The sequence below is a fragment of the Pseudoalteromonas sp. SWN29 genome (assembly GCF_015864465.1).
GTDB lineage: Bacteria > Pseudomonadota > Gammaproteobacteria > Enterobacterales > Alteromonadaceae > Pseudoalteromonas.
Genome location: NZ_JADYXE010000035.1, coordinates 1 through 52744 on the forward strand (window position 1 = coordinate 1; position 52744 = coordinate 52744).

43 protein-coding genes and 2 pseudogenes are annotated in these 52744 nt (G+C 38.9%); 25 read left to right on the plus strand and 20 right to left on the minus strand.

What is annotated here, in order from left to right; all coding sequences use genetic code 11:
* Positions 1–147 precede the first annotated feature (147 nt).
* Positions 148–228, plus strand: a pseudogene (locus tag I6F53_RS20855) (transcriptional regulator); the annotation flags it as partial.
* A 148-nt stretch (positions 229–376) separates the two neighbouring features.
* Here the strand turns inward: I6F53_RS20855 and I6F53_RS13730 are convergent.
* The 5 genes and pseudogenes from I6F53_RS13730 to I6F53_RS13745 all read right to left on the minus strand — a co-directional run bounded on the left by I6F53_RS13730 (position 377) and on the right by I6F53_RS13745 (position 4060).
* The gene (locus tag I6F53_RS13730) at positions 377–1195 is read right to left on the minus strand and encodes a DUF2971 domain-containing protein (protein ID WP_197239917.1); all 819 of its coding nucleotides are present in this window, start codon (positions 1193–1195) and stop codon (positions 377–379) included.
* A gap of 221 nt (positions 1196–1416) precedes the next feature.
* Positions 1417–1533 (minus strand): annotated as a pseudogene (locus I6F53_RS20640) (endonuclease/exonuclease/phosphatase family protein); the annotation flags it as partial.
* A 197-nt stretch (positions 1534–1730) separates the two neighbouring features.
* Entirely contained in the window at positions 1731–2918 is a 1188-nt protein-coding gene (locus I6F53_RS13735; protein ID WP_197239918.1) for a vWA domain-containing protein, read from the minus strand.
* A 1-nt stretch (position 2919) separates the two neighbouring features.
* Entirely contained in the window at positions 2920–3768 is an 849-nt protein-coding gene (locus tag I6F53_RS13740; RefSeq protein ID WP_197239919.1) for an AAA family ATPase, read from the minus strand.
* Positions 3769–3820: 52 nt separating this feature from the next.
* A complete protein-coding gene (locus I6F53_RS13745; RefSeq protein ID WP_165728443.1) occupies positions 3821–4060 on the minus strand; it encodes a DUF1653 domain-containing protein in 240 nt (79 codons plus the stop codon).
* A gap of 60 nt (positions 4061–4120) precedes the next feature.
* On the opposite strand from I6F53_RS13745, the gene I6F53_RS13750 reads away from it, so the two are divergent.
* From I6F53_RS13750 to rpoS, 11 genes are all read left to right on the plus strand, one after another.
* Positions 4121–4600, plus strand: coding sequence for a DUF2947 domain-containing protein (locus I6F53_RS13750; RefSeq protein ID WP_165740820.1), 480 nt, complete (start codon positions 4121–4123; stop codon positions 4598–4600).
* 74 nt (positions 4601–4674) lie between these two features.
* On the plus strand, positions 4675–5316 hold the full coding sequence (locus I6F53_RS13755) for a hypothetical protein (protein WP_197239920.1): 642 nt from the start codon (positions 4675–4677) through the stop codon (positions 5314–5316).
* Between the two features lie 31 nt (positions 5317–5347).
* On the plus strand, positions 5348–5635 hold the full coding sequence (gene ftsB, locus I6F53_RS13760; protein ID WP_007584772.1) for a cell division protein FtsB: 288 nt from the start codon (positions 5348–5350) through the stop codon (positions 5633–5635).
* On the plus strand, positions 5625–6326 hold the full coding sequence (gene ispD, locus I6F53_RS13765) for a 2-C-methyl-D-erythritol 4-phosphate cytidylyltransferase (RefSeq protein ID WP_197239921.1): 702 nt from the start codon (positions 5625–5627) through the stop codon (positions 6324–6326). Before ftsB ends, ispD begins: the two co-directional genes overlap by 11 nt.
* Positions 6323–6820 carry a 2-C-methyl-D-erythritol 2,4-cyclodiphosphate synthase gene (ispF, locus tag I6F53_RS13770; protein WP_197239922.1) on the plus strand — a complete coding sequence of 166 codons (498 nt, stop codon included), beginning with the start codon at positions 6323–6325 and terminating at the stop codon, positions 6818–6820. Before ispD ends, ispF begins: the two co-directional genes overlap by 4 nt.
* The gene (gene truD / locus I6F53_RS13775; RefSeq protein WP_165728449.1) at positions 6817–7869 is read left to right on the plus strand and encodes a tRNA pseudouridine(13) synthase TruD; all 1053 of its coding nucleotides are present in this window, start codon (positions 6817–6819) and stop codon (positions 7867–7869) included. Before ispF ends, truD begins: the two co-directional genes overlap by 4 nt.
* Entirely contained in the window at positions 7850–8614 is a 765-nt protein-coding gene (gene surE, locus I6F53_RS13780) for a 5'/3'-nucleotidase SurE (RefSeq protein ID WP_165728450.1), read from the plus strand. Before truD ends, surE begins: the two co-directional genes overlap by 20 nt.
* A complete protein-coding gene (locus tag I6F53_RS13785) occupies positions 8604–9242 on the plus strand; it encodes a protein-L-isoaspartate(D-aspartate) O-methyltransferase (RefSeq protein ID WP_165728451.1) in 639 nt (212 codons plus the stop codon). Before surE ends, I6F53_RS13785 begins: the two co-directional genes overlap by 11 nt.
* Before the next feature lie 9 nt (positions 9243–9251).
* Positions 9252–9830, plus strand: coding sequence for a YqaA family protein (locus tag I6F53_RS13790; protein ID WP_197239923.1), 579 nt, complete (start codon positions 9252–9254; stop codon positions 9828–9830).
* Positions 9831–9871: 41 nt separating this feature from the next.
* The gene (locus tag I6F53_RS13795) at positions 9872–10696 is read left to right on the plus strand and encodes a peptidoglycan DD-metalloendopeptidase family protein (protein WP_197239924.1); all 825 of its coding nucleotides are present in this window, start codon (positions 9872–9874) and stop codon (positions 10694–10696) included.
* 35 nt (positions 10697–10731) lie between these two features.
* Positions 10732–11706, plus strand: a complete 975-nt coding sequence (gene rpoS, locus I6F53_RS13800; RefSeq protein ID WP_166420170.1) for an RNA polymerase sigma factor RpoS — start codon at positions 10732–10734, stop codon at positions 11704–11706.
* 90 nt (positions 11707–11796) lie between these two features.
* Here rpoS and mutS read toward each other — a convergent pair whose 3' ends face one another.
* On the minus strand, positions 11797–14382 hold the full coding sequence (gene mutS, locus I6F53_RS13805; RefSeq protein WP_197239925.1) for a DNA mismatch repair protein MutS: 2586 nt from the start codon (positions 14380–14382) through the stop codon (positions 11797–11799).
* Positions 14383–14403: 21 nt separating this feature from the next.
* Between mutS and I6F53_RS13810 the strand changes: the two genes are divergently transcribed.
* Both I6F53_RS13810 and recA read left to right on the plus strand, forming a co-directional pair.
* On the plus strand, positions 14404–14892 hold the full coding sequence (locus I6F53_RS13810; protein WP_197239926.1) for a CinA family protein: 489 nt from the start codon (positions 14404–14406) through the stop codon (positions 14890–14892).
* Positions 14893–14959: 67 nt separating this feature from the next.
* Positions 14960–16003, plus strand: coding sequence for a recombinase RecA (gene recA / locus I6F53_RS13815; RefSeq protein WP_197239927.1), 1044 nt, complete (start codon positions 14960–14962; stop codon positions 16001–16003).
* Positions 16004–16246: 243 nt separating this feature from the next.
* Here recA and I6F53_RS13820 read toward each other — a convergent pair whose 3' ends face one another.
* Together I6F53_RS13820 and I6F53_RS13825 are read right to left on the minus strand one after the other, a co-directional pair.
* Complete coding sequence (locus I6F53_RS13820) at positions 16247–18355, minus strand: TonB-dependent siderophore receptor (protein ID WP_197239928.1); 2109 nt, start codon at positions 18353–18355, stop codon at positions 16247–16249.
* A 276-nt stretch (positions 18356–18631) separates the two neighbouring features.
* Complete coding sequence (locus I6F53_RS13825) at positions 18632–19798, minus strand: DcaP family trimeric outer membrane transporter (protein WP_197239929.1); 1167 nt, start codon at positions 19796–19798, stop codon at positions 18632–18634.
* Positions 19799–20240: 442 nt separating this feature from the next.
* On the opposite strand from I6F53_RS13825, the gene acs reads away from it, so the two are divergent.
* The gene (gene acs, locus I6F53_RS13830) at positions 20241–22181 is read left to right on the plus strand and encodes an acetate--CoA ligase (RefSeq protein WP_197239930.1); all 1941 of its coding nucleotides are present in this window, start codon (positions 20241–20243) and stop codon (positions 22179–22181) included.
* 104 nt (positions 22182–22285) lie between these two features.
* Positions 22286–22936, plus strand: a complete 651-nt coding sequence (locus tag I6F53_RS13835) for a response regulator transcription factor (RefSeq protein ID WP_166420164.1) — start codon at positions 22286–22288, stop codon at positions 22934–22936.
* Positions 22937–23024: 88 nt separating this feature from the next.
* Here I6F53_RS13835 and purU read toward each other — a convergent pair whose 3' ends face one another.
* The 10 genes from purU to I6F53_RS13885 all read right to left on the minus strand — a co-directional run bounded on the left by purU (position 23025) and on the right by I6F53_RS13885 (position 38327).
* The gene (gene purU, locus I6F53_RS13840; protein WP_197180510.1) at positions 23025–23855 is read right to left on the minus strand and encodes a formyltetrahydrofolate deformylase; all 831 of its coding nucleotides are present in this window, start codon (positions 23853–23855) and stop codon (positions 23025–23027) included.
* A gap of 199 nt (positions 23856–24054) precedes the next feature.
* Positions 24055–25941 carry a hypothetical protein gene (locus I6F53_RS13845; RefSeq protein WP_197239931.1) on the minus strand — a complete coding sequence of 629 codons (1887 nt, stop codon included), beginning with the start codon at positions 25939–25941 and terminating at the stop codon, positions 24055–24057.
* A gap of 304 nt (positions 25942–26245) precedes the next feature.
* The gene (locus I6F53_RS13850; RefSeq protein WP_166420161.1) at positions 26246–26548 is read right to left on the minus strand and encodes a hypothetical protein; all 303 of its coding nucleotides are present in this window, start codon (positions 26546–26548) and stop codon (positions 26246–26248) included.
* 116 nt (positions 26549–26664) lie between these two features.
* Positions 26665–28029 (minus strand): exopolysaccharide Pel transporter PelG, encoded by a 1365-nt coding sequence (gene pelG / locus I6F53_RS13855; protein ID WP_166420160.1) that lies wholly within the window; start codon positions 28027–28029, stop codon positions 26665–26667.
* The gene (gene pelF / locus I6F53_RS13860; RefSeq protein ID WP_197239932.1) at positions 28017–29534 is read right to left on the minus strand and encodes a GT4 family glycosyltransferase PelF; all 1518 of its coding nucleotides are present in this window, start codon (positions 29532–29534) and stop codon (positions 28017–28019) included. The genes pelG and pelF overlap by 13 nt, the downstream gene beginning before the upstream one ends.
* The gene (locus tag I6F53_RS13865; protein ID WP_197239933.1) at positions 29527–30510 is read right to left on the minus strand and encodes a HEAT repeat domain-containing protein; all 984 of its coding nucleotides are present in this window, start codon (positions 30508–30510) and stop codon (positions 29527–29529) included. The genes pelF and I6F53_RS13865 overlap by 8 nt, the downstream gene beginning before the upstream one ends.
* Complete coding sequence (locus I6F53_RS13870) at positions 30507–31805, minus strand: PelD GGDEF domain-containing protein (protein ID WP_197239934.1); 1299 nt, start codon at positions 31803–31805, stop codon at positions 30507–30509. The genes I6F53_RS13865 and I6F53_RS13870 overlap by 4 nt, the downstream gene beginning before the upstream one ends.
* Positions 31802–32317 carry a protein PelC gene (locus tag I6F53_RS13875; RefSeq protein ID WP_197180500.1) on the minus strand — a complete coding sequence of 172 codons (516 nt, stop codon included), beginning with the start codon at positions 32315–32317 and terminating at the stop codon, positions 31802–31804. The genes I6F53_RS13870 and I6F53_RS13875 overlap by 4 nt, the downstream gene beginning before the upstream one ends.
* Before the next feature lie 14 nt (positions 32318–32331).
* Positions 32332–35613: a tetratricopeptide repeat protein gene (locus I6F53_RS13880; protein ID WP_197239935.1), complete on the minus strand. Its 3282-nt coding sequence runs from the start codon at positions 35611–35613 to the stop codon at positions 32332–32334.
* Entirely contained in the window at positions 35613–38327 is a 2715-nt protein-coding gene (locus I6F53_RS13885; RefSeq protein WP_197239936.1) for an endo alpha-1,4 polygalactosaminidase, read from the minus strand. Before I6F53_RS13885 ends, I6F53_RS13880 begins: the two co-directional genes overlap by 1 nt.
* A gap of 486 nt (positions 38328–38813) precedes the next feature.
* Here I6F53_RS13885 and I6F53_RS13890 point away from each other — a divergent pair, with 486 nt between their 5' ends.
* From I6F53_RS13890 to I6F53_RS13910, 5 genes are all read left to right on the plus strand, one after another.
* On the plus strand, positions 38814–40481 hold the full coding sequence (locus tag I6F53_RS13890; protein ID WP_165728466.1) for a methyl-accepting chemotaxis protein: 1668 nt from the start codon (positions 38814–38816) through the stop codon (positions 40479–40481).
* A 120-nt stretch (positions 40482–40601) separates the two neighbouring features.
* A complete protein-coding gene (locus tag I6F53_RS13895; protein WP_231611873.1) occupies positions 40602–41135 on the plus strand; it encodes a MarR family winged helix-turn-helix transcriptional regulator in 534 nt (177 codons plus the stop codon).
* 117 nt (positions 41136–41252) lie between these two features.
* On the plus strand, positions 41253–42002 hold the full coding sequence (locus I6F53_RS13900; RefSeq protein ID WP_165728467.1) for a serine/threonine protein kinase: 750 nt from the start codon (positions 41253–41255) through the stop codon (positions 42000–42002).
* Between the two features lie 314 nt (positions 42003–42316).
* The gene (locus I6F53_RS13905) at positions 42317–43669 is read left to right on the plus strand and encodes a magnesium transporter (protein ID WP_165728468.1); all 1353 of its coding nucleotides are present in this window, start codon (positions 42317–42319) and stop codon (positions 43667–43669) included.
* Positions 43670–43724: 55 nt separating this feature from the next.
* Positions 43725–44786 carry a DUF21 domain-containing protein gene (locus I6F53_RS13910; RefSeq protein ID WP_197239937.1) on the plus strand — a complete coding sequence of 354 codons (1062 nt, stop codon included), beginning with the start codon at positions 43725–43727 and terminating at the stop codon, positions 44784–44786.
* A gap of 34 nt (positions 44787–44820) precedes the next feature.
* On the opposite strand, the gene I6F53_RS13915 is transcribed toward I6F53_RS13910, so the two are convergent.
* Complete coding sequence (locus tag I6F53_RS13915) at positions 44821–45426, minus strand: TIGR04211 family SH3 domain-containing protein (RefSeq protein ID WP_007584830.1); 606 nt, start codon at positions 45424–45426, stop codon at positions 44821–44823.
* Between the two features lie 213 nt (positions 45427–45639).
* Between I6F53_RS13915 and I6F53_RS13920 the strand changes: the two genes are divergently transcribed.
* From I6F53_RS13920 to I6F53_RS13935, 4 genes are all read left to right on the plus strand, one after another.
* Entirely contained in the window at positions 45640–47163 is a 1524-nt protein-coding gene (locus tag I6F53_RS13920; RefSeq protein ID WP_197239938.1) for a CYTH and CHAD domain-containing protein, read from the plus strand.
* Positions 47164–47829, plus strand: a complete 666-nt coding sequence (locus I6F53_RS13925; protein WP_197239942.1) for an START domain-containing protein — start codon at positions 47164–47166, stop codon at positions 47827–47829.
* An 87-nt stretch (positions 47830–47916) separates the two neighbouring features.
* A complete protein-coding gene (locus I6F53_RS13930; protein WP_197239939.1) occupies positions 47917–48726 on the plus strand; it encodes a phosphate/phosphite/phosphonate ABC transporter substrate-binding protein in 810 nt (269 codons plus the stop codon).
* Positions 48713–50944: an ATP-binding protein gene (locus I6F53_RS13935; protein ID WP_197239940.1), complete on the plus strand. Its 2232-nt coding sequence runs from the start codon at positions 48713–48715 to the stop codon at positions 50942–50944. Before I6F53_RS13930 ends, I6F53_RS13935 begins: the two co-directional genes overlap by 14 nt.
* Before the next feature lie 51 nt (positions 50945–50995).
* On the opposite strand, the gene I6F53_RS13940 is transcribed toward I6F53_RS13935, so the two are convergent.
* Positions 50996–52513 (minus strand): S10 family peptidase, encoded by a 1518-nt coding sequence (locus tag I6F53_RS13940; RefSeq protein WP_197239941.1) that lies wholly within the window; start codon positions 52511–52513, stop codon positions 50996–50998.
* Positions 52514–52744: the final 231 nt, after the last annotated feature.

Consider the following 52744-nt stretch of genomic DNA (forward strand, 5'->3'; position numbering starts at 1 on the left):
TATCTCCTAATTGAAATTCAGAAATAGCTTAATCGGTTTGACGAGTTACTGGCAGGTGCACTTTGCTAGACGCTTACGATGAAATAGTGAATATTCCAGAAATATCTAGAATACATAAGCAAGAACGTTCGAAAATTGAGAGCGAGGGCGCCTAATGGGCAAGCAATTACATTACTAAAGCTTGTGCAACGTCATCCTGAGACGCTAAATCATATAGCTAAGTTGTAAGTTCCTTTGGATTATTTATTTTAAAAGACAAAAAGAAAGACGCGATCTATTGCTTTCTTGTGGCGGCTGAGAGCGAGAAGCGGTCATTGAAATTGGCTAAATACGATAGAAAAGTGTGAAAGTAATATCTTAGGTAATCTAGGTCTTTTTATAGCTTTTCAAACTCTATTTCATATTCAGACTTAGATATCGATGCCTTAAATACTGGTATGGAAATATTGTGATATTTAAGAGCATTTAAGATCCTTTCTTCTGTATCTTTGTTTGAGTTACTACCTAAATAAATACTAGATATTGCTTCAATAGGAATATCCGATAGCACAATGTCCATTCCGTAGGCATCTTTTCCATAAGAGCGGCGGTCATCAACATGGTTTAAGAAAATACGCTCTTCTTCTTCATAAGACCACTCTATTGATTTATTACAAAATAATTCAAGACATGTATTATTAGTTTCATTAAAAATTGGACGTTTTGTTGAGTAGATAACAGGCTTGGGCTTTACTATTTCACCTCTTAGATTCCTTTGGTTTAAAAAAGCATGTGAATCATGAAACCCTATAATATACCCCTCATGATTCGATGCATAATGTGACCACATTAATATGTTTGAATTTGTTCTTGATAGCGACAAAATACACAAATATTTCAAATACTCTATTAAACTTAAACCGAATGAATGAGGATTAGTCTTTTTATAGATTTCATTTGCAAAACTATTTTTACTATTTTCAAGTATCTTTTTATTTTCGGGGGTTTTCTCTTCGTCAGGTGCACTTTCCCATATATTATCCATTTCCTTTAAGGTATTAGCTATCATACGATCATAAGTGCCATCTATGTTTTCTTGTGTTTTAATAAGTGGAGAAGACTCAAATGGGTCATTTAAAGACTTAAATGGAGAGAACCTAATTGAAAGTTTTTCAATAACATCTAAACGTTCAATTGGTAGGTATTTGAAAAGCATAAAATCTTAATTTTACATCTAGTTGTGAAAAATTTATCATAAAACACTTATTAGAACAATTGAGATGGATCTAATATATGGCAATTATTTGTTAGTACCACCGTCCGCTTATGGCTGTGAGTTCAGCCAGTCAACAACATAAAATATTGATTATAATTGGCAAGGTATTTTACTGTGTCGGATGGCGCTTCGCTTATCCGACCTACATTGCTTAATAGCTATCACTTCTTCTCAAATCTCGGCACTTTTCGCTTATCTACTTTACTCATAGCTAGCTCTTGGATTTCTTCATGCTTTAGCTCTTCGGGTTTATCTTCTAGTGATTGCTGATTGGCATTTTAGTAAGAAAGCTTAACGTGGTAAGTTGGATTGTTTCTGGTGAATTTATCATTATTATTGTCGGATGGTGTGGCTTCGCCACTTATCCGACCTACGTCAAAAGGTAGGTTGGTTAAGCCGAAGGCGCCACCCAACAGAGTTTCAGATATACGCTTAGAAGGTTCGCTGCAGGAACTGAACTGTCGTTAGTTCGCATCTAACTCAGCTCTTTTATCGCTCTACTTATCCCATCTAAACTCAGCGCATACATGCGGTTGTTCATTAGCTCTTTTATAAAGCCAATTGATTGATAGTACGGCCAGTGTTCAACGGGTTGTGGGTTGAGCCAAGCGACTTTATCAAAGTGGTTGGTGACTCGTGATAACCATACACTGCCAGGCTCTTCGTTGTAGTGCTCTACTGAGCCGCCAGGGTAGGCTATTTCGTATGGACCCATAGTGGCATCGCCGACAAATATTACTTTGTAGTCGCTGGTAAATTTATTAATCAGCGTCATGGTGTCTATTACGTTTGAATGGCGGCGCGCGTTGTCTTGCCAAATGTTCTCGTATAAACAGTTATGAAAGTAGTAAAACTCTAGGTGTTTAAACTCGCTGTGGGCGGCGCTAAATAATTCTTCGCAGGTATGAATGTAGTCATCCATTGAGCCGCCAATATCAAACAGCATCAATACTTTTACGGCATTGTGGCGCTCAGGTGCCATTTTTACATCAAGCATGCCGCCTTGTTTTGCAGTAGCGCGAATAGTCTCGTTTAAATCAAGCGTGTCGCTTGCGCCAGTGCGGGCAAATTTACGTAGTTTTTTAAGGGCGAGTTTAATTGTGCGCGAACCAATTTCTCTGTCGGTGTCGAGGTTTTTGTATTCTCGTTTGTCCCACACTTTTACCGCTTGGCGGTTACGGTTGCCGTCTTGTCCTATACGCACGCCTTCGGGGTTGTAGCCGTATGCTCCAAAAGGTGATGTGCCGCCAGTGCCAACCCATTTATTACCGCCTGCGTGGCGTTTTTGTTGCTCTTCTAAACGATCTTTTAGGGTTTTCATAAGCTCATCGAGTCCGCCCATAGCTTTAAGTTGGGCTTTTTCTTCATCGCTTAAGTTTTTTTCAAACTCTTTACGTAGCCAGTCTTCAGGTAAGTTGTGCTGTTGCTTTAAGCTCTCGAGCAAATCGAGGTCAGCAATACCACTAAAATAGTCGCTAAAGGCTTTGTCGAATCGGTCAAAGTGCGTTTCGTCTTTTACCATTATGGTGCGTGCTAAATGGTAAAAGGCGTCTACGTCGGCAAATATAACGCCTTTTTTTAAGGCGTTTATTAAATCGAGTAGCTCGCGCAGGCTTACCGGTAAACGGTATTTACGCAGCGTGAAAAAAAACTGTACTAACATATTAACGACGGCTCATAAATGCGAGCTTTTCGATTAGGCTGATGTCTTGCTCATTTTTAAGTAATGCGCCAAACATAGGCATTAAGCCACCTTTTTTAGCTTTGTCGTGCAGTGTTTTAGCGTCTATGTCTTCAGCCATTAGTAATTTAAGCCAGTCGAGTAATTCGCTGGTGGATGGCTTCTTTTTAAGGCCGTTTGCGTCACGCAGGTTAAAAAACACTTCGAGTGCTTGGCGTACTAAATCTTGCTTAACCTTAGGGTAGTGCACGTCAATAATTTGCTGCATTTCATCGCTGCTAGGAAAATCAATATAGTGAAAAAAGCAGCGGCGTAAAAATGCGTCTGGCAATTCTTTTTCATTATTAGAAGTGATGATCACAATAGGGCGCTCTTTGGCTACAATGCGCTCATTAGTTTCGTAAACATGAAACTCCATTTTATCAAGCTCAAGTAGTAAATCGTTTGGAAACTCTATGTCGGCTTTATCTATTTCATCAATTAAAAGCACTGGGCGTTTACCGTGTAGTTCTGCATGAGTAAATGCTTGCCAAAGCTTACCTTTAACAATGTAGTTACCAATATTGTGTACACGCTCGTCACCTAATTGACTGTCGCGCAGGCGCGAAACCGCATCGTACTCGTACAAGCCTTGCTGCGCTTTAGTAGTCGATTTTATATGCCACTGAATAAGTACTGTATCTAAGCTTTTAGCTAACTCCTCAGCCAGCATAGTTTTACCTGTGCCGGGTTCGCCTTTAATTAAAAGTGGTTTTTCAAGCATAATGGCCGCATTTACTGCCTGTTTTAGCGAGCTGCTTGCGATGTAATTGTCAGTAGAATTAAATTGCACGGTGTACCCTTGTCTGGTCTGAGGAGTAAGTTATTTTGTTATAATGCCATAGTTAAACGGCAGGTCCAAGGTAGGCAAAACGCGGTATGACCTCTCCATCTTTTTCAATGGTTTCTAAAAACATACTAAGTGGACGTGCCCAGATTCCAAATTCACCATAGAGTGCTTGGTAAATCACAAGTTGTTCCTCGGTTTCGCTATGGGTGGCAACGTGAATAACTTTGTATTGCGGCCCTTTGTAGTGTTGGTACATACCTGGTTTGAGGGAAAGTGGTTTTATTGCTGTAGTCATGTTTTGATCTCTTGTATAATTTGGCTTTGCACTTTTAATGTTAACTAATTTGCCAACACTATGAACTATATTTCGCTAGATGATTACAAAAAGGCGTGGGTTTTTCGCCACAAAGATTTACCTGTATCTGATGAAGACGCAGCAAAAATAAAGCCTATGGGCGATGAGCGTGCAGCCGTACTTTGGACAACCATGGTGAGCCGTGAGTTTGATCACCCAGATTTTTTTGAAGACACCGATTGGTGTGGACAAGAAAAAAGCTTTAGCCAAGAAGTAGATTGGCAAGATGCGTGGGAAAATGGCGATGCGCAACCACCAGAAGCAATCTTAACTTTTTTAGATTGGGAAGCTAATACCACGGTTTATTTTTGTATGGCGCGCGATAATATTATCGAAACGACGTTTGATGTATTTAAACGCAATTGGCAAAACTTTATGTTTTTAGCCGATGGCAGTTTGCTGATTGGTAAAAAGCGTAATACGGTTGTGCAATTTTTAGAATCAGGTAAAGCAAAATTAGGTGAAAAGCCAAGCGCTTAAATAGTGCGCTGCGCTTAAAAAACATTCAATACTGTGTTATAAAACATTTACCTGAATATTTTTGAGTACAGCTATTGGTCGCTAAAAATCAGTCACTTGGTGCTCAGCAGCAAGTTGAAATTTGGCAAACTGATGCACAAAAAGTGTTGTATGCACAATTGTGTAATGCGTTTTATCAGCGTGAGGTTCAGCGATTAGTTGCAGAGCCTAATGCCGAGAAATTGCGCCGCCAGTTAAAAAGCCTACCTTATTATATTGAGCGAGCGGCAACGTTAGTAGCTAATGGCGACACGCCTTTTACGCTTGATGCACAAAACGGGACGTGGCTTGAAAAGCAAAAACCGACTCCACCCGATGTGAATGTTCACGCTAATGAACTTTTTTATCAAACGTATGCCAAAGTGGGGCTTATAGTGCCCGTTATATTACATGGTTACGATCAGGTGCGCCTTAGAATAGACAGCATTGATCAGTTAGGTGAAAATAAGCTGCATTGCAACGAGCTAGGTTGGTTTGATTTTTTAGGAAATGGATTAGAGCAGCAAAATGCTCAGTTAATAAAGCCAAGTAAAGTGAGTTTAACCGCTGCATGTTGCGGGCATCAGTGGCAATTTTCGAAGCGTTGTATGCCACGGGTTTTATCACAACGTGAAATGCTTTTAGCGGGTAGTATTAATTGGCGCAATTTAAAGCGCCCCTTAGCGTATGAAAGTTAAGGTATTTGGAATTTAAAATAAGGAGTGTTAAATGCGTATTTTTCAAGTTGGCTTACTGTGCTTAGCACTGTTTGTACAATACAGATTATGGTTTGGTCATAATGGCTTACAAGACTACACACGGCTAAAAGGTGCTGTAGCATCGCATCAAGAAACCAACGAAAAGCTCATTAAACGAAATAAAGTGCTTAAAGCAGATATTGAAGATTTAAAGCTTGGCCAAGAAGGCATTGAAGAGCGTGCACGCAACGAATTGGGAATGATTAAACCGGACGAAACATTTATTCGTGTTTTACCGGGCAAACAATATGACAAATAAACAGACTATTGCTGCAATTGTTCCTGCAGCGGGTGTTGGCAGTAGAATGCAGCACAATGCGCCTAAGCAATACATACAATTAGCGGGTAAAACTATTTTAGAGCATACCTTAGCTAAACTTTCTCAATTACCCCAATTAAGTTCTATTGTTGTTGCCCTTAGCGACAGCGACCCCTATTTTGACGAACTCCCACTGCTTGATAAGCGCATTGTGCGAACCAGTGGTGGAAAAGAGCGAGCAGATTCAGTACTCAATAGCTTACTTTTTTTAGCACCTAACCCGCCTACGTGGGTGTTAGTACATGATGCTGCGCGCCCATTAGTTAATATTAGTGATATAGAGCGTTTAATTGATGAATGTATACGCGCTGATGAAGGTGGTATTTTAGCTAGCAAAGTAAAAGACACCATAAAACGCGGACACGAGTACAGCGAACAAACTGTACCTCGCGATGATTTATGGCAAGCACTTACCCCGCAGTTTTTTAAATATGACGAGCTTAGAGATGCATTACAAAATGCGTTAGCAAGTGGGGCAACTATTACAGACGAAGCCAGCGCAATTGAATGGGCGGGTAAGCCAGTAAAGCTTGTAGCAGGTCGCAGCGATAATATTAAAATAACCACGCCAGAGGATTTAGATTTGGCTGGGTTTTTACTACATAAACAACAAAACGAGAGTGCATTATGATTCGAATTGGCCATGGTTTTGACGTACATAAATTTGGCGGCGAAGGCCCGTTAACTATTTGTGGTGAAAAAATTGATTATCCACAAGGCTTTTTAGCGCACTCAGATGGTGATGTGGCTATTCATGCATTATGCGATGCTATTTTAGGCTCCCTTGCAATGGGTGATATTGGCAAGCACTTCCCAGATACGGCAAGCGAGTATGAAAATATCGATAGCCGTATTTTACTTCGCCATGTAGTTGGCTTGGCTAAAGAGCAAGGTTATGTACTTGGCAATGGCGATGTAACTATTGTTGCTCAGGCGCCTAAAATGCTGCCACACATTCAAGCTATGCGCGCTAATTTAGCCTGCGATTTAAATTGTGACCTTTCGCAAATTAACGTTAAAGCCACTACTACCGAAAAGCTAGGCTTTGAAGGGCGTAAAGAGGGTATTTCGAGCCATGCAGTGGTTATTATGAGTAAAGAGTTTACGAGTACAAAAAGCGCATGAGCGATTTAAATTATTTATACGGTGCACCGCTTTCTAAGGCAGATTTTAAAACCACTGCCGAAGACTTTATGGTTGATGAAGACCTAGGTATAGAATTTACCGGCAGTGGCGAACACGTGTGTTTGCAGGTGGTTAAAAAAGGCGAAAATACGCAATACGTTGCAAAGCTAATTGCACAACGTGCGGGTGTGTCACCAAGAGACGTAAGTTACGCCGGCATGAAAGATCGTCACGGAGTATGCTCACAGTGGTTTAGTGTAAAAGTACCGATTAAAAAGCCTATCGATTTTAGTGATTTAAATAGCGAGAGTATTTTTATTGTGTCGCAACAGCGCCACGACCGTAAATTACGTACGGGTTGCCACAAAGGTAATAAATTTACTATTACGCTGCGTAATGTAACCAAGCCCCTTGATATTCTATGCCGTATTAATGCCGTGCGCGCAGGTGTGCCAAATTACTTTGGCGAACAACGTTTTGGGCATGGCGGTCATAACTTAGTAATGGCTGAAAAAATGTTTGCCGGTGAGCGTATTCGCGATAAAAAACTGCGCGGTATTATTATTTCAGCAGCGCGCTCACATGTGTTTAATCAGTTAGTAAGCCTGCGTGTTAAAGAGCATGGTTTAGCTAAAACAATGCACCGTGAAGTATTTATGCTTAGCGGCAGTAACGCATTTTTTGAAGATGCAATTAACGACGAAAACATAGAGCGACTAGCCACTGGCGATATTATGATGTCGGCACCTATGGTAGGTAAAAGTGAAAAAGGCTTAACCGAGCAAGAGAAAGTATGGCTCGAACCATATCAAGCATGGTGCGATGGCTTAGGTGAGCTAGGTCTTAAAAATGAGCGCAGAATGCTGCGTTTAATTCCGCAAAACTTAACGGTTGAGACCATAGATGAAACCAGTTTAAAACTGAGTTTTGGTTTGCCTAAAGGGTGTTTTGCAACTGCATTATTACGCGAGCTGGTGGATTACACAGATGCAAGCCCACGAGAGCGCAAAGAAAAGGATAATGGCATAAATGAAGATACTGTTAAGTAACGACGATGGCGTAAATGCTAAAGGTATTGCAGTTTTATATCAGGCGCTTATACAAATTGCAGATGTAACCCTTGTTGCACCTGATCGCAACTGTAGTGGCGCAAGTAATTCTTTAACGTTAATGAACCCGCTGCGAGCTACAACGCTCGAAAATGGTTTTATGTCGGTTAATGGCACGCCTACAGATTGCGTACATTTAGGTGTAAACCAGTTAGCTGATGAAAAACCCGATCTTGTTGTTGCAGGCATTAACCATGGTGCCAATTTAGGCGACGACACGCTTTATTCTGGCACTGTTGCAGCTGCAACTGAAGGTCGCCATTTGGGCTTACCTGCAATTGCAGTATCGCTTTGCTCACATAAGGGCGAGCATTTTGAAACAGCCGCTGCGGTTACCGTAAATATTATTAAAGGCTTGGCTTCGCACCCGCTGCCAAAAGATCAAATAATAAATATTAATGTGCCAGACATTCCATTAAGTGAATTAAAAGGGGTGCAAGTAACACGCCTAGGCGCTCGTCATAAAGCCGAAACCATGACCAAACAAACAGATCCTTGGGGTCGTGATATTTATTGGTATGGATCGCTAGGGACTGAAAGCGATGCAGGAGAAGGGACCGATTTTCACGCTATTAACAATGGCTATGCATCGGTGACGCCATTAAGTGTTGATATGACAGCAAAAGATAGCTTAAAAGCAGTAGGAGACTGGTTAGCCGATTTGGAGATTAATCGTGCTCGCTAACTATACTCGTAGTGCAAAAGCGTTATCTGACTTACTAAAGCGTGAAGGCGTTGAAGATACACAAGTACTCAGTGCAATAGCTGACATTCCTCGCCATATTTTTATAGATGATGTGCTAAAACACAAAGCCTATGAAAATACAGCGTTACCTATTGGGCAAGGGCAAACTATTTCTCAGCCTTATATAGTAGCGCGTATGACTGAGTTGCTCCGCTTAGCTGGTGTACGCGATAAAGTATTGGAGATTGGCACTGGCTCTGGCTATCAAACTGCAATATTAGCTAAAACGTTTACTAAGGTTTACTCGGTAGAACGTATTAAAACACTTCAGTGGCAGGCAAAACGCAGGTTGCAGCAACTCGATTTATATAATGTAACCATGAAGCATGGCGATGGTTGGCAAGGCTGGCAATCACAAGCACCGTTTGATGGTATTATAGTGACTGCAGCGGCCTCTAAAGTACCGCAAGACTTACTTGATCAGTTAGCCGATGGCGGCGTGTTATTAGCCCCAATTGGTGAGAGTGATCAAAAATTAATAATGGTTATCCGCAAAGGCGATAATTATAAAGAGCATGTTATTGCTCCCGTTAGATTTGTGCCGCTAGTACCTGGCGATATTGAATAGGAATTCATTTTGAAGTTGTTTACCAAGTTATACGATATGGCCCTCGTGTGGGCAAAACACCGTCATGCGGAACGTTATTTAGCTGCAATGAGCTTTGCAGAGTCAGTTTTTTTTCCAATACCACCCGATGTAATGCTTGCACCTATGTCGCTTGCGCAACCTAAAAAAGCATGGCGCTTTGCAAGCTTTGCCACAATAGCGTCGGTTTTTGGTGGCATAATTGGCTACTTACTCGGTTTTTGGTTATTCGAACCTGTTGTTGAGCCATTAATTGCACAAATGCACTGGCAAGAAAAGTTTGATATCGCACTCAATTGGTTTAAAGATTACGGTGTTTGGGTTGTGTTTTTAGCTGGTTTTTCGCCGATACCATATAAAGTATTTACGATTGGCGCAGGTGTTTTGCAAATGGCATTTTTGCCATTTTTATTCGCATCAGCTATTGGGCGCGGTGCACGGTTCTTTTTAGTTTCAGCTTTAATGAAGTGGGGCGGGGCTAAAATGGAAGAAAAATTACGTCAGTATATTGAAATACTTGGTTGGGGATTAGTGATATTAATTGCACTAGCGTACATTTTATTGCGTTAAGCGTTAAAAATATCAATTGTCTGATTTGGGAGAAAAATACAATGAATAAACAGTTTTTACTGTATGTGACTATATTTATTAGTATTTTTCTCTTTGGTTGTTCTTCTCGCCATATTCCTGCGCCTGTTAGCAGCCTAAATAATAATGTTAACGATTTAGGTCATACTATTAACATTAATGGAAGTAACTATAAAGTACAAAGAGGAGATACGCTTTATTCTATCGCTTTTAGTGCCGGGCAGGATTTTAGGTTACTAGCAAAAAACAACTCAATTCCATCACCTTACACCATTTTTCCAGGGCAAAACATCTCCTTAATCCCCAAGCCTAAAAAAATTAAAAGGGATGAAAAATATACGAATTCGAGTAAAAAGCCTACAAAAAAAACACAAAAAAATAACATAATATTAAAGAAAGAGCTTGATCCCCCAAAACAACGAGAGTATGTTCAGAAACAAGCCAGTAACAAAGTTAGTAATACTAAACGTTTGTCGAGCAGTAAAGTTAAGTGGTCTTGGCCTGCAAAGGGCAAAATTACCAAACGCTTTTCTAATAAGGAAAACGGTTATAAAGGTTTACAGATTACTAATCGCAAAGGGGCTTCAGTCTTAGCCGCGGCACAAGGAACGGTGGTGTACGCGGGTAGCGCTCTTCGAGGGTACGGTAGTTTAATCATATTGAAACATAATGATGATTATCTAAGTGCTTACGCACATAACTCGAAATTACTTGTTAAAGAAAAGCAGAAGGTTAAGGCAGGACAAAAAATAGCAGAAATTGGTAATTCAGAATCTCCGGTCACCGCGCTTCGTTTTGAAATTCGCTACCGAGGGCAAGCTGTCAATCCTGCTAAATACCTACCCTAATTTTTAGGTATTGATAATTGCTCGGGAGAAGGCTTATGGCTAGCGCAGCAAAACTTGACAAAAATAACACGACTGACGAAAATTTTGATGACACCGCCACAGATGGAAGCACTACTCTACTTGATAAAGTAGAAGACGATGAAATATTTGCAAAAGAAGAAGTCACTAAAAACCTTGATGCAACTCAATTATATTTAGGCGAAATTGGTTTTTCTCCTTTGCTTAGCGCTGAAGAGGAAGTGTTTTTTTCTCGTAAATCACTTAGAGGTTGTGAGGCCTCACGCAAACGTATGATTGAAAGTAACCTACGTTTAGTTGTTAAAATAGCACGCCGTTACAACAATCGCGGCCTGGCTCTACTCGATTTAATTGAAGAAGGTAACTTAGGTTTAATCCGCGCAGTTGAAAAATTTGACCCTGAGCGCGGCTTTAGATTTTCAACTTACGCTACATGGTGGATACGTCAAACAATTGAACGTGCCATTATGAATCAAACTCGCACCATTCGCTTACCTATTCATGTAGTTAAAGAACTTAACGTTTATTTACGTACAGCGCGTGAATTAACTCAAAAGCTTGACCATGAACCAACAGCTGACGAAATTGCAGCTTGCCTAGACAGACCCGTAGAAGACGTAACTAAAATGCTACGTTTAAACGAGAGAATAGCATCGGTTGATATGCCTATTGGTGGTGAAAACGACAGTGTTTTACTTGATATCATCCCAGATGAAAAAAGTGCTGGCCCTGAAGGCGAAGTACAAAACAATGATATTAATAAGCACATTGTAGATTGGTTAGGTGAATTGAACCCTAAACAACGCGAAGTGTTAGCACGTCGATTTGGATTGCTTGGCTACGAGCCATCTACACTTGAAGATGTAGGCCGCGAAATAGGCTTAACACGTGAACGTGTAAGACAAATTCAGGTAGAAGCATTACGTCGTCTAAAAGACATTTTGCAACAAGAAGGTTTAAGTACAGATAGCTTGTTTAATCAGTTTTCGTAACTGCTTAAATAATTTAAAAGACTATGTGTGTTAAAAAGCCGAAGAATTTATTCTTCGGCTTTTTTATGCTTGTAAATCAGATGATATAAATTACAACAATGCTTTTAGTTTATATAATAAATCGTGTGCTTGGCGTGGCGATAAGTTATCAGGGTCAATAGCACTTAACTGCTCTTCTACTTCAGAAGGGGCACTTTGTACTACTTCGTTATTGAAAGTAAATGCTTGTTGCTCTGTATTTGGTGCAGTAACGCTTTGATGATTTTCAAGTAACTTAAGTTTTTGTTTTGCTTGTGCAATAACAACTTTTGGAACTCCCGCAAGGGCAGCTACTTGTAAGCCAAAGCTTTTACTTGCAGCGCCATCAAGTACTGTATGCATAAAGGCGATAGTATCGTTATGCTCTATTGCATCAAGATGCACGTTTACAAGGCCCGTTGTTTGCTCAGCAAGCTCTGTAAGCTCAAAGTAGTGCGTAGCAAACAATGTTTTTGCAGATATTTTTGACGCCAAATGATCGGCTGTAGCATACGCAAGCGATAAACCATCGTAGGTACTTGTACCGCGACCAATTTCATCCATTAACACTAAAGACTGCGCTGTCGCATTATTTAAAATAGTGGCTGTTTCGGTCATTTCCACCATAAAGGTTGAGCGGCCTGATGCTAAATCGTCGCTTGCACCAATACGTGTAAATATCCTATCGATATTGCCAATTTTAGCGCTGTCTGCGGGTACGTAGCTGCCAATGTGAGCCATGAGTACGATAAGTGCTGTTTGGCGCATATAGGTCGATTTACCACCCATGTTTGGACCGGTAATAATGAGCATTTTACGTTGGCTGTTTAACTCTACAGGGTTGGCAATAAACGGTTCTTTCATTACTTGTTCAACAACAGGGTGACGACCTTGTTTAATGCTAATATTGTCGTCATCGCACAGTTCTGGCTTTGCGTAATTAAGTGCAAATGCACGCTCAGCTAAATTGTTTAACACGTCTAAATCAGCCAGTGCTGCTGCCATTATTTGCAGTTGCTCTATATGTGGAGCAATAAATCTAAACAACTCTTCGTATAGTTGTTTTTCAAGCGCTAGGGCTTTTGATTGACTGCCAAGTACTTTATCTTCGTGCTCTTTTAGCTCTGGAATAATATAGCGTTCGTTATTTTTAAGTGTTTGACGACGAATATAGTCGGCGGGTACTAGGTGAGCATTGGCGCGGCTTACTTCTATAAAAAAGCCATGTACGCGGTTATAACCAATTTTAAGTGTGCTTATCCCTGTGCGCTCGCGTTCACGCAGCTCTAGTTGATCAAGTACATCGGTTGCACCTTTACTTAAGTTACGCCATTCATCAAGTTCGCTATTATAACCAGGGGCAATAACGCCACCGTCACGAATAAGTACCGGTGGATTTTCTATAACAGCGCGCTCTAATAACTCCTGTAAATCAGGGAGTTCAGGTGAGTTTTTGATAATACCCGCTATACGAGGATCGTTAGCATCACCTAATAAGGTATGCAGTGGTGCAAGTGCTTGTAATGCACTGCGCAGGCGAGTTAAATCGCGCGGGCGAGCAGTACATAAAGCTAAGCGTGCAATAACACGCTCTACATCACCAATGTCTTTTAATGACTCATGTAATTCACCACAAAGCTGTACATCTAAAATAGCGCTAATTGCATTTAAACGAGAATTTAGCTCATCTTTGTTACGCACCGGAGTATGAATACGGCGCTTAAGTAAGCGAGAACCCATAGGTGTTGCTGTTTTATCAAGTACTTGAGCAAGGGTGTTTTCAAATCCGCCTGATAAATTAACGGTAAGCTCTAAATTTTTACGCGTTGCGGCATCTAAAATAACAGCGTGTTCGTTATGCTCAAGCGTAATAGCACGAATATGTGGCAGTGCAATACGTTGTGTATCTTTTACGTATTGCATTAAACAACCAGCAGCAACAAGTGCGCTGTGGGCTTTATCTACGCCAAACCCCACTAAATCTTTAGTACCAAATTGATCGCATAATAAGTGCTGAGCCGTATCTAAATCAAACTCCCATTCTGGGCGACGACGAGCGCCTTTTATATGCTCAATTAAATGAATGTTCTCAAAGCTTTCGCTATACAAAAGTTCTGCTGGCGATAGGCGTTGAATCGTTGAGCTAAAGGCTTCGTCGGTATTTACTTCAACAATGTTGAAGCGACCCGAGTTAATATCAAGGTACGCAATGCCATATAGGCCTTTTTTACTTTGCCAAACGCTAGTAAGTAAGTTGTCTTGTCGTTCTTGTAAAAGCGCTTCGTCAGAAATTGTACCGGGTGTAACTATACGAACAACTTTTCGATCGACAGGGCCTTTACTGGTTGCGGGATCCCCAACTTGTTCGCAAATAGCGACTGATTCACCCATTTGAACTAGGCGTGCTAAGTAGTTTTCTACGGCATGATAAGGCACGCCCGCCATTGGGATAGGATCGCCGCCGGCTTTACCGCGATGTGTTTGCGAAATATCGAGTAATTGAGCGGCGCGTTTAGCGTCATCAAAAAAGAGTTCGTAAAAATCGCCCATACGATAAAACAATAAAATATCGCGATGCTCTGATTTTATTTTTAGATACTGCTGCATCATAGGGGTTTGTTGTTTTATAGTGTGTGGTGCATAAAGATCAAACGACATGTATTTACCCAAAGGCTGAATATGGAATTACATCAAGAGATTAAAACACTTGCTGCGCAATTAGGCGCTATTTTAACGGATAAATGCTTATGGATCACTAGTGCTGAGTCATGTACTGGTGGCGGAGTGAGTTATGCCCTTACAGATACGCCCGGAAGCTCGGCTTATATTGACCGTGCATTTGTGACTTACAGCAACCAAGCAAAGCAAGATTTGCTAAATGTAAGTGCAAGCACATTAGCAAAGTACGGTGCTGTGAGCGAACAAACAGTGCGTGAAATGGCATTAGGTGCTATTAAAGCAACAAATGCAAATATATCTATAGCTGTATCGGGTATTGCGGGGCCTGGAGGTGCAACCGATGGCAAACCTGTGGGGCTCGTGTGGTTTGGCATACAAATTAATGACAAAGTACTGACCTTTAAACAAGTATTTACTGGTGATAGAGCTCAAGTTAGGTTGCAAGCTATTGTATTTGCATTGAAAAGTGTAATAGATGAGATAAAATGAAAAAATTAGCTTGATACTGTAATTTCATACAGTATACTTGTTCGCATTAGCTGGATTGGAGAAAAAAATGAACGATAACAAACAAAAAGCGTTAGACGCAGCACTATCACAAATTGAACGTCAATTTGGTAAAGGCTCAATTATGAAATTGGGTGATAACAAAGCGTTAAACATTGAATCTGTATCTACAGGCTCATTAGGTATTGATATTGCTTTAGGCATAGGTGGTTTACCTATGGGACGTATTGTTGAAGTGTATGGTCCGGAGTCATCTGGTAAAACAACGCTTACTTTACAAGTTATCGCTTCTGCACAAAAAGAAGGCAAAACATGTGCCTTTATCGATGCTGAGCATGCTCTTGATCCAGTGTACGCACAAAAATTAGGCGTAAACATTGACGAACTTTTTGTTTCTCAACCAGATACCGGTGAACAAGCGCTAGAAATTTGTGACATGTTAGTACGCTCAAGTGCTGTAGACGTAGTTATTATTGACTCGGTTGCTGCACTTACACCAAAAGCGGAAATTGAAGGCGACATGGGCGACTCGCACATGGGCTTACAAGCACGTTTAATGTCACAAGCATTACGTAAGCTTACAGGTAATATTAAACGCTCTAACACCTTGTGTATTTTCATTAACCAAATCCGTATGAAAATTGGTGTTATGTTTGGTAACCCAGAAACAACAACGGGTGGTAACGCACTTAAGTTTTACGCATCGGTACGTATAGATATTCGTCGTATTGGTTCTGTAAAAGAAGGCGATGAAGTTGTTGGTAATGAAACCCGCGTAAAAATTGTTAAAAACAAAGTTGCGCCGCCGTTTAAACAAGCTGAATTTATCATCATGTATGGTGAAGGTATTTCTAAGCAAGGTGAGCTAATTGACTTAGGTGTTAAGCACAAAATTGTTGAAAAAGCAGGTGCTTGGTATAGCTACTGTGGCAACAAAGTTGGCCAAGGTAAATCTAACTCAATTAAGTTTTTGAAAGAAAACCCAGAAATTGCAGATGAGATTGAAGGTAAATTACGCGAAATGCTTTTACTAAAAGCAACTATTGAACCAGAAGACGGTGAAGATAAGTTAGGCGACGAAGCAGACCTTTAAACTACATCAAAATGAGTTATTAAGCTTGATTTGACCCGAGCTTTAAAGAGCGCTAACCAGCAATGGTTAGCGCTTTTTTGTTGTTCAAAACTTAAAGCGGATAAAATAAAAATATACGATTACATAGCGCGTGAGCAGGCACTGCAATAGTAATTACTACACTAAATGAAGAGCAAAGCAATCATACGCTATACATTTTAATCGGGTGAAGAGTTAAGAATGCGACCTAATTAAAATAGAGCTTTAAAAGCGATAAGTTAAGCTAACTTTTCCGCTAATAGGAGAGCCATAAAAACCAACATTGGCTAAGCTAGTAATATGTTTTTCATCTGTGATGTTATCAATGTTAGCTTGAATTGATAAATCTTCTGTCGCATCCCATCGAGCAAACGCGTTCATAAGTAAATAAGAATCCTGCTTAACGTTACTGGCTATATTCGCGGTTTTCGATTGCCATTTACCCGCTAAACCAACCTGAAACTCAGGTAGTTGGGGGAGCGTATAATCCAATGAAAAATTAACAACATTTTCAGGTTCCCATTCGTGAGAGCTATCGCCTGCGTCATCATTAATATCTAGGTATGTATAAGCAAATACAGCGTTAAGATTATCAGTTATATGTCCGGTTAATTCTAATTCAAAGCCCTGCGAATCTTGATCGGCTCCTTTATAGTAAGTAAATCCAGAGGCATTTAGTCCTGCATAAGTTGCAATATTATCTTGTTTGGCACTAAATACTGCAAAGGTTGCAAGTAGGCGATCATCAAGCCATTGAGTTTTCACTCCAACTTCGTAATTAACGCCTTTACTTGGATCTAAAAAGTTACCGTCGTAATCGTATTGCTCTTGTGGTTGATAAATGTCGGAGTAGCTTACATATAAGTTAACATCGTCATTAATTGCATACGTTGTTGCAAGGTAAGGGCTTACCTCACTTTCATCATTATCTATGTCAACGCCTTGGCTAAAGCCTGTGCGCTCATAATCAATAGCGTTAAAGCCCGCAATAACAAATAAGTCACTTGTTAGGTTTAATTTAGTAGAACCAAAAAAACGCTTTAACGTAACATCAATATCTGCATATTTAGTTTGTTCGCCCCAAATAGGTTCAGCAATCGCATCTAATGCGTATGGAAAAGCAGGCGCTAAACCATAAGCTTCAGTTGTTGCTGCATCGTAAGAGTTAGTAAAAGAGTAAGATGTACTTTGTGAAATACTTCCACCAAGCATTAGCTCATGCTCTTGACCAAACAAGCTGTACTCACCTTTAGCTGTTATATCAAATAAATCAGCTGAGAATTCTGTATCATATCGTCCAGGAAGACTGACTAAACCTAAATTAGTTTCACTATCAAACATTCCATAAGCGTCATAAAGATAAAGTAATTTACTTTGATCTTCTGAGTCTTGGTAATTATAAGTTGTTTTGATTTCCCAGTTATTATCGAATACATAAGTATATTCAATAAAAGCTGTGGTATTAAGCGTATCCCATTTAGTCCACTCTTGAGTTGTACTAGTACCTACATCCCACTCTGCTTGCATACCATCGGCATATGAAAGTGGTAATCCTCCCCACATGGTTCCATCTGTATTGGCATCTTGATGTGAAGCACCAAATGAAAGTGTTGAATTACCAGTAAGTTGTCCATCAACTACAGCAGAGAAGTAAGTACGATCGTTTTCTAAACCATCAAGGTATGAATCAGAGCCTTCTGCAGCACCAACAACACGTGCAGCCCAGCTACCAGAATCTGTTAATAAAAATGAATAATCAGCTTGTAAGCGCTTTAAACCATAAGTACCTACAGAAATACCTACTTCACCTTCATTCTCATTTGTCGGACGCTTTCGAACATAGTTAATTGTACCCGCAGCATTACCTACACCTGTTAATTGTCCATTAGCACCACGAATAACTTCTATTTTTTCATAACCATAACTTTCCATAGCACCAGTAACAAGGCCCCAGTTATTAGGCAGTCCAACTCCATCAACTTGTGTGCTTTTAATATCAAAACCACGTGATGTATATCGTGTACGGTTAGTTTCACCTTGTTCTACAGTAATACCCGTTGCCATTTTCATTGCGTCATTAATACTGTTTGCTGCAAAGTTTTGAAGTTGCTCTGCGCCTATTACACTAATAGATTGTGGTGTTTCGTTAAGTTCCATAGTTAAACCAGTAGCACCTTGGCTAACTCGGTCTTGACGTACACCAACTATTAATATTTCTTCCATTGTTTCGTTGTTATTTTCAACTGTATTTTTGGTTGATGTTTCTTGTGCTTGAGCTGAAAAGCCCATGGCTAAAACTAATGAAGAAAGTGCAAAAGTGCGATTGAGTTTCATGTTTTCCCTTAATTAATATTTAATATTATTTGAGTTTATTTGAGTTTATTTAAATAATTGGGACATTCTACTATTTAGAATTAATAAATTCAAATAAAAACTATTATCATTTGCATGCGCGTTAATGCTATTTTAGGGAAAATTACTTAGTCTATAAATAATATTATGATTAGGATAAACGATACGGCTTATAAAAATATGGTTGTTTTTTTAACTTAAATTGAATTATAAAAAAAGCGGCCTAGGCCGCTTTATAAATTAATTAGGTTTTTACTATTAAAAAGAGTATTTAACAGAGAACTGTAAACGGTCTAAATCGCCATCTACGCCACTTTCAGTTTCACGCTCAGCATGTTTTAGTTCAGCACCAAACGTTAAGCGTTTAACGGGTGAGTATAGAATATTTGCACTGTAGCTTTGGCTTGATTCTGTAGGATCGCCAGAAATAGCTAATAAATCAGTGTTGTTATCAGCGCTAAAGAATGAATATAAGAACGTTGAGCGCCATTTGCTTGTCCATTTGTGCTGATAAGCAACAAAACCAGAAGTTGAGTCAATCGCATCTAGTTCATCGCCATTAAGTACTGCACCGTGAGCAACGTTTAAGCCTACGTAACGGCCTAAGCCTTTACCTTGAGTAAGCATAAATTTAAGATTGTCTTCACCAAGGTTTATTTTACCTGAAGCACTTACACCAAAAGATGTTTCATCTGCATCAACACCGCCTACCTTGTAAGTAAGTTGACGTGCAAGTGCTGCAACAACAATGTTACCCCAATCAGCTTTGTGTGTGTAACGAGCTGTAAAATCGGGTAATGATGCATCATCAGTGACTACCATACCGCTAGTCGTAGAAATTGTACTTTCTGGGTTTTCTAATGAGAAAGACCATGCGCCAGTGGTATATTTAATTTGCGATTGACGGACAAACACAGTGCCTTCTGCAGGCCCTACAAAATCAAGCGTTTCAGCAAGCGCGCCTACGTTTTGAAAGTTAGACCATGTTTGACCAAATAACCAACCGTCGTATGTCACAAACGCATGGCGAATACGAGGAGCATAAGAGTTTGATACACGTTCATTGCCGCCAGCAGCTGAGGCTAAAAAATCAATCTCAATTTTAGTATTAACGGTCTTACCGTTATCCATAACAGTGGCTGTGCCAAAGTTAAAGCGTGACTCGCGAGCATGCATATCAAACACAGCATCTGAGCTGTTATCGTCGCCAACTGTTAGCGTACTTGGTACGTAAAAGTCACGACCTACGTTTGAGCCTGCAGGCGCACCCGCTGAATAATCACTCCACATTGAGTCGAGTTTAATGTATCCACCGTAAGTAAATTCGGTATCACCAATTTTTGCAGCAGTTGCCGCGTATGCAGTACTTGATAGTGCACATAGTACAGCGCTTGCTGCCAATGTTTTTAATGGGGTAAATTTCATTGTGGTGTCCTTTATAGGCTACTTGTTTGTTTGTTACTTTTTTTTTCATGTAAGGTTGTATTACTTGCTACGAGTATTACTTACGAATAAAAAAGGGTGTTAATTTAGCTTTTCAATACACATATTGTTTTCATTCGTTAAATAAAGCTTTTAGTAAGTACTACAGTAAATACATATATTACAGTACCGAACACTGTTGAATATGTGCAATATTTACTCAATTACCTATTGGTCTATAAGACTAAGGTTTTAGAGTAGATAAGTTTGTATTTACTAACATTTAACGCGTTGTATTATTTATGTAAAAAAATTGAAAGCAGAAGGATTATAAACTACAAATGAGAAAATTGAAGAGGAATACAACTAAGGTCTAATACTTAATAAGGCACTGCTGAGTAATCCTTGATAAGAGCCTAAGGCAAGTAATTTAATGGAGACGAAGATGTCACAAAGTATCTATCCAGTTCCGGCGCATATTAAAGATGCGACTCTTGTAGATAAAAATAAATATAATACGCTTTATAAGCAATCTATTGATGACCCTGAAGGTTTTTGGGGTGAGCATGGCAAACGCCTCGATTGGTCTACTCCTTACACTAAAGTTAAAAACACATCATTCGACAAAGGTCACATAAATATTAAATGGTATGAAGATGGCTATTTAAATGCTTCGTACAATTGTATTGACCGTCATCTAAAAACCAAAGCCGATAAGGTTGCGCTTATTTGGGAAGGTGATAGTCCATCTCAAAGCGAGAATATTACTTATCAGCAGCTGCATGATGAAGTTGCTAAGTTTGCTAATGGCTTAAAAAAGTTAGGTGTGCAAAAAGGTGATCGCGTAGCGATTTATATGCCTATGACGCCACAGGCTGTGTATGCAATGCAAGCCTGTGCACGTATTGGTGCTATTCATTCTGTTGTATTTGGTGGCTTTTCACCTTCAGCGATTGCCGACCGTATTAGAGATTCGGGTGCTAAGGTTGTTATTACGTCAGATGAAGGGCGCAGAGCGGGTAATTGTGTACCACTAAAAGCAAACGTTGATGAAGCTGTTGCACAAGATACTGTGACTTCAATTGAACACGTTATAGTACATCAATTAACAGGCGGCGAAGTTGATTGGAATGAACATGACATTTGGTGGCATGACCTAGTTGCTGATTTACCAGCAAAGTGTGAACCAGAGCCAATGAACGCTGAAGATCCATTGTTTATTTTATATACGTCAGGATCGACCGGACAGCCAAAAGGTGTTGTGCATACCACCGGTGGTTACTTAGTTTACTCATCAATGACACACGAGTACGTATTTGATTTAAAAGAAGATGATGTGTATTGGTGTAGTGCCGATGTAGGTTGGATCACAGGTCACAGCTACATTGCATACGGACCACTGGTAAACGGTTGTACGCAAGTTTTATTTGAAGGTGTACCTACGTACCCAACAGCTGGGCGTATGGGCGAAATTGTTGATAAACACGGTGTAACTATTTTATATACTGCGCCTACAGCAATTCGTGCATTAATGGCGAAAGGTGATGAGCCAATTGCTTCATCAAACCGTGATAGTTTACGAATTTTAGGTTCGGTTGGTGAGCCAATTAATCCTGAAGCGTGGACTTGGTATTACGAGAGTATTGGTAAATCTAATTGTCCGATTGTTGATACGTGGTGGCAAACAGAAACCGGTGGCATAATGATCACGCCACTACCAGGTGCTACTGATACAAAACCAGGTTCTGCAACACATCCATTTTTTGGTATTGCGCCAGCATTATTTGATGCTGAAGGTAATACACTTGAAGGTGCTGTAGATGGTAACTTAGTTATTTTAGATAGCTGGCCATCGCAAGCGAGAACGGTTTATAACGATCATGAGCGTTTTGAGCAAACTTACTTTAGTGCCTACCCAGGTGTGTATTTTACAGGTGATGGTTGTCGTCGTGATGAAGATGGTTATTACTGGATCACAGGTCGTGTAGATGATGTGCTTAATGTATCTGGTCATCGATTAGGTACTGCAGAGATTGAAAGTGCTCTTGTATCACACCCAGCAGTTGCAGAAGCTGCTGTAGTGGGTTACCCGCATGACATTAAAGGCCAAGGTATTTACGTTTATATTACGCCAAACGAAGGCGTAACAGTCAGTGATGAGTTAACCAAAGAGGTGCGTAATTGGGTTCGTAAAGAGCTTAGCCCAATAGCATCACCAGATATGATTCAATGGTCTCCGGGTTTACCTAAAACGCGTTCAGGCAAGATTATGCGTCGTATTTTACGTAAAATCGCTGCAAATGAGCACCAACAACTTGGCGATACATCAACGCTTGCCGATCCTTCTGTTGTCGATGAACTAATCGAGAACAGATTAAATCGTTAAATGTGCGTTAAAAACTTGATTACAAGTTGATTCTAAACGTAGTATATCGGCTGTCAGTAATGGTTTTATACCTAACTGGCAGCCGAATTCATTAGGAGTGAACCATGAGTCAGTTTTTAATAGCGGACGATCATCCGTTATTTCGTGAAGCACTAAAGGGCGCATTGAGCGCAAAATTTGAAGGTTTAGACGTTTTTGAATCATCCGATTTTGACAGCACGTTGCAAGTGTTAAGCGAGCAAGAGGATCTTGATATATTACTGCTAGACCTTCACATGCCAGGTAATGGTGATTTATATGGTCTTATTCGTATTAGAGAAGAATACCCAAGCTTACCTATTGCAGTAGTTTCAGGTAGTGAAGACGCTAATATAGTTTCAAAAGTAATGGGTTACGGCGCGATGGGTTTTATTCCTAAATCGTCATCGTCTGATGATATTGCCAGCGCAATTAACCAAATACTTGAAGGCGATACATGGCTACCAAAAGAGTTAAAAAACAAAGTAGCTGAAATTGAAGGTGAAGACCGAGAAATAGCAGCGCAAGTTGCCTCATTAACACCCCAGCAATACCGAGTGCTGCAATATCTGCACGAAGGTTTACTTAACAAGCAAATTGCTTATGAGCTACACATATCAGAAGCGACAGTAAAAGCACACATTACAGCCATATTTAGAAAACTCGGCGTGTACAATCGTACCCAAGCCGTTTTAATTGCCGCAAAATTAAAACTAGAACCGATAGAGCAGGCATAATTTATATTTTAAAAGTCACTTGCTTATTTATGAGCAAAAAAATGCCAGCAACAATGCTGGCATATTTTTATGTATAAAATAATTAATGCTAAGAAAACACCACGGTTTTATTACCATTAATAAATAGCTTGTGTTCAGAGGCGAGTTGGAGTGCTTTGCTAAATACGGTTTTTTCTACGTCTTTACCCATTTTTGCCATCATTTCAGCAGTATTCGCATGCGTTACGCTTGTTACGTCTTGAAGAATGATAGGTCCTTCATCCAGCTCATTGTTTACAAAGTGAGCCGTTGCACCAATGATTTTTACACCGCGCTCAAATGCCTGGTGATAAGGCTTTGCACCAATAAATGCAGGTAAAAATGAGTGGTGGATATTAATAATTTTATTATCGAATCGGCCAACAAACTCAGGGCTTAAAATACGCATGTATTTGGCAAGACCAATAATGTCAGGGTTATAGCTGGCAATTAAGTCACCTACTTTTTCATCGTGCTCGCTACGAGTAAGCCCTACGTGCGATACCACATGAAATGGCACATCAAACCCTTTTGCTAATGGCTCTAAGTCAGGGTAGTTAGCAATAACGGCTAATACTTCAATGTTGAGGGCTTGCTCGAACTGTTTGAGTAATACAGTACCTAAACAATGTGCTTCTTTGGTGGCAAGTAAAACCACTTTTGTTTTAGCACCACAGTGCAGTGCAAGTTGAGCACCTTGTGGTAACAATAGTCGTAGTTTATCTAAAAAGTCGCTTTGTGGCTCACCTGTAAGCTCTGTACGCATAAAAAAGCGCTGTGCGTCTTTATCTACAAACTCATTGTTACGCGTAATATTCAAATTGTTTTTATAACAAAGCCCTGTGATTTTAGCTATTAAGCCTACATCATCAGCACATTGGGTGGTTAGTATATAGCTCATTGTCCTCATTCTTACCCTGTGATTAATACTTCATTATTTGTGTTTTGGCACATAAAGCAAGGGCTTTGTAGACTAATGCAATATTAATCATGTTGTTGAGTATAAAAGAGGTAATAAAGTTAAAAGCTATTGAATAGAGGTTAATAAAGGATAAAAAAATGCCACCTAATTTAACAAGGTGGCATTAATAATAAAGGAGTTAGGCTTTAGGTTCAGGAGATAAGTTTTCTTCTTGTCTTAAATAACCTGCTGCTTCTTCGTCATCTTTAGTTATCGCTTGCTGAGTAGGTATAGCACGCGTTTGCTGGTTTAATTGATGTATTTGTGACGCATTACCTAAATCACGCTCACTGGTGATTGAGGCGATAGATTCACGGTCTTTCAAGAACGCGATAACGTCTTTTTTGATTGCTTGTAATTGACCTTCGTCTTTATGCATTTCCATAATATGGCGAGGGTGCTCAAGGTTTTTCATACCCGTTGCTGCAAACGTAGTAGAAATAACACGAGATACAATAATCCAAGGCGTTATGCTACTGCGTACTAACGTATTTTCTGAGCGGGTACTATCATGAATCCCCGTACCAGTTGATATTTTAGACTCAGTAAATGTGCCTTCACATTTAAAATATACCAATAGTGATTCAAACTGCATTTCAGCAAAAAATAAATGAGCTGTGTTTGTTAGCAATTGCGCAAATGCTTTAATGAGTATACCAATTAGTAATAAGTGAAAGCTTGTCATTAATAGCTCACTAAATTGAACAACATGTTGGTTATTAAATGCTTGTTTAAAGCTATTAATATTTGCCGCGTCAACATAATGGTAAATGTTGATAAGCGAATACGCTAAAAATACAGTAAACGCCAACGCTACAATATAAAGTAAGTTACCGCTCACTAAAGAAATTAGCCTTGCTAACGAGAAGTTTTTACCTAAATCCATTGAGTGCAGTTTAGGTTGAATTTCTTGAATCATTTCACCTTTAAAACCGCCTTTTCCTTCAATTTGTTCTTGAAGCTTAGGATCTAATTCTCTATAAACTCGATTTGGTACTTCTTTATAACGACGATTAGCCATTACTAAGTTATCAAGGTTTATAAAGATTTCGTCTGGGTGAACAGATTCTTGCCAGTTTTCACGTAGCTCTGATACTTCAGCTGAAGGTGTCACTGAATTTAAGCGCGCTTTAATCATAATGAAAGCAAGTGCGCAGCTTAGAGTCGCTAATATAATAATTGCAATTAAGTACATTCCAGCATGAAGGCTTGGCAATTGTTCAAGCCAGCTATCTATTTCTTGTTTGCTAATGCGTTGTTCTTTCATTAACCATGACATAGAAAGGCCAATAGCAATGGGTAAAATAAAAGATAAAGAAATAATTTTGGCAAGTGCGCCAGTGCCAAGTGCTTCAATGTTTTTTTCAGCATTTCGAGAGATAGGTTTACCCGTAGAGCGCCATGAAAAAAGCACGTAAAACATTAATATTGCGCTGTAAACAGGAAATGCTAATTCGCCAGCTTCACCGGTAAAACCAGATAAAGATACAAATGCCACAAGGCCATAAGCAATAAGGGCAACAAGTGTACTTACCCATGAGCCAAATAAGCGCTGGGCAACATTACGAATCGGATAAGGTAGGAATAATAACTTAGGAATTAAGCTGTGAAGTAAACGTGATAAAAAACCATTAGGTTCTTTAAACGTACTGTTTTTACGACCAACCAGCATTTCTTCGAGTGATTGTGCGCTGTAGGCTACTTCTTTTTTCTCTTCTTGGGCGGTTGATGCTTGTGATTTGCTGTAGTTATAAGCAAGTGAAGTAGGGTGGTTTCTGCCTACAAAATATTTAAGCGTTGCATAAATACCACTTGAAAGTGAGCGAATGCCGAATGCTAAAATAAGCATGCCAAACACCATTAAAATCCATCCAGCGGTTGTATCTTCTTTTACTGAGCCCGCAGCAATAACAAGTAAACTAATACCCGCTATAGACTCAATGAGTCCTCTTACAGCTGTTACTTTACCTTCAAGTTTGAAGGGGTTTTTTAGTCCAAGATCAATCGATCCATAATCAAAAGCCATTGAATGCTCCTTTTAAACAGCATGCCCAATTAAGGGAGAATATAAGCATAGTTATAATAACCATTATATATATCGTATTTTTTTTGCTCAATTTTTGATTATATATCAATAAAGTCGTTCAGTTTAAGGTTATTTTAAAGTGATACATTCTATGTTTTGAAATATAGATTTGGGGAAGTTAATACAAAGTATTATTAACGATGTTTAGTTTTGAAAATTTGAGCTCAATTAGGTAAAACTAAGCGAAAATAAGGCAAGTATTATTATTTTAGCTTCTCCCCAGACAAGGTTAGTTTTATTACGTTTACTGCGTAAGTCTTTTTTCTTTTAAGCTAAGGCGCTTATGTGAGCTATATACGTATTGTATATCAGTACCATTTACAAGATATGCATCAATTTCTACAGAAATTAGCCCTGATAAAGGCTTTATTTCAAGAATGCCAATATCATCAAGATTTGCAGATAGCAGAGCTTTATTGCTAATAGCAAAAAGTGTTTTATCAAAATCACGCAAGTCACCATTTACATATAACTTAATACCACCAAACCAAAAATTTATTATTTTAATTTTTTTTGATTTGAGCGTGAATTCAAACGATTTTTTCATTAAAAGCTCCTACGATAATAAACATTGAATATTTTATCCTACGTCAATTACAAACGATGCGCTTTTTAAGATAAAGGCTGCAGTTTGCAGCCTTTATCTTGTACTTTTATAACATGCTACTGCAGCATAAACGTTTCGTATTCTAAATCTTCAAATTGTTTTGAAAGCCAAAATAATCCTACTACCGAGGTAATAATAGTTGCTAATGCAAAGCCGTAACCATAAAACTGCGGCCCAAAAGCGATAGATAGTAAAGTTAAAACAACATTTATTACTAAAAACAACCCGGCTAAAAATAGTACTGTTGAGCGTTTATCTAAATAAAATAAAATATTTAAAATAGATAAAAATATAACTTGCACGCCTACACCAACTACATCAATAAATAAAAGCGTTTTATAGTTTGGATCAATGCCTATAAAGGTCAGTATTTGCTCACCCCATAATAATAAGCATGCAACGGTAATACCTTGGATTTTAAATATATCATATAAACCGGCACGTGCAGTTTGGATCATATTGTCTTTCAATATATAGATCTCTTCAAGAGGTGACCCTTTACGGATAGCAGTGTAAAAACGGTCGTACTCTTCTACAAAGTCTGTTTCCATTTTTACTAAAAACACTGCCATACCAGGAATAATAGACAAATAGGCCAAAAATATAGGTAAGTCGTAAATAGGGCTGGCTCTCAACGTGCCAATAATTTGAATTGATGTGCTCGGAGAATACCAAAAAATGATTTTATCAGCCCACACGCCAATATTATAAAATAGACCACAGAAAAACAGGCTGTAATACACTTTTTTATTACTTAAAAAGTCAAAGCTTATGAGTTTTTCACCCGGGTAGCGACGAATAATCATGAATAAAAAGCTAAAAAAGAGTAGGGCTTCACCTGCAAAAAAAGCAAAAAACAAACCGTCTAGTTGCCAGTCTCTCAGTAAATATGCGAGTAACACCATAAAGGCGTAACCACTTAACATGGTAATTAAAATCAGTCGGTATTCTTTCATGCCCGATAGAAAAATAGCACCAAGCCATTGGTTACATAGGCTTACAAAGGCACCTAAAATTATTATCTTAGTGACTACGGGTATAGGAAGCATCGGCCAAACGGCTAAGCCGACTAATAGCGCGGCTATGGTTGTTACAAGTTGTGCCCCGAGTAGGTTAGGGAGTACTTTTGCCTCTTCTTTTTGAAAAAATAAATCGGCAATAAATCGAGTTAGTAATAACTGCAAACCCCCCGTTAAAATAAGTGAGGCGGCCATCATGTAGGTAACGAGTGTTAAAAACTGAATGATAAGTACTTTAGGTAATACAATGCCTAAACTTAAAATACCAATGAGCATGAGCGCTACAATAGAGAGCAACCAAGGGCCCGAGCCTATTAAGCCCGCGTAGCCGTAAGCTTCAAAAACTGAGAGCAGGGTATTTTTTTTGAGAATTTTTCGTATCTCAAAACCTATTCCGGCCATGCCATTGTATCCTTATAAAGTTTATCGTAACGGGCAAACATGTGGCTCTCGTCATAAAATTTTTGTACGCGGTCTAAACCACTTTTTTGATACTCAAGCCAGGCTTGCTCATTGGTTAGCATGTTTGATATTTGTTGTGCTGTTTCACTTGGTGAAGCAATAGAGACAACTTCACCGGCTTTGCCTAATGTTTTATCTTCATCGGTGCCGCCTTCTATTATTTCGCGGCACGAGCCCACATCACTAGCAAGTACAGGAACGCCTGCTGCCATTGCTTCTAAAAGCACTAAAGGTTGCGCTTCGGAAATCGAGGTTAAAGCTACAATCCCGAGTTTTGGCAAAATTTTGGTAATATCTTGCATACCTAAAAACTTAACATTATTTTGTAAATCAAGACTGGCTACAAGCAATTCACATTCTTTGTAATATTGTGGATCTTCTTCAAAGGGGCCGATGATCCAACCTTCTACTTCTGGCAGTACCGACTGCGCTTCTTTAATAGCACGTATGAAAGTTTTAATATCTTTTATAGGCACTACACGTCCAATTAATCCAACAACCGCTGGTATCTGTTTTGGACGCTGCTCAAGCGCTTCAATAAAGCGTACTGTTTTAATGCCGTTAGGAACCACGAATGCTTTTTCTGGTGCGGCACCATCTTTTATTTGGCGTTGCCTATTACCGTCGTATAGCGAAATGATTTTATCTGCTTCTTGATATGTTGTTCGGCCTATTTGCTCAAAAAAGTTAATCCACATACGGCGAATAAAGCCCATTTCTGTATTTAGGTTTTTACCTAGGCTTTGTTCTGATTCTTTGATCCAACTGGCTTGAATAAGATCTATTTTTCTCTCTTTGGTATAAATTCCATGTTCGGTCAACAAAAAGGGTGTGTCGCTTATAACACTGGCACCAGAGCCTAAAATACCAGCATATCCGGTAGATATTGAGTGAATAAGTTTAACTTTTGGAAGCCCGCGTGCAATTTCAGCTATTTTAAATAATGGCTTATATAAATTGCGATACGACCAAAAGAAGTCAATAAAAGAAGATTCATCACAATAAGTTGAATAGTATTTAGTGAGTACTTGCCATGACGATTCACTATACAAAAAGTCGGCTTCGTTAATACCGTCTTTTTTAGCTAAGGTTTCAAATGCAAATTTTAATAACTCAGTGGGTATCGGCTCATTACAATCTCTAAAATAATTTTGTAGTTGCTGCCAAAAATCAAAGAGTTCTTTTTTATATTTAACCCCGTGCTTAGCTTTTATTTCACAAGTGTCATTTTCAACTAAATAATGAACATGCAGTTTTGTAACGTTTTTAGGCAAAGTATATTGAATTTCGCCATAATGCTCTGGCGCACCACCTATAAAAACAAGCTCAAAGTTATAATGAGGTAACCCCTCAATTATTTGATGAACCCAACTAGATACGCCACCACGCACATAAGGGTAAGTACCTTCTAAAAGCAGTAAAATATCTGCATTTTTATTACTCATGCCAATACTCCTGTAAATGACGTAATTCACTGCCCTTTGGTTGTTCTGGGAGTTCTTTTAAGTAGCGTTTACAGTCGTCAAACTTGTTCATACAAAAGGCAACTTCGGCTTTGTAAGGGAGAACATGACGCCTTGCCATACCCGACTCAGTTGCTTTGAGTAAGTACTCATGGGCTATTTCGTATTTGTCTAAGGCTAAAGATATACGGCCTAAAAATATAAAGGTTGCAGGTGTTTTTACGTGCTCAATACTTTGCTGTGCAAGTGCTTCTGCTTTTTCTAAAACGTATTTTTTCAGTGCACCTTGGGCTAAGCCTAAATAACTAAGTTCCCAATACAGTTCGGCTAGCTGTTTTTGTAAATGGCTCAATTTAGGCTGTTTAGTCGTAACGGCTATTTCTTGCTGATACAAACTGATTTTTTCGTTGAGTTTGGTTTCTTTACCATCAAGGGTTGAGTAGGCGAGTAGCCGAATATCATCTTCTAAATCTTTAAGTGCTAGCTTTAAAATAGGAATTGCTTGTGAGTCACTCATGTGACGAGCTGCCATTACTGCACTTAGACGCTTATTAGGCTCACTAGCATGCTTTAAAATAGCTTTTAGCCCGCCAATAGAATAGGTTGGATTTGCAGATATTGCTCTAGCTTCAAAAGGAAGCTCCGGTATTTTATGCTCTTCAATTTCTATATCATCGTTTTTTAGAGGTTTACAAAGAGCAAAAGTAAGCGCTACTACAACGCCAATAATTCCAAGTACAGGTAATGTAAATAATAATAAAAACATGAGCAAAAAAGAGCTATAAGGAGTGGTTTTGTATTTTTTAGGTATAAAAACATAACTAACAATAGCAAAAAAGATGCTAGCAAAAGCGTGTAATAATATAGCTAAAAACCAGTTAGGTGTTTCCAATACTTCTATCAGTGCAAAGTACTGACAAATACACCCTAATATAGCTGCTATAATAATTATAATCATGAAAGTGAAACCAATCTCTTTATGTCATCTGAGCTTATAGGCAGAGCGAGTTGCTGTTCAATAACAATGTCGATTTCAGCTAAGGTGTTACCCGTACGCTCTTTGCACCAAGTGTTCACTCGGGCAATAAATCCTGCTTTTTCAAGTTCATCAGCCAATGGCATTAATAGCAGTAATATTTGATTTTTATCATCATATAAGTAAATGTCCAAACCACGACGAGCTTCACTTAAATAACTCATAAGTTGAGTTGATTTATCCGTAATATTCTCGGCTTTGATTTTCAGTAGCTGCGATGGAATGTTGTATCGTTTGGCTTCTTTATTGGCGCGTTTAACTTGGCGAATAAAGTACGGAGACTCTTCATAGGTCATTACTGGGTTTGTTATTTCATGGCGCAGCAGGTCGCCAATATGCCCAGCCATTACAGCAAGTAATGTAAGAGTCGTATTTTTGAGCGCAAAAAATTGTATTCTTTCAACCAAAATAACGCCGTAAATAGTATTATTTACGTCGATAAGGGGAATTGCTATATGGTATTTGCTTGTACCCGATGCTGCTTTTTCGTCTTTTACCGATACTAATTCTTTTTCTTCAATCATCGCTAATATAAGAGGATCATCTACAGTTACTTGACTCATGTTGCCGAGAGAGGCAAGTGGTGGTTCTAAAACGGTATCGTTTTCAACTTTATATAACCCCGCTCTTTCTAGTGAACCGTACTCAACAAATAAATCGATTATTTTTTGTGCTGCACTATCGAGTCTTCTTTCTTTTAATAGCCCGATAGTGGTTCTTACTGCTTGTAGTGATTCACGCAAGCTTAACGTATGGCCAGCCAGCATTTGCTCAATTCTATCGTGAGATGAATTAATTAAATGATATTGACGAGTAAAGGTTTCAAGGCGGTCGGTTACGTATTCGAGCTGAATACTTTGCTGTTGATTAGTACGCTCCCACACATCTCTAAATTCACCAGTGATCATAATTACAATAATGTAGCCAATCATGGCGTTAATATTAAAGTCGCTTTGCGGTGATAAAATATTTGCTTGAAGTAAAAAAAGTTGGCCAACAAGCAAACATAAAATACTAATAAAGCCTTTTGAAAAGCCATAACGTAGAGAAACTAAAAGTGGGCCAAGTACAGGCCACGAAAACCCTCCCTCAGTCCAAAATGGGTCCTCTGCGTTAAATAATACAGGCAGCCCTAAAGCAAGCGCGGTAAATATAAATACCTCAGCCCATATTTGTAGCTCAGGAACGTCTCTTGGTCTAAGGAAATGTGTTTTCACTCACTAACCTCTATATAAGAAATTAAATCGGCAATCACATCTTGTGCTGTTGCTGCAATGCTATCGCGACCCCAACCACTTTTAGCAATAGTTCCCGTCCAAATTGGCGTTGTTTGCCCGTTAACGGTGAGTGATAAGGTCAGTGCTACAACAGGTTCTCCGTCAAGGCCTGCTTTATAGCGCCACTCTTCAATGCTGCCTGTTAGTACATAGTCAGCTTGTTGAGTGCTTAACCATTGCATAGCATTGTCTAAACGGTATTGATCGTCCAGTGGTGGAAGCTCTTTAGTGTTTACGCGAGGAGCGCGTATAAGAGTTGGCAATTTATTTTGCTGCCAAATACTGGCTAAAATATCTTCAGCACGTTCACCAGCAAGCGGTGTTTGAGCATGGTTAACTAGTGGCATAAGTGCCACTGTTTTTGAAGGGCTAAGCTCTACATCATCAGCGACTCTGCTGGTGGTACAAGCTGATAATAGTAATACCAAACACGGTATAATTAAACGAAACATACTCTCTCCTAACATTAAAAATGTACGTAATAACCTAATTGTAATTGTGTATCTGAGTTACCCACTTTATTACTACTTTGGTAACCCAGCTGTAATTTAAATAAATCATCGCCTAGTACAGACCAACCAGCACCACTTGAAACAGATACATCTACTGTATCGTTAAGTGTTTGATAGCCAGTACTTATATCAAATAACCATGAAGGGCTTGCGCCTAAATAAGGAGGTTCTAAAGAACCAGTTGAAGCAAATGAGGTCCCTAGTGCAAAACGTCTAAATGGTTGAAGGTCAACTCTTAGAGGTCTTGATTCTGTATTTATTAATGCATTTACACGTTCAAAGTCTTGCCACTGTGCACTAAAATAAGCGTTCCAAATTGGGCGGTCTTTTAAAATACTGTATTGGTAACGTGCATTATATTCTTGGCCATTTATTAGTGAGCTGCCATCGCTTCTTCGAGAAAAAGACATCGCTGCTGCTGATAGCTGTACATTTTGTCTACCATCAATATTGTAGTTAACATAGGCCGTGGCTTTATCTAGCTGAGCATAGCTAAGTAGCGCTTCTGATTGGCGGTTTTCAACATTATATTCAAGCTTTAAACCTACCTGAGTACGCGAATCCCATTGATAACGAGAGTCTAAGCTAAGACCTTGGCGGCTAACTAAGCTGCCTTGGTGAGAATCTATTTTTGCATCAAAATACCAACGACCAAATGTCATCTTATCTTCTATCGCAAACAGTAATCCGTTGTTATCAAGATTTTGCTGATTACTTAAACTTAATTTCCATTGCCCATTAGCATAAGGAAAATAAACGTTTACATCGTACTGGCTACTGTTTAAACCAGCCTCTGGCGATAGGTTTATTTCAAGTGCTCTAAAATAGGATGCGCGTACATTTCTGAGTAAACTCAATTGCGATTCATTTGCCTCGCCAGTAAGTTCTTCGTACCAACGTTGCATGGTGGCATAGGGTTGTTTTAAATAGAGTAGGGCGTTTAGCTCATCTAATTTGCTTAGTGAACCTTCAGCTATAAGCTGTTTCGCTTTATTAAACTCGCCGTTGGTCATATAAAGCTGTAGTTTTTGCCAAGGTTCTAACTTTTGTGCAGCTCGACGTGCTAACCACCAGTTTGCTTGAGGCTCACCAATAGTGTCGGGCGCGAGCTCATCCATGGTGTTTAATTGCATTAAATGAGGAACAGCCATTGCACCTGCCCAGCGGTACATTAGGCCTCTGTATGCGTATTTATCTTTAGGTAAATGCTGTAATAAATAGTGATTTAGCTCGGCAGCATTCGCATAATAACCAAGCTGCTTCATTACATCGGCTAAGTTAACCAGTGTTGTTAAGTCACTTGGATCTGCAACAGCTAGTTTTCGTAAATAAAAGTAAGCACTGTTATATGATTTTTCATAAATAGATAGGCTAGCTAATAATTGCGTCCACGCGTAGGTAGGATCGCTGTCCGAATAGCGAGTTAAAATACGGCTGATCATTATAGTGTCGTGCATTTGTAGCGCTAACCAACCTTGTGCGAGTACAACATCGGGGTCGTATTCACTTAATTTAGCGGCGCGGTTTAGAGTTGTATAAGCCGAATTTAAATCACTTTGATTTTGATACCAATTTGAAAGAATAACCCAAGCAGGGTAGAGAGCTTTATTATAACGTTGTTTATCAAGCTCTGTGTGAATACGGGCAACCGATTTAGCATCGTTTACTTGCGTGCTTAATAATGCAATTTGTATCAGTTGGCGGTCTGTAAGTGACTCATTTTCCCATAGATAATCGAGAAGCTCTTGAGGCCGTCCTTCAAAGCGCAGCTGTTGGTAATAAAGCGTGTCGCCAACACTTAGTGTGCTGATTGCTTTTAGTTGCTCAAAAGCATAAAGCTCATCTTTTTTATCTTGAACACGCATTGCCATATCTACTCGTGCAGTCCAAAATTCTCCATTAGTACTTTGTTGCTTGTTTTTTAAAATAGACAATGCTGTTTTAAAGTCATCCTCAAGCCAAAATGCACGAGCTATCCAAAGTAAGTCTTCTTCATTTTTAGGCCCTTTATATTTAGGCCATAAAGCTCTTAGTGCTTTTAAATTTCCGGAATCGTGAAGTACTTTCGCTTTCCAATATTGCGATAATGCACTCTTACCATTTATTTGTTCAAAACGGTCAATATTACTGAGTTCTTGTTTTGTGTTGCCTATAAATTCGTTTGTTTGCATCCACTTAGCAAAGCCATTGCCTTTTAATTGTCGGTTTTGTGCTTTGTATTCATATATATCGTTGGCGTCTTGGTATAAATATAATGCCGCAGCGTCATTAACACTGTCAGTAAGCATCGCTGGGGTTACAGCTCTGTTCGACATTAGCCATTTAAACTCTTTAAGCGCTTCTTTAGGCTTGTTCTGCCAGCGCTTTATTTTCCAATTTAGTAAGCGTAGCTCTTTGTCATTTGGAGTTTGTAGTAATAGCTTGGCGAGTAATTGCTCAGCCCCTTTTGCATTCCCATTTGCTAAACGCAGGTGCATGGCTTTTGTTAAGTACTCGGTGTTATTTGGATCGCTCTTTAATAAGCTTTCAATGGCTTGAGCTGAATCTTCTGTATTGCCAGCTAAGTTAGCTAAATAAAGGGTGCGTTTAACATTAGCTTGGTCGCCATAAGTTTTCCACCAGGCGTAAGCTTGTATCGGATTATTTGCGCCAAGTGCAGTCTCAATCGCTTTAGCTGCAATGTCAGCATTTATATTTGTTTTATAAATAGCGAGAGCTTTGGCTGGTTCGCCAGCGCTCAACCAGTAATCAGCTGCAAGTAGTGGTTGTTTATTTTTTTGATAGTACAGAGCAACTTTTGCGTTTAACCCAACTGCTTTTGCAATAGTTAGTATTTGTTCGTCCCAATGCTTATGAACACCTATTTTTAAAGATAGATCTTCAAAGCGATCGTCAACTTTAGCCCCGCTTGCTAGCCATAATGAGTAAAGCAGCTTTATTTCTAGAGTTGCTTTGCGCTCACCTCTTGGTAGTTTTTCAAGCTCGTTAGTGGCTTGTGAATACTCACTAAGCCCTATATGTAGTTCAACCAATTTTGCGCGTAGCTTTTCGTTGTTAGGCTCAGTGTTGAGCGCTGCATTAAGGTACGATTTTTCAAAGGTATAATCTTGTGAAAGTTCATCATCTTCAAAAAATAAGGTGTGAGGAAATAATGCATAAAGTGCAAAACAACTTACAGCTAATATTGCTAATATTGTTTTTACAGAAATTAACTGAGGGCGCTTTTTAGCATTCATTATCGAGCGACTCCATTGCAGTTAAGATAACCATAAAATTGACCCTTTGGAAGATTAAAGTGCGTCACATTAGCGCGTGTAATACCTTTAAAGTGCTCTCCTAAGCTAGATACAAATTCGCAAGAACGTGCATTAATTAAATCAAGCGAAGCAGGCACCCACGCTTTAAAGCTAACAGGTCCGTTAACTTGCCAGTTATCAATAACAACATTTGCAGACGCTAAATAAGGTTTTTTACTATTTTGACTGTGATCAAAGCTAAGACGAGCTACGTTATTAATAATGTGTATATAGTCACCTTTTTCAGTAACGCCTGACACACCTTCACTTTGGGCAATGTTAGGCATATCAAAATCAGTAGGAATTCGTAAAGTACGAATGTATTTTGAGCTAAATAACCATTCATTATTACTGTTTTTTGCTAGCGCAGAAAAGTAAAAGTCTTTTGCTACTTTTGCGTAATGGCTCAAATGTACCGGTGTATTTGGCCTAGCTAAAACATAATCTATATTGTGTTTTAGTGCGTCTAGTCCCGCAGGGATTTCACCTGAGTAAAAATGAAAATAAATAGTGTAGGGTTTTAATCTATATGGTTTTTCTGTTATTTCAAATGTTTCGGTTAAGCGTCTAAAACCATAATAAGGCCCGTGCCATAAGTTTGTATATACGTTTTCATTTAATATGGGGGCATAAATTTGATACAGCAAATCGTGCTCTGGTCTACCTATTGGTGAAACATGCGTAAGGCTTGGGTTATCGGCATTTACATCTGTATTACCACCGTTGACGTTTAATACGCCAGCATCGCGAGCCAATTCAAGCGCTTTAGGGCCGGGAGTTGCATCGCCTGACCATAACATCATCACTGTTTTTTTGTTTTTTGGTGTCAGGTTTTCATCAATATACTTTATTGAATCGGTGATTTCTTTTTTTAAGCTTATTTTGTCGTAGCCAGGTACATCAAGATGAAAACCATAATCTACTTCATCTTTATCTTTATCTACTATTCTAAGGCCAGATAACGCAGTCCAAAAATAAGGGTGGCTATAAGTATGCGAAGCAATTTCTACATAAGGCAAATTAAAAATACTGCGCGCTATACCTTCAAGTTTGGCACTTTGTTTTGAATGTAAGCCACTTTTTTCAATATCAGCTTGAATAACCGATGAGGTCAAAGGCAGTTTATAGCGCTTAATTATTTCATCGCGAATCACTTCTGCAGAATATGGTTTACCTGCATAATGTGCCGGGCTTGTGAAGCCATCGCCATCTATATGCAGCGTTAGCATGCGCCTACCGCTTTCAGTTGTGGTATCAGGCACTAGAATCGGAGGTAGTCCCATTGCTTTGGTGAGTAGTGTACGTGGGTCAATAACCCATTTACTCCCTTCCATTGGCAAGGTATCTATAAGCCAAGGTGCAACAACAACCGCGCCATATTTTGTTTTAGTACTCTGCACTATTATAGTTCCATCAGCCGCTTTTATATTGATAAGCGGGGTGGCATCAGTTGCTAATTTCAGTAAGTAGGGCTTAATTATCGCAGGCGATGTTGTCGCTTCGCCTTTTAGCCATGTAGTAAAATGATTAAGTTCATAAGGGGCTGGAGGCAATACGCTAAGCGCTTCAATACCAAGGTTAAGTAATAGTTTAGTTGATTGCGGTAGCTCACCCATAATTAGCTCAGGTACAACGCCTAAGTTACTTTCCAACCAATTAGTAATAGTTGGGGTGTAAAAAGCATCGCTGTTTGTCCATGAAATAATACCAGCATGTAAACTTGGATCTACTAATGGCAAATCTCGTTTAGCTACATCAACATAATCAGGAATATATCCCAAATACTCAATCATGGTCGCAAGCTTTAAATGTACGGTAGTGTAAATGAGTGGTCTTACATTACTGTTGAACGGAATTAGGATGCGTCTTGGTACTGGCGATATGGTTGATGTACCCCATGTTTGTAAGTGCCCATCTGTTACCCAAGGAGTAAAGCCAGCTTGTTTTATTTTTTGCGCCATAGCAAGGCGGTTATCAGGCTGCGCATAATCAATAACTTGTACTTTAAAACCTAAGTTTTGTGCTGTTTTTAATTGTGCGCTTAGCCAAGCTTGATCGTTCTCTGTGGTTAATTTGTAGCTATTATTAGTTGGGTTGTAATGACTATATAAACCTTCAGCAACTAAATCATTGGCTAAACCAGTAAGTTTAGGTAATAACTCAAAGCCTCGATTAAGAATAAGATGCTTATTAAACGTACCAGAGAGGTTTTTTATAATCGCGACTAAGCCATCTTGTTGATCTGATTTACTGTGTTTGTCATCTAAAAGTTGATAGCTGTCTAGCGTATCTAAAAATAAACCACTGAAACCACGCGCTTTTAAAGAAGCTGCGCTGTCTTGCATTTGTTGTTGCCAATCCGTAGATGTTAAATCTGCAATGTGGCTGTTCCAATTAGGATTAACTGAAAGTGAAGAATCACTTTTATTGAACGATTCACCCACACTTAAATAAGCGTAAACGGCAATGTTTCGTTTTTTAAACCAATTAAGCTCGTGCTCGGTAACGAGTTCAGGCTGGACGACAACGCGAGAATAAAAAGTCATTTCGGCTAATGGCATCGGCGCTGAGTAGTAAAAAGCGATACTATTATTTACAGGTGCTGAGAATGCATGAGCAGACACTAAAAGTGCAAGGTATAAAATATATTTCATTAATAATTCATTTTTATTAGATTATAACTGTGGCTCAAAGTGATGCGTTCCGATTTTCTAGTTGTTTGGTATTAGTAATATAGGGTTATTATATGTTAATGGAAGTTTAATATCTATATGTTCATTATTTATATGAACCTAAAATTAATACTAACATGAGTCGTGCGTTAACTCATTACATAGCTGGTGATTAATCGTCTTAGTACGTTATAAAATTAAGTTTAGATCAATGCAGCTGCTAGAACTTTAAATCTCTAGTGAAAGAGTGGCAAATTATATATTAATTAATACGAAGGTCTCAGTGTTTTTAGTGTCCAAATACCTTCCTTGTGACTATAATATCAGCTAATTGAGCATGGTATGAGTTTACTCCCACCAATTTTTTTTATTTACTATGCTTTTAAACCCAATAAAACAATGTAAACAGCCGTAATTTAATTTTTGGCTATTGTCGCTATATATGCATTTATATACCCCGGAGAAATAATGAGTAATTTAAGCTTGAAAAACAAACTGTTGTTATTAGCTATATTGCCCTTAATGCTACTTTTGATTAGCTTGATGCTGAGTTCTTATTATTTAGAGAATAAAAATCAGCAACAAAATTTTGAAGCATTTCAAACTAAACTAATAAGTGACAAACAAACGTTGCTAAGCACCGAGGTAGAAATTGCCAGTAAAATTGTGCGCTATCAAATAGCAAATGGCTCTGAGCAAGATGCTAAAAATGCTTTAAGAGATTTAACATTTGGTCAAGGTGGTTACTTTTTTATATACGACACAAATGGCGTTAGTGTTTTTCATGCATTATTAGGTGATGCTATTGAAGGGCAAAACAAAATAGGGATGACTGACCCTAACGGTAAAAAAATAATAGTGGGCTTATTAGATCAAGCTAGAAAAGGCGGTGGCGCTTTTAACTATCATTTCCAAAAACCAAATACCACAGGCTTAGTTGAAAAAATGGGCTATGCAGCAATGATCCCAGGTACAAACTGGATGATTGGTACTGGCGCATATATGGATGATATAGACGCAGAACTACTTAAATATCAAACAGCAATGCAAGAGCACATGAATGATAAGGTAGTGACCTTATTGCTAATTGCTTTATTTTGGGTTGTGTTAACTATTATATGTGCGTTAATTGCCGCAAATACAATGGTAAAACCAATACAGCGTATGGCGCAAAGCCTTGACGATATTGCCAAAGGTGAGGGCGATTTAACTAAACGTTTAGATATTGATACTAACGATGAAATAGGCCAACTTGGCGAAGCATTTAATATGTTTGTAAGTAAGTTACATGGCATTATTGCTAATGTGGTTGATGTAACACACGATGTAAAAACAGCCTCTAGTGATATAAATACACAAACACGATTAATTGAAGACAAGCTACTTAATCACAATCATGAAACAGACCTTGTTGCGACGGCTATTACCGAAATGTCGGCTACTTCTCATGAGGTGGCTCAAAATACGAACCAAGTGGCAGAGTCAACCCAAGCGGCAACGCAAGAAGTTGCTAAAGCTCAAGAGTGTGTTGATATTTCACTCAGTGAGGTGTCTAACCTAATGGGCGAGATAAACCTAGCCGCAGAACAAGTTGATTCACTCAGTGATCAATCTAAAAAGATTAATAGTGTACTAAGCGTAATTGGTGGAATTGCCGAGCAAACAAATTTACTTGCACTTAATGCTGCAATAGAAGCTGCACGAGCAGGTGAGCAAGGGCGAGGGTTTGCTGTTGTTGCTGATGAGGTAAGAAGCTTAGCAAGTCGTACTCAAGTTAGCACATTAGAGATTAGTGAAATGTTGAGTGAGTTACATAATTTAGTATCGGATGCTGTAGCCGCAATGCAAGCGAGTCAGAATAGTTGTAATCGCTCAGTAGAATCGTCTCGTGCTATTTCAGAAAGTTTAGGTGCGGTAACAACCTCAGTTAGATCAATTAACGACATGAGTACGCAAATTGCGACAGCGGCGCTGGAGCAAAGTAGCGTTACAGAAGAAATAAACCGTAATGTATTTGCCATTCAAGAAATCGTTAATGAACTAACTATTTCAAGCAAAACTACCTCTTCGGTAGGCCAGCATTTAGCTGCGCGTGGTGAAAACTTAGGACAACTCGTTGGCCAGTTTAAAATTTAACAAAGTTTAAAACTTTACAGTAAAAGCCGCTAATAGCGGCTTTATTTTTGTGGCTTAGTTTTAGCCGCTTAGTTTTTATAAAAATTATTGAATTTTTTGTATGTGTTAAGGTCTATCAGCATGCAAATATACCTATACAGTGGAATAACCATGCAAAACATGCCATCAATTAAACGTTGTACTCGAGAAGAGTTAGCGCCAGAGCAAGACTTGGGGCGTTTAGTGTCTTTTTTACGCTCGAGATTAGCCATTCATGTTGATGCCAAGTTACTTCCTATGGACTTAACCTCAGCGCAATATATTGTGGTAGTACTACTTGCGAGAGAGTCGGTTAATACGCTTGCAGGACTTTGTGAGTATATGGTTTATGATCGTGGCGCTATGAGCCGCTTACTAAACCGACTTGAAGAAAAAGGACTCATTATTAAAACGCAATGTGAGCTTGATAAGCGCTCAACTATTTTGTGTTTAAGTGAAAAGGGTAAAGCTCTTTGTCCAGAAATAATGCCTGTAGTAAACGAAGTCTATGCTCAAGCATTAAATGGTTTTTCAGAGCCAGAAAAAAATCAAATAATAGACTTATTATTTAAAGCTATAAATAATCTAGATACATTACCCGAAATTCCCCCCACAAATAGATTATCAATAAAATAGTGATACTGTTTCAACAGAAAGTTAGCGTGCTAATTAGTTGATCTGATTGTGCGTAGAATCTAACTTTGATAATATAGTTGCCTAGGCAATTAAAGTTATCATCTTGTTAGGTTTGTTATGATTGAAAATAATTTGTTAGTACAATTACAGCAGCAATATCCAGAACATACTTTTATGCAACATCACTTAAGTGTTGTCCATAAGGGACGTTTTGCTAACGCGATTGTGTATCGATATAAAGATAATGAATTTGATTTGATTGTTAAAGATTTTAGCCAAAGCCCGTGGCTTATTCGTAAAACATTTGCGCGACTATCTGTAAATCAAGAATATAAAGGGTTGAGCCGATTAGCTGAGCTTGATGCTGTTGCTAATCGCTTTTGTAGGTTATCGCCGATAGCTGTGGCTTATAACTATATTGAAGGCATGCCACTGCGCTCTTTAATTCATGAAGACAAAACACTACCTGTTAACTTTTTTAGCGAGCTTGAGCGCCAAGTAGCAAAAATGCATCGTAAAGGCATCGTGCATTTAGACTTGCGTAATATGGGTAATATTTTATGCGGCGCAGACGGTAAACCTTATTTTATTGATTTTCAGTCAACCATTAGCTTCTCGCGTTTTCCGCGTTGGTTGCAACGCTTTATGCGAGGCTCTGACATGTCAGGTGTATATAAAGCATGGAATAAATTGGGCGATCAACCTCTGCCTAAAAAAAAGCAAGACTATTTAGATCGCTTCAATCACGTGCGTAAACGCTGGATTTTTAAAGGTTACCCAATACAGCGTGGCTATGCGTGGGGCGCTGCACTTATTACTCAATTTGTAGATTCTGACTTAGTACGAAATATTACCGATAGACTTTAATTAAAAGCATAAACCGTAATTTAAAAACACCTTATTCATTGTGTGATTTTGCCCATATTAGCCTAGCTAATATGGGATTTTTTTTATTATAAGTAATCCCTTTGGTTTGCTTACTTGTTGTTTAATCCCTCAAAAACAATTCCTTTTACTGTTTTTTTAATTTTTTAAAATAAATATTAGTACTGCATTTAGTTTGCCCATACAATGCGCAAAAATAGCTTGCGCATGCTTAATAAGTTCACGTTTTTTCTGCAATTTTTTATTGTTCAAGTAGACTATAAATAATGTGCGCTTTTAAATTTTAAGGTTTTAAGATGATTGAGTATCCGGTAGACCAACTTCCACAGCTCATAAATGATTTATTGCAATGCGATACAACAGAACGCAAAAATAAATTATTAGCAGATGCGCAGTTAACGCTTTCAACAGAGCACCTGTCATTACTTTTTGAGGCGATACCAAAAGAACAACGACTTGAAATTTGGCAGTTGCTTGACGAAGACACGCAACACGAAATTTTTGTTAATTTAAGTGAAGATAGTTGCTTGTGGTTGCTGCAAACACTAGAAGACACTGAGGCTTTTAAACTTCTTGATGAAGTTAATGTAGAAGAGCTACTGGAACTTGAAGAAGTTATACCAGAGCGATTTGTTGAGTATGCAAAAAAGCAACTCGATGAAGCGCAAACCAAACAATATGAATTAGCGCAGCAATACCCGCCAGAACAACTTGGTCACTGGTTAGGTTTTGACTTTTTAAAAGTATCGGAGAAGCTAACAGCCGGTGGTGCTAAAAAATTGCTACATAAAGGTTTACCGCAATACAGTGAAGTTATTTATTTAGTAAGCCGCAAGGGTAGTTTAATAGGTGAGGTTGCGGTAAATGATTTAATAAAAGCCAGCGACACTGATAACTTAATGACATTGGCAAATCATGACTTTTCATCGCTCCATGCTGATGATGATTTATATGAAGCGGCAGAGGTGGTGATTCACAGTGAAAAAATGGCACTGCCAGTGGTTAATGCTGATAACAAATTACTTGGGCGATTAACCATTGCCTCTGCTTATGAATTACGACAAGAAATTGCTGATGAAGCAGCCGCTAAAGCCGGTGGTTTACGTGAAGACGAAGACCTGTTCGCAAGTGTGCGAAAAAGTGCTAAAAACCGTGGTATATGGTTAGGTATTAACTTAGCGACTGCCTTTTTAGCGTCCTGGTTCATCGGTTTATTTGGCGCAACTATAGAACAGGTTGTAGCACTCGCTGTATTAATGCCAGTGGTTGCTTCTATGGGCGGGATCGCAGGTAGTCAAACATTAACCGTTATTGTGCGTGGTTTAGCGCTCGGACAGGTTACAGATTCAAACCGCAATGCGTTACTTAAAAAAGAGCTACGTGTTGGCGCTGTAAATGGCTTGGTATGGGCGTTTGTAATAGGCCTGCTTACCTTCTTATGGTTTAACGATTTAATGCTCAGTATTACGATTACGGTAGCCATATTATTGAATTTAGTGGCCGCGTCACTAGCTGGTGTTGTTATTCCGTCTATTTTAGACAAAATGAAAATTGATCCTGCGTTATCTGGCTCGGTAATTTTAACTACCGTTACCGATATTGTTGGGTTTGTTACCTTTTTAGGTTTAGGCAGTTTATTGCTTTTATAAGCCTTATACCAATTCGCTTAATTAAGTGAATTGGTATTACTAACAGGAAAATACAATGACCTTTGAAGTCATGATTTGGTGTGCAATTGCTTTGTGTATTTCACAATCGGCAATATTTTCGGGCTTAAACTTAGCGTTTTTTTCACTAAGTAGGCTTCAGCTCGAAATGGAAAGTGCAAAAGGGAACGAGGCGGCCATAAAAGTGATGGCCCTTCGAAACGACTCTAACTTTTTATTATCGACTATTTTGTGGGGCAACGTAGGTATTAACGTACTACTTACACTACTTTCTGATTCGGTATTAATGGGCGCAAGTTCGTTTTTATTCTCAACTATCGCAATTACTATTATTGGTGAAATAACACCGCAGGCTTATTTTTCGCGTAATGCGCTAAAAATGGCGAGCCTACTTTCGCCGCTAATTAAGTTTTATCAGATTCTGTTTTATGTAGTTGCTAAGCCAACGGCTTTAATTCTCGATGCATGGTTAGGTAAAGAGGGGATTACGTACTTTGCTGAAAGTGAGCTCAGAGGTATTATTCGCAAACACATAGAAGCAGAAGAGGCTGATGTTCAGCACGTTGAGGGAATAGGCGCGCTTAACTTTTTTAGCTTAGATGAAATAAGCGTAACCAAAGAGGGTGAGGTAATTGATCCAGACTCTATTATTGCTTTGCCTACTAAGCTTGATTTGCCTATTTTCCCAGACCTTACATTAACGACTGATAATGAGTTTTTACGAAAACTACATAAGTCAGGTTATAACTGGGTGATCATTACCAATGAAGACGGTTGGCCTTTATTAGTGGTAGATGCTGACGGCTTTTTACGTTCAGCCTTGTTTGAACCAGAGACGTTCGACCCGTATCATTATTGTCACAGACCTATTATTGTTGCTGATGAAGCGATGCGCCTGAGTGAAGTTATTTTAAAAATACGGGCTAGTCATTCTTTAGATAAATCGTTTGATGGGGCCATAGATCACGACGTGGTGTTAGTGTGGAGTGATGTGAAGCGCATTATTACCGGCGCTGATATATTTGGTCGGTTGCTCAAAGGTATGAGCGCACCAAAGCTCGAATTGCATGAAAATACAGAGAATAAAAAGCCGCAATAAGCGGCTTTTTATATTTAACGGATATGTGGAAGGCTTACGCCCAACCTTCGTAGCGCTTACGGCGCGACAGCACTATCGTTAATATAATACCTAAAAACAGGCCTAAAAACGCAATAGCACCACCGTAAGTAAGTAGCTGGCGTTTCTCTTTTGAACTCGCTGCTTCTTTTTGAGTGCGCTCTTGCTCTAGCGTTGTTTTAAGTTTAGTGATTTGGGCCGATAACTGCAGGTTTTGATCAGTTAAAGTTTGGTTTTGCTCTTGTAGCTGCGGAAGTTCTATTTGAGCTTGGCGCAGGTTTTCTTGCATAGTGCTCATTTCGCTACTTAGTGTTTTGTACTGTTGGTGTAAGCCTGCCGTTTTGGTAACAAACTTAGTTTCTATCCAACCTTCGCGGTCTTTATCATCTTTAATTTTTATAAAGCCGTTTTCTTCAGCAGATAACAAGGTTAACTTTGTTCCAGCATCTACAGAGCCGAGTAGTCGATAATTCTTACTCGCACCAGAGCGCATAAAAGTATATAAATTATCGATAATATAAGCGGTGTTTGCATTAGTTGAATTTGCAGGTTTTGCTTCTTCTGCATAACTCATAAATGTGGTGGCTGTTAAAAGTAGCCCTAATAAACAATGTTTTAGCATTTATCTACCTTGTTGATCTAGCTGTGTCCGTTATGAACGTGGTTTTATTTCACATAAGTAGCTAGATAGTATGGATTATATAGCTCAATAGCAAGACTGATATTGTAACCCAGCTAAGGCTTAGGCACTAAAATAAGGCTAAAAAATTTGCATTGTTAGTGTGCTTTGTTTATTTTGAGCACTTATTTATTTTAAAGGTAATCCGCAAACCGAATGGATACTGAGATAGAACTGAAATTTTTGGTATCAGATGCCGTTATTCCACTGATCCCCTCGTTAATTACTCAATTTGCAAAAACGGTGAAGAATAAACCGTCACGCAGCTTACAAAATGCATACTACGACACGCCAAGCCGAGAGCTTAGAGCGCTTGATATAGGCTTTAGAACGCGTTGTTCTGACAGCGAATGCGAGCAAACTATAAAGCTTGCAGGTGAAGTTGTAGGTGGTTTACACCAACGTCCAGAGTACAATTTACCAATTGAATCAAGTCGCCCTAATTTAATGGCGTTTGATGCTGATATTTGGCCTCATGGCATGCAAATAAGCGCAATCTCAAAAAACTTGTATCCAATATTTAGCACTAACTTTATTCGTCGTACTTGGTTAATTGAAACCGAAAGTGGCGCTAAAATTGAAGTTGTACTCGATAAAGGTGAAATTGCGGCTTCGGGTAAAATTGAAATTATTAGCGAGCTTGAAATTGAGCTTGTTGAGGGCAGTCGTAATGAGTTGTTTGCGTTTGCAGATGTACTGGTTAGCCAGAACTGTATCCGTTTAGGTTTATATTCTAAGGCTGCTCGTGGTTATCGTCTTGCTGATGAAAAACCTTTAACGCCGAGTAAGTCTATTGGTTTTGTTCAATTACCAAAGTCGACGACTCAAGAACGCGCTTTAATTGAGGCCATGAACTTTGGCATTCGTTTTGTACAAAAGCACGAGCAATGCTATTTCGATAAGCCAAGCTTAAAAACGCTTAAACGTGTAACAGACGGGATTAGTTTAATCCGTCATACTTTTTGGTTGTACGACGATATAGTATCCAAAGAAAGCACAGATCACTTACGTACAGAGCTTAAATGGTTATTAAGCGAATTAGCGTGGGTAGAAAACGCGATTCAATTAAAAACGTACACGTCTAAACGCCATGCTTTTTATAAAAAAATTAATGCAGCGCCAGCACTTACTCAAGTGATTGGTGATTTAAAAGAGTTACAGCCAAGTATTGACGATATAAATGCACTGTTTCATAGTGCGCGTTATAATCGTTTATTACTGTCGTTAACTACCTGGTTAATAGATAAACAATGGCGTAAAGACTGGGGGCAAACAGAGCTTCAAGCAGCTGAGAATAATGTGTCGTCTATTGCTAGTAGGCTTTTTAATAAAGACTGGAAAAATCTACACGAATTACTTCCAAAAGAGCAAACGCTCGATGTCGCTTCGTATTTAAACCTGCGCACTCAACTTGAAAATAGCCTACTGAGTGGTAATTGTTTAGGATCGTTATTTGATAAAGAAGAACGCCTAGAGTTTAGATTACCTTGGCTTGATATTTCCCATGGTATTTATGAGTTAAGCACGCTTGAGTATTTAAAGCAGTTATGTGCTGGGCAAGAAGATGAGCAGCTTGCTAAAATCCAATCATGGCTTGAGCAAAAGTCTGAATATTTGGTTAGTGCCATGGAGCAAAGCCGTTTGGCTTCATTTGACATAGAACCTTACTGGCAAAAATAAATAATGCACTTTTGTAATAAAATTCAGTTGCAAAAGTGCTTATTCGTTATTCTTTTATTAGTTAGTTTTAACACTTACGCTGAGCCAACATGGCATTTGTATAAAAACAAAAATGGCGTAAGTGTGTATTATCAAAGCCACAGTGATAATACCTTTGAAGTAAAAGCGCAGATGAGCGTGAAAGATGTATCTACCAATGAGTTTTTAGAGTTACTTAGCGATACCGATGCTGCACCCCAATGGCTCGAAAATGTATCTCAGGTAAAGGTTATTAAGCACATAAGCCCATCAGAAAATTTAGTGTACAGTTATTTTAATTCTCCTTGGCCTGTTAGAGATAGAGATAGCATTACTCATTCTTGTTATTCACAGTTAACTGCAAATAAGAGCCAATTGCTTATTAATGCTCGCCCTAATGAGCTGCCCCAAAATGATGGTGTTATAAGAATTACTACTTTAAATGCACGCTGGCTACTCAGTGAGGACAAAGGCCGCCTTGATATTGAATACCAAGTATATGCTTTGCCTGATGGGGCAATACCTACTTGGCTAAGCAATAAGGTTGGATTGAAAAGTACTTACAACACATTTATGAATTTGCACCATATGCTCACACATAAAAAATACACTCCAAAACTACCTGTAATCATAGCCGGTCAGTGCTAAATATAGAATACATAATAATTTTATGGTGTGTTTAGTAGTCTTTAACTACGCTTAAGCAATAATGACACGCTATTAATTGGAGAATTGATGAAGTATTTAGTGGCTATATTATGTTTTATGCACAGTTCACTCTTATTTGCTCAAGAATATACCTTTGGTGTAGTGCCGCAATATGAGCCGCAAAAGTTAAACGCGATTTGGCAACCCTTGTTAGAGCAAGTAAGTAAACAAACAGGGGTATCAATAAAGCTAATTACAGTTGAGTCCATTCCAGTATTTGAAAAAGCTTTTGCTAACGGCGAGTACGATTTTGCATACATGAACCCATGGCACAGTGTTATAGCATATGAGCAGCAGGGATATTTGCCACTAATAAAAGATGCAGGGCGAAAGCTGCAAGGTATTTTGGTAGTAAATAAAGACAGTGGTATTGATAATTTAAGTCAGCTTGAAGGCGCCGAAATAGCATTCCCTGCACCTAATGCATTAGGTGCGTCATTATTAATGAGAGCCGACTTAGCATTGTTATACGGCTTGAGCATAAAGCCTGTATATGTCCAAACCCATCCGTCGGTATATTTAAATGTAGCGCTGCACTCAACAATGGCTGGCGGCGGCGTAATGGGCACATTTAAGCAACAGCCCGAAAGCTTACAAAATAAGCTTAAAATTCTTTATAAAACACGTGAAATTAGTCGTCATCCAATTGTAGCCCACCCAAGGGTTGACCCTGCAATACAGTTAAAAGTACAACAAGCTATTTTAGATATTGGGCAAAGCCCAGAACATAAACATTTACTCGCAGGTATCCCAATTATTAAACCTAGTATTGCAACTTTAGCAGAGTATCAGCAGTTAACTCAGTGGGGCTTGCGCTCATTTTATGTTGAAAATTAGAGGGTTTCGTAGTTTAAGGGCGCAAAGCTTTATTGTTGTATTGCTTTGTGGCTTGCTTATGGCCTGTCTTTTTATGTTTTACGCCTTACCTGAGCAAGCGCGTTGGGTAAATGATGGGCTTTCAAAGGCTGCTCAGCGTTCTTTAGCGCAGTTATCGACTTCTATAACGACTCCGTTGTTAACTAGGCAGTATGCAGAGCTATATGAAGAAATAGACAGCCAGCTACAAACTCGCCCTAATTGGAAAAGTATTAAAATTGTTGATGTTGATTCAAAAAACCAATTATACCCGCTTGAAAATTGGGTTGGAGCAAATGAAAACGGCGATATGTTGTTATCTCAGCAAGTGATTTTTTTAGATAAACCGCTGGCTAATATTAGCTTGGTAGTTAACTTTACTAATGAAATAAACGAATCTTCAAAACTTCATTACACCCTAATATATATACAATTTATTATTTTAGTTATTGTTTTTATTGGCTTAGCTTGGCTGGTGGATTACAGGGTTACATCGCCTTTGAGGACGCTAAAACAGGGGTTTTCACGCTTAGCAAAAGGCGACTTTGATTGCCATATAGATAAACAGCAACAAAACGAAGTGGGCAGTGTAATAAGTGCATTTAATAACATGGTTGACGAGGTTGCTAATAACCATCAAAAATTGAATGTATTACGTATTCAAGCAGAGTCGGCAAGTAAAGCTAAATCAGACTTTATGGCCAGTATGAGCCACGAATTAAGAACCCCATTAAATGCAATTTTGGGCTTAGCCCAGCTGTATGGATATGATGAAAGTGCAAACAAAGTACAAAAAGAAAACGCGAAAAGCATTTATCAAGCCGGAGAACATTTACTATTACTTATAGACGATGTACTTGATTTAACGGCTATTGAGTCGGGTAATATGCAGTTTAGTTTTTCTTATGTGCCTATTAAAAGCGTATTAGAGGAGTCTGTAGAGCTCGTCACTGAGCTTATTAAAGGACAATCAATAACGTTGAAAACACAAGGGTTTGAGTCCTTAGAAGGACTGAGGGTTTATATTGACCAGCGCCGCTTTAAACAAGTGATGCTTAACTTGCTTTCAAATGCGATTAAATACAACAAACCAAACGGCAGTATTAATATTAATTGCCGGGTATTAAGTAATAAACAGTGCGAAATAGATGTAATAGACACAGGATGTGGATTTGCTGCAGATGATATTTCTCGCTTATTTAAACCCTTTGACCGTTTAGGAGCTGAAACCAGTAAGGTAAATGGTACAGGTATTGGTTTAGTAATAACTAAGCAACTGGTAGAGCGGATGCAGGGCTCATTAAATGCACAAAGTGAGCAGCACAAAGGCTCTTGTTTTACACTAAACTTTAACAGCTTCGAGCAAGCGGACTTGCCAGCACAAGTGCAAGCTCCTCAAATAACACAGCAAAGTTTAGATACAGTCACTCTTCCTACGCTTGAGGTTTTAGTGGCCGAGGATCAGGTTACAAATCAGCAAGTATTAAAACAGCAATTAACCATGCTTGGAGTGTGCTCCACTTTTGTAAGTAATGGGGAACAAGCTTGGGAAACTCTGCAAAATAAACACTTTGATATTTTATTAACCGATATTCAAATGCCTTTACTTGATGGGTTAGGGTTAGCTAAAAAAATACGCGAAAACACCCGTTTTGATGAACTTATCATAATTGCAATCACTGCCAACATTACCAAAAACAATATAGATAATTGTTATAGTTGTGGAATGAACGGCTTTTTAACCAAACCCATCGAGCTTGTTAAATTAAAGTCGTTATTGATGGAGCACTCGCAAACAATGGTTAATACATGCTCAGAAAAGCCAGATACTGAAAGTATAGCTTCAGATAGTTTTGACCAACTCGATATTACGCTGCTAAAAGCAATGCTTGGTGATGACCCAACAGTCCACTGCATGGTATTTAATGCGTTTTTACAAACAGCAGGGGAGCAAATTAAATTGGCTAATGCGTATGCCAAGAGCAAAAACTATGTTGATTTAGCTTTTCAGGCACATGCACTAAAGTCGTCGTCAAAATCGGTAGGGGCTATTAAACTGGCTGATATATGCCAGCAGATTGAAACGCATGCAGAAAATGAATCTATTGGTAACAATGAAATGCAAAGTCTCGAGACTTGCTTTAACGATGTTGTTACTCAGCTTAAAAGTTACTGCTTAAGATATGAAAAACGCACATAAAAAATGGCTCATAAAGAGCCATTTTTGTTTATCTTTTTATTTATCAATATTTTAATATTTAGCCGCTTGCCCTTCTTTAGGTAAAGCGTGCTCTATAAAGTTACGTAAATCATTGTTAGAGCTTTCTAAATCAGCATGGCGGAGGTACATCATGTGTCCACTTCTGTAGCCTTTAAAGCTCAAACGATCTTTCATCTTACCGCTTGGATCTAATTGCCATAACGTATATTTAGCGTCAAAGTAATTGGTTGCACCATCAAAGTATCCTGATTGAATCATCACGTTTAAGTAAGGATTTTGCGCCATTGCTAAGCGCAGGTTTTCGCCCGTATTGTTACTTGTTCTATCCCACGGATGAACATTACCAAATAAGTTATATTTTACGTCTGTTTTATAGTTTAACTCTTCGCGTAAGTAGTAATTAATTGCAGGAGTGAAAGAGTGTAACCAAGAGGTAAGTTCAGCCCAGTAGTCTGGGGATTCACCTGCGCCTCGTTTATCCATTCCTAAATAACGAGAATCTAAGCGACCTACAGTTTGACCACGTTCACGTAGTAACTCTTTCCAAAAAAATTGAGTTGGAACATCTAAGTTATTTTGCTCAACAAATTTTTCTGATAAGCCTGCGTAGTGCGCCATCTTTGTAATTATGCGACGTTTTTCATCAGCGTTAATAAAGCCACCTTTAGCAAGCGCTGGAATTAACTCGTTTACAGTGAACTCTTCAACTTCAGGTAATAACTCGTCTAGGTCTTTAGCTTGTAAATCGGCTTTAAGTGCTTTGTGATACCAAGCAGTGGCTGCAAAGTAAGGTAGGCGGTTAGCTGCTTTAATTGGGCCGTCACGCTTAATACCAATATCGGTTGGTGATACGAGCACAACACCGTTTATATACATCCACTGACTATTTTGAAGCTCATGAGCAAGGCCTGATACGCGTGTTGTACCGTAGCTTTCACCAATTAAAAACTTAGGTGAGCGCCAGCGCTCTGTTCTATTTACAAAGGTATTTAGCCACTCAGCAAGGTATTTAATATCGGCATTAACACCAAAAAACAGCTCTTTTTGTTTAGCTTTGGAAGGAAGTTCGCCTTTGTCGTTTTCAAGTACGCGAGAGTAGCCAGTATTTACAGGGTTTACGTAAACAATATCGGCAATATCAAGTACAGAGTATGGGTTGTCTTTTACACCATAAGGTTGAATAGGATAGCCTTCATCATCAATTTTTAATACGCGAGGGCCAGTATAGGCAAGGTGCATCCATACGGAGGCCGAACCAGGCCCGCCATTAAACGAAATAAGTAATGGACGAGTTGTTCTGTCGTCAACTTTGTCGCGGGTATAGTAGGTGTATTGCAGTGTCGCAACTGCGTCGCCTTTATCATCCCATACAGGTTGGGTGCCTGTGGCAACGGTATAATTAAAGCGCTGGCCATTAATTTTAGCTTTATGCTGAGTAACAACTTTACTATCTACATCAATACGACGCTGGTTATCGGCAAGTGTGCTTGTACTAATTATTAATGCAATAACGGTTATCGGTAAACTGATAATACGACTAAGCTTCATTAGGTGTCCTTATTATTGTTGATACACCATTAAAGACATTAATGAGTTAAATAACAAAAGTATTGAGACTAGTGGCCGATAATACTAGGGCGTGTTGATCTTTGCGGTATAAAAAACAAACAGCATGAGAATAAGGTATAATTGAATTCGCTAAAAAACGTTACACCGAACCCTCATGCCAAGATTAATGTTAACAGACGCGACATGGAATGTCTTATCAAAAGTAATGCA

What these genes read in the sequence shown, in the direction of transcription:
- ftsB (WP_007584772.1), top strand. Translation starts at nt 5,348, where the DNA reads ATGCGTATTTTTCAAGTTGGCTTACTGTGCTTAGCACTGTTTGTACAA.
- I6F53_RS13865 (WP_197239933.1), bottom strand. Translation starts at nt 30,510, where the DNA reads ATGATTATAATTATTATAGCAGCTATATTAGGGTGTATTTGTCAGTAC.
- I6F53_RS13850 (WP_166420161.1), bottom strand. Translation starts at nt 26,548, where the DNA reads ATGAAAAAATCGTTTGAATTCACGCTCAAATCAAAAAAAATTAAAATA.
- I6F53_RS13820 (WP_197239928.1), bottom strand. Translation starts at nt 18,355, where the DNA reads ATGAAACTCAATCGCACTTTTGCACTTTCTTCATTAGTTTTAGCCATG.
- acs (WP_197239930.1), top strand. Translation starts at nt 20,241, where the DNA reads ATGTCACAAAGTATCTATCCAGTTCCGGCGCATATTAAAGATGCGACT.
- I6F53_RS13730 (WP_197239917.1), bottom strand. Translation starts at nt 1,195, where the DNA reads ATGCTTTTCAAATACCTACCAATTGAACGTTTAGATGTTATTGAAAAA.
- I6F53_RS13920 (WP_197239938.1), top strand. Translation starts at nt 45,640, where the DNA reads ATGGATACTGAGATAGAACTGAAATTTTTGGTATCAGATGCCGTTATT.
- I6F53_RS13905 (WP_165728468.1), top strand. Translation starts at nt 42,317, where the DNA reads ATGATTGAGTATCCGGTAGACCAACTTCCACAGCTCATAAATGATTTA.
- I6F53_RS13735 (WP_197239918.1), bottom strand. Translation starts at nt 2,918, where the DNA reads ATGTTAGTACAGTTTTTTTTCACGCTGCGTAAATACCGTTTACCGGTA.
- I6F53_RS13940 (WP_197239941.1), bottom strand. Translation starts at nt 52,513, where the DNA reads ATGAAGCTTAGTCGTATTATCAGTTTACCGATAACCGTTATTGCATTA.
- I6F53_RS13885 (WP_197239936.1), bottom strand. Translation starts at nt 38,327, where the DNA reads ATGAAATATATTTTATACCTTGCACTTTTAGTGTCTGCTCATGCATTC.
- purU (WP_197180510.1), bottom strand. Translation starts at nt 23,855, where the DNA reads ATGAGCTATATACTAACCACCCAATGTGCTGATGATGTAGGCTTAATA.
- I6F53_RS13895 (WP_231611873.1), top strand. Translation starts at nt 40,602, where the DNA reads ATGCAAATATACCTATACAGTGGAATAACCATGCAAAACATGCCATCA.
- surE (WP_165728450.1), top strand. Translation starts at nt 7,850, where the DNA reads ATGAAGATACTGTTAAGTAACGACGATGGCGTAAATGCTAAAGGTATT.
- I6F53_RS13880 (WP_197239935.1), bottom strand. Translation starts at nt 35,613, where the DNA reads ATGAATGCTAAAAAGCGCCCTCAGTTAATTTCTGTAAAAACAATATTA.
- I6F53_RS13935 (WP_197239940.1), top strand. Translation starts at nt 48,713, where the DNA reads ATGTTGAAAATTAGAGGGTTTCGTAGTTTAAGGGCGCAAAGCTTTATT.
- pelF (WP_197239932.1), bottom strand. Translation starts at nt 29,534, where the DNA reads ATGAGTAATAAAAATGCAGATATTTTACTGCTTTTAGAAGGTACTTAC.
- rpoS (WP_166420170.1), top strand. Translation starts at nt 10,732, where the DNA reads ATGGCTAGCGCAGCAAAACTTGACAAAAATAACACGACTGACGAAAAT.
- I6F53_RS13795 (WP_197239924.1), top strand. Translation starts at nt 9,872, where the DNA reads ATGAATAAACAGTTTTTACTGTATGTGACTATATTTATTAGTATTTTT.
- ispF (WP_197239922.1), top strand. Translation starts at nt 6,323, where the DNA reads ATGATTCGAATTGGCCATGGTTTTGACGTACATAAATTTGGCGGCGAA.
- recA (WP_197239927.1), top strand. Translation starts at nt 14,960, where the DNA reads ATGAACGATAACAAACAAAAAGCGTTAGACGCAGCACTATCACAAATT.
- I6F53_RS13915 (WP_007584830.1), bottom strand. Translation starts at nt 45,426, where the DNA reads ATGCTAAAACATTGTTTATTAGGGCTACTTTTAACAGCCACCACATTT.
- I6F53_RS13750 (WP_165740820.1), top strand. Translation starts at nt 4,121, where the DNA reads ATGAACTATATTTCGCTAGATGATTACAAAAAGGCGTGGGTTTTTCGC.
- I6F53_RS13835 (WP_166420164.1), top strand. Translation starts at nt 22,286, where the DNA reads ATGAGTCAGTTTTTAATAGCGGACGATCATCCGTTATTTCGTGAAGCA.
- mutS (WP_197239925.1), bottom strand. Translation starts at nt 14,382, where the DNA reads ATGTCGTTTGATCTTTATGCACCACACACTATAAAACAACAAACCCCT.
- ispD (WP_197239921.1), top strand. Translation starts at nt 5,625, where the DNA reads ATGACAAATAAACAGACTATTGCTGCAATTGTTCCTGCAGCGGGTGTT.
- I6F53_RS13890 (WP_165728466.1), top strand. Translation starts at nt 38,814, where the DNA reads ATGAGTAATTTAAGCTTGAAAAACAAACTGTTGTTATTAGCTATATTG.
- truD (WP_165728449.1), top strand. Translation starts at nt 6,817, where the DNA reads ATGAGCGATTTAAATTATTTATACGGTGCACCGCTTTCTAAGGCAGAT.
- I6F53_RS13810 (WP_197239926.1), top strand. Translation starts at nt 14,404, where the DNA reads ATGGAATTACATCAAGAGATTAAAACACTTGCTGCGCAATTAGGCGCT.
- I6F53_RS13745 (WP_165728443.1), bottom strand. Translation starts at nt 4,060, where the DNA reads ATGACTACAGCAATAAAACCACTTTCCCTCAAACCAGGTATGTACCAA.
- I6F53_RS13900 (WP_165728467.1), top strand. Translation starts at nt 41,253, where the DNA reads ATGATTGAAAATAATTTGTTAGTACAATTACAGCAGCAATATCCAGAA.
- pelG (WP_166420160.1), bottom strand. Translation starts at nt 28,029, where the DNA reads ATGGCCGGAATAGGTTTTGAGATACGAAAAATTCTCAAAAAAAATACC.
- I6F53_RS13845 (WP_197239931.1), bottom strand. Translation starts at nt 25,941, where the DNA reads ATGGCTTTTGATTATGGATCGATTGATCTTGGACTAAAAAACCCCTTC.
- I6F53_RS13930 (WP_197239939.1), top strand. Translation starts at nt 47,917, where the DNA reads ATGAAGTATTTAGTGGCTATATTATGTTTTATGCACAGTTCACTCTTA.
- I6F53_RS13910 (WP_197239937.1), top strand. Translation starts at nt 43,725, where the DNA reads ATGACCTTTGAAGTCATGATTTGGTGTGCAATTGCTTTGTGTATTTCA.
- I6F53_RS13875 (WP_197180500.1), bottom strand. Translation starts at nt 32,317, where the DNA reads ATGTTTCGTTTAATTATACCGTGTTTGGTATTACTATTATCAGCTTGT.
- I6F53_RS13825 (WP_197239929.1), bottom strand. Translation starts at nt 19,798, where the DNA reads ATGAAATTTACCCCATTAAAAACATTGGCAGCAAGCGCTGTACTATGT.